This window comes from Mycobacterium sp. Root265 (genome assembly GCF_001428895.1).
Taxonomy (GTDB): domain Bacteria; phylum Actinomycetota; class Actinomycetes; order Mycobacteriales; family Mycobacteriaceae; genus Mycobacterium.
Genome location: NZ_LMJA01000005.1, coordinates 1 through 57,037, shown reverse-complemented (window position 1 = coordinate 57,037; position 57,037 = coordinate 1). Strand labels below are relative to the sequence as shown.

Below are 57,037 nucleotides of genomic sequence, written 5' to 3'. Positions count from 1 at the left end.
GGGCGTCGGCGGTTTGATCGCGACGAACACATCACCCAGCGGTGTCGCGGAACGCAATTCGGCGGTACTGCCCTGCGGCAATTGCACCCCGTCGAGGATCCGTAGCGTGGTCACGGCGGTGTAGTTGCGGGCCACCATCGTCTCGACCTGACCGATGTCGGCGCCGGCAAGCTTCACCTTCGCGTTGGCGGGCAGGTTGAGCGCATTGCCGAACACGGCGGTCAGCTCGTAGCCGCCCGAGCCCACCCCGGGCGCCGGAAGCGGCAGGCTGGCCAGCCCCTCCGTCGCGCAGCCGGACACGCCCAGACAGGTCGCGATGGCCAGTGGCAGGACGGACCTGCGCAGCCGCGCCCTCACTTCTGCCCCATCGCAGCCATGCCGTCGAGCATGTAGGACAGCCCGAAATCCGGACCGAAATCCTGCATCGTTCCGGTGCTGCAACCCAATTGGCGCAGACCCATCATGTTGCACATCTCTTTGACCGTCTGGCTGTCGAACAGCACCTTGTCCACCAGGACGTGCACCCGCGCCGAGCCATTCTTCTGATCGACGATGTTGTACAGGTTGTCCAGCGTCATCGGGGTCAGGTCGAGGAACTCGGCGAGGTCACGCTGGTGGTCCACCGTCGTGGTCACCGCGGTGTTGCCGTTGAGGATGATCTGTTTGACCGCATCGCGGTGAGTGGACAACACCTCACCGACCTGGGTGATCACATCGTTGATCTTCTTGCCGGTGGTGCCGGTACCGAACTGCTCATCGGCCAGGACCTGGCTGAGCTGGTTCACCGACGTGCCGAATTCCCGCAGAGTCGCGTCGTTGCGGGCGGTGGCCTCGACCAGCGAGCTCAGGTTGCGGATGCTGGTGGTGAGTTGATCGCGGGTCAGGCTGCCGCGATCGGCGCTGAGCCGCAGGGCGTTCGACAGTTCACCGAGCGCGTCTTTCATCTGCTGACCGTTACCGTCGGCGATTGCGGCGGACGCGTTCACCAGATCGGCGACCGGGCCGTCACCCGCGCCGTCTCCGTGCAGCGATGCCGACAGCTTGTCCAGAACATCGAGAACACGGGCGAATTCGACCGGCGTCTTGGTGCGGTTCAGTCCGATGGTGTCGTGGTTCTGCAGTGTCGGGCCACCCCGGTAGGGCGGGGTCAGCTCGATCTGCCGGTCGGTGAGGATGGAGTTGGAGATGGTGACGGCCTGTACATCGGCGGGCACCCCGACGTCCTTGTCCACGCTGAACTCGACCTCGACGTAGCCGCCCTTGGCGTTGATCTCGGTGACCTGGCCGACCGGCATGCCCAGTACAGCAACGACATTGCCCACGTACAGTCCGGCCGCACTGTCGAACTGGGCCGTGACGCTGATGGTGTTGATCTGGTCGCGGACGTAGGACCAGCCGACGCCGATCACCACCACCGCCGCGACCACCGCAACGGCACCGATGGCGAGCAGCCTGACCGACGGCCGCCTCACTTGCAGTCCTGGAAGTACTCGATCATCCCGAACTGCTCGGCGCGGCCGCTGATCGCACACATCCACGAGTCGATCAGCAGCCCATTGGACACATTCAGGTCCACCGCATTGCCGGTACCCGTGGCGTTCGTCAGCCCCCGTAGCGCCACCGGCCCGGCCTGCAGGGTGCTGCGCAACAGATCGTCGTGCTTGCCGAGCATGTCGGAGAGTTCACGGAGGTTGACGAGCAGGTTCTCCAGTTCCGGACGGTCGTCGATGACGATGCCGCTCAAGGTTTCCACCAGATTCGTCAGCGAGGCCATCAGTGCGCGGAAGGACGCCCGCCGGGCCACGAACTCACCGACCAGATCGTTGCCTTGGGTGACCAGTTGTCCGATCGCCGACTGCTGGCGCCGCAACGTGGTGCTGACCAGTTCGGTGGTCTTGAGCAGCGAACCCAGCTGGTCGCGGCGGTCGGCGATGATCGTCGACAGGGTGTGGGTGTTGGTCAGGGCCTGGGGCACCACCTCGGGCAGCCCCTGCATCTGCTCGCCGAGAATGCCCAGCGTCTGGGCGAACTGGTCGGTGTCCACCTGTTCGTAGGTGGTGGTGACATCGGCCAGCGCCTCCTGCAGGTCGTAGGGCACCTCGGTCTGGCTGAGGTCGAAGGTGTTGTCCGGCAACGCTCCCGACCCCGCGGGCTGCAGCGCCAGGTACCTGGACCCCAGGATGGTGGTGACCTTGATGACCGCCCGGGAGTCCTGCCCGAGCGCGACGTCATTGCGCACCTTCAATTTGGCTTCGACATGATCGCCGACGAGCTTCATGTCGGTCACCTCGCCGACCGGGATGCCCGCCACCGTCACCGGGTTGCCGGTCTTGAGGGCGGCGGCCTGCAGGAATCGCGCCGTGTAGGTGCGGTAGCCGATGTCGGCGACCTTCACCAGCAGCATGGCGCCGATCAGTACCGTCACCACGGCGATGGCGGTCACGCCCAGCCAGGTCCGGTCCCAGCTGAGCAACGGCCGTCGCCACCATCGCTGTCCGTCAGCCATTGGCCATGTTCCTGCACCTCGGTGTGTAGTGGGCCCCTTCGCCGGGGGTCGCGGCGTCGACGATGATCGGTGTCACGTCGTTGAGACCCGGGAAGAAGCCGGTGGCGTTCAGGTCGCACGCGTAGGAGTTGGCGTAGGCACCCTCGTTGGTGATCCGCGCAAAGCCCTTGAGCAGCAACGGCAGGTTGGCGCCGGTGAAGGCGAGCTGCGGTTCGATGCCCACCAGATGCTGAGCGAAGCCCGGCTCGCGGACCACGAGTTCGTTCAGCGACGGGTAGACCTCGTCGGCGATGGTGGACAGCTGGCGTACCACGCTGGTGATGGATCCCATCGAGTCGACGAGTTCGGGGCGGCGCGCATCGAAGGTGGACACCACCCCCTGGGTCTGGGTGATGACCTCGTCGAGGCTGTCGTTGTGCTGGGCGAGGTTGTCCACCACGACGTTGAGGTCGGTGATCACCTCACCGAGTTGCTGGTCCTGCCCGGCGAATGAATCGGTCAGTCGCGCAGTCTCATCGACGAGGGTGACGACCGAGGCGCGGTCACCCTGCAACGATTCGATGACGCCCTTGGTGAGGTTGTCGGCGTCGGTGGGGTTGAGCACACTGAACAGTGGCTCGTACCCGTTGAGCAGCGCGCCGACGTCGAACGACGGGTCGGTGCGCTCCAACGGGATCTCACTGCCCGGCGGCAGCGGCTCCGGCTCGCCCGTGTTGCCCAGGGACAGGCCGAGATACCGCTGACCGACGATGTTCTGGTAGGTGACCGAGGCGACGGTGTTGCCGAGCAGTTGTTGATCGCTCTGCACCACAAAGGACACCTTCGCGGCATCGCCCTGCAGTTCGATCTTCTCGACGCGGCCGACCCGCACACCCGCCATCCGGACGTCATCGCCTTCGCGCAACCCGAACACGTCGGAGATCACCGCGGTGTAGCCGACGGTGTCACCGGCGACATCGCGGCGCAGCGTGACATAGACCAGCCAGGTCAACGTCACAGCCACCACCATGAACAGTGACAGTCCGATCATCGCACCGCGATACTTCACCGGGCTCCCCCTACTGACACGGTGGTGCCGCGCGCGACCGGACCCAGCAGCAGCTGGGTTGCGGTGGTGGCGGGTTGACCGGTTGCGGCACTGAGCACCTCACGCTCCTGCGGGCTGCCGACCGGACCCACGTTTCCGCCGAACGAGGCGGGCGCGGCCTCGGCCGCGAGCGGCGGCGGGTCCCCCGGTCGGGGTGCCACCGGGGCCAGCGGCGACAGCGGGACCGGCGGCGGTGGGGTCGGCACCAGCGCCGGGTTGGCGGTGCCGGGCACCGGCGCCGATGGCGCCATCCACGGCGGCAGCGGCGGGTTCGGATCGGCCAGGCTGGGGTTCGGCACGACCAGCGGTGGCCCGACCGCGGTGAGGTTGCCGTTGGCCCCCAGCACGGTCCCGGCCGGCGGCTGCAGATCCGCGGGCGGCTGATAGTTCTGCGGCAGCAGGACATCCGGCAGCTCGGGACGGGTCGGCACCAGCGGGCCGGTGAAACAGCTCGGCCCCTTGAGCCCGGCGTACTGCGGGCAATCCGCCCGGGTGTAGGTGTAGGTGGGCGTGAACGACAGGTTCACCCGCATGTTGCCGGTGTCCAGCTCGGGGATCCACGCATGGTCGAAGAACTTGTCCGACAGTTGGTTCAGCTTCACGAAGGCAGGCACCCAGTGCTGGTCGGTATCAGCGAGCTGGCCCAGCACCGGGGTGAGATCGGAAGTGATCTGCACCAGACGGTCGGCGTGGTTGTTCAGCGCGGTGTGCGTGGTGCCCATGGTGTTGACGCCCCCGTTGATCAACGAGGTGAGCTGTGCCCGTTGCTCCACCAGGGTCTGCATCGGCGCCACCGCGACGTGCAGCGCGTCGAGCAGTTCGGGTGCCGTGCTCTGCAGACCCTTCGTCGCGTCGATCAACGCCGACACCGTCGAGGGTCCCGGCTCGGTGGCCACGATCGCGTCCAGCTGGTCGACCAGACGATTCAATTGGGCTCCGCTGCCCAGTAATTCGGAGCGCCGATGCTCGGTGGCCGCGTTGATGGCGGCCAGCACGCCGATGGTCTTGTCCTCACGGCCGCGGCCGGTGGCGGCGAGGATATCGCGCAGCTTGCTGATCGTGGTCTGGAACAACACCGTCGGCAGCTCGGTGTCTTCGGGGATCGTCGCACCCGCGTTGATCGCCGGTCCGGGGCCACGGTCGACGAGCTGCACCGAGGACACCGCGAAGACGTTGCTGGGCACCACCCGGGCGGTCACCGTGTCGGGGATCGAGGCCGCATACTCGGGTTTGAGGTCGATACGCACGAAGTTCGGATCACCGTTGGCCGCCGGGGTGACATCGTCGACCATGCCGACCAGGACCCCGTGGTACTTCACGTCGGAGCGCTGCGGCAGGCCGTCACCGACATTGATCAGGGCGGCCACCACCGGAACCCGGGCATCCAGGCGCCCGGTGGCCTTGATCAACAGCAGTCCCGAAACCAGAGCCGCGACAACCAGAATCGCGGTCCCCGTGGCCAGCAGCTGACGGTCCGAGAGGCCGCGTCCGTCGGTTTCGATCGAGTTCGGCATCTACCCGCCGAACCTGGCGCCGGAGTCGACCGTCCACAGCGCCATGGTGAGCAGCATGTTGACGATGATCACCACGGTGATACTGGCCCGCATGGCGTGGCCCGCGGCGACACCCACGCCGACCGGACCGCCCGAGGCGTAGAAACCGTAGTAGCACTGCACGGTTGAGGCGATCCACACGAAGATGACGGTCTTGAGCACCGAGTACAGGATGTCCTGACCCGACAACATCAGGCTGAAGTAATGCAGATAGGAGCCGGTCGATCCGCCGCTGATCAGATAGACCACCACCTGGGTGGTCAGGTAGCTGACCGCCAGAACCACGACATAGAGCGGTATCACCGCGATGACCGAGGCCATCAGGCGGGTGGTCACCAGATACGGGATCGGCCGGATCGCCAGGGCGTCCAACGCGTCGACCTCTTCGGCGATGCGCATCGAGCCCAGTTGCGCGGTGAAGCGGCAGCCGGCCTGCGTCGCGAAGGCCAGCGAGGCGGCGATCGGCGCCAGCTCGCGGGTGTTCACCAGTGAGGAAATGATGCCGGTGGCCGGGCCCAGTCCCAGCAGATCCAGGAAGTTGTAGCCCTCGATGCCGACCAGCGCACCGACGGTGATGCCCAGCACCACCGCCACCCCGGCGGTGCCGCCGCCGACCACCAGAGACCCGTTGCCCCAGGCGATATCGGAGAGCAACCGGACGAATTCACCGCGGTAGTGCCGCAGTGCCACCGGGACGCCGGCCACTGCCCGTACGAAGAACACCAGCATGTGCCCGATCCGGATCACCGGCACGGCGCTGCGCCGCAGACCTCGGGTCCACGAGCCCGCGAACGTCGAGGCCGTCACAGCCCCACCCTCGGGAACAACATGATGTAGAGCTGGCTCACCGCGACATTGACCACCATGAGCAGCAGGATCGATTCGACCACCGCCGCGTTCACCGAGTTGGCCACGCCGGTCGGCCCGCCCGCCGTGGACAGCCCCTTCTGACACGAGACGACGGCCACGATGGCACCGAAGATCACCGCTTTCACCAGGGCGATGACCATGTCACCGGTGGTAGCGAAGGAGGCGAAGGTCGCCACGAAGCTCCCCGGCGCGCCGTTCTGGAAGTACACGTTGAACAGGAAGCTGGCCAGGAAGCCCACGAAGCACACGACGCCGGTGAGCGCCACGCCGATCATGACGGCGGCGGCGAATCGCGGCACCACCAGTCGCCGGATCACCGAGACTCCCATGACTTCCATCGCATCGGTTTCCTCACGCATGGTCCGCGAGCCGAGGTCGGCGGTGATCGCCGAACCCACCGCGGCCGCCATCAGCACCGCAGCGGTCAGTGATGCCGCCTGACGGATGACGGCCAGTCCGCTGGCCGCGCCGGCCAGCGAGGTCGCGCCGACCTGCCCGGCCAGCAGCGCGAACTGAATGGAGAGCGTGACGCCGATCGGCAGTGCCACCAGCACGGTGGGGATCACCGCCGTGCCGGCCATGAACGCGCCCTGCCTGATGAATTCCTGCCATTGGAACTGCCCGGTGAACAGATCGATGAACAGATGCTGGAGGGTACGGACGCCGAGGACGAACTGATCACCGACGGTGCGCAGCGAGGCGATCGGGTGGCGCTGGACGTAGCCGGCGCCCCAGTGCTCGATGGCCCGGAGGCCGTCACCCCGTCCGGCCCCATCGGACGTGCGCTGAATGGGCAAAGCGCTTCCCTCCCGGTACCGAGCCCCGACCGCCCCCGGGCCCGATCACTCGCAATGCTTGGCACGGTATCGCCGCGGTTCGATCGGCGTCAACGTTTTGAGAATTCTCATTCACATATTTGGCGGGTGCAGCGTAGCACCCGCAGCGAACCCCGAACCTGGAGAAGCCCAACCTGCACGAAGTGCGCCGACGGGGGCATTTCGTTCCGCCCGCAACAGGCGGTATGTCTCATTAACTTATTCGGACCAGGTCATTCCGCGGAGAGGGGCGGTCAACAGGTCTTCGGGTCCGCGCACATCGCGCGGCACACCTGCGGCATCCGAGCCAGTTCAGCAACTTGCGGTCACCGGCCCGGTCGCGGCAATACGCTGACCGGATGGCACCTGCACAACGCGAACCCCACGTCGTCGTCCTGGGCGGAGGGTCCTGGGGCACCACCGTCGCCACCATCTGTGCGCGGCGCACGCCGACGCTGCAATGGGTGCGATCGGAGGACACCGCCAAGGACATCAACGACAACCACCGCAACTCGCGCTATCTCGGTGAGGAGGTGGCACTGCCGGACGCCCTGCGCGCCACCACCGATTTCTCCGAGGCCGCCCAGAGTGCCGATGTCATCGTGATGGGCGTTCCCTCGCACGGGTTCCGCGGTGTGCTGGAGGAACTCGCTCGAGAGCTGCGGCCGTGGGTTCCGGTGGTTTCGCTGGTGAAGGGTCTGGAGCAGGGCACCAATCTGCGGATGAGCCAGATCGTCGACGAGGTGCTGCCCGGGCATCCGGCCGGGATCCTGGCCGGACCGAACATCGCCCGCGAGGTCGCCGAGGGTTACGCTGCCGCCGCCGTGCTCGCGATGCCCGACCAGCATCTGGCCGCCAATCTGGCGGATCTGTTCCGCACCAGGAGGTTCCGCACGTACACCTCCGACGACGTGGTGGGCGTCGAGATGGCCGGAGCGCTCAAGAACGTGTACGCGATCGCGGTCGGGATGGGTTACTCGCTGGGCATCGGGGAGAACACCCGGGCCATGGTGATGGCCCGCGCGGTGGCCGAGATGTCCAAGCTCGGCGTGGCCATGGGCGGGCATCGCGACACCTTCGGCGGGCTGGCCGGGATCGGCGACCTGATCGTCACCTGTACCTCACAGCGCAGCCGGAACCGGCACGTCGGCGAACAACTCGGGTCGGGCAAGACCGTCGAGGAGATCATCGCGGCGATGAACCAGGTGGCCGAGGGTGTGAAGGCATCGTCGGTGATCGCGGATTTCGGCGAGCAGTACGGGATTTCGATGCCGATCGCCCGCGAGGTCGACGGGGTGATCAACCGCGGCTGCACCGTCGAGGACGCCTACCGTGGACTGATGCTGGAGAAGCCCGGCCATGAGGTGCACGGCTCGGGCTTCTAGCGTTCCGTCAGTTGAAGTACGGGTTGGTGCCCTCGGGACGGTCCAGCAGCGGGTTGCTCGGATTGAGGACGTAGCTGCCGGCCGGGCCGATCACGAAACCGGACTGGTCGAACGAGTTCTGGCATGAGGTGAGCACACCGTCGGTGCCGCAGCTGACATTCCGGAAGCCGATGCGGGTGTTCGCGGGCAACGGCTGGGCCGGCTGGTCGCCGACGTAGATGGGATTGGCCGCGTTGGCGAAACCGGGCGCGCCGACCTGACCACCGGTGACCACGTTGGCGCCGTTGGGGGCGGCCGGGAACGGCCCGCTGCAGCCGTAGCCGCCGGTGCCGCGACTCAGCACACAGGTGATGTCACCGGGCACGGTGAAGGCGTACAGGCTGCCGTCGTTGACCGCGTACGCGGAGGGCTTCACCAGCTCCCAGGCGTTGATGTTCGGGCCGGGCGGCGGTGGGGGCGGCGGAGCCGGTTCGGCACCCGCGATCGCCGGGGCGCTCACAGCGGCGGCCGCCGCCATGACGAAGAGCAGACCTCGCATACGCATGGCGACACACTAGCCTGTCCGTGCACGTCGGGCCACGTTTGCTGACCGCCGGGGCCGCGGCCGGCGAGCTGGGTCAGTACTGACCCGGCCCGCGACCCGCCATCGCCTCCAGTCGCGCGATCCGGTCCTCCATGGGCGGGTGGGTGGAGAACAGCTTGCCGATCTTCTCCCCCGCCCGGAACGGGTTCGCGATCATCAGGTGCGCCTGATCGGCCAGTTGCGGCTCGGGTGGCAGCGGCGCCGCCTGCACCCCGTAGGCGATCTTGCGCAGCGCGTTGGCCAGGGCCAGCGGATCGCCGGTCAGTTCCGCACCGGACTGGTCGGCCTGGTACTCCCGCGACCGCGACACCGCCAGCTTGACCACGGTGGCCGCGATCGGGCCAAGCAGTGAAACCAACAGCAAGGCAAAGGGATTCGCGCCGCCCTCGCGGTTACCACCGAACATCGAGGCGAACACGGCGATGTTGGCCAGCGCGGTGATGACCGAGGCGAGCGCGCCGGCCACGCACGAGATCAGGATGTCGCGGTTGTACACATGGGACAGTTCGTGGCCCAGCACCGCACGCAGTTCCCGCTCGTCGAGGATCTGCAGGATTCCGGTGGTGCAGCACACCGCGGCGTTGCGCGGGTTGCGGCCGGTGGCGAACGCGTTGGGGGCGGCGGTGTCGCTGATGTACAGCCGCGGCATGGGCTGGCGGGCGGTGGTCGCGAGTTCGCGGACGATCCGGTACATCGCCGGCGCCTGCATCTCGTTGACGGGCTGGGCGTGCATCGCCCGCAGCGCCATCTTGTCGCTGTTGAAGTAGACGTACGCGTTCATGCCGACGGCGAACAGCACCGACAGCCACAGGATGGACGGGTTCCCGAACAGCGAACCGATGAACACGATCAGCGCTGACATGCCGACGAGCAGCACGAAGGTCTTCATCCGGTTGGCATGAGGATGCCAGGTCATCAGAGTTCCTCCTACGAAAGTCTTCGCTGATGTAACGCCGGTCGACCCCCGTAGGTTCCTGCTACCCGTGCCGGTTGACGGTGTAATCCACCAGGGTGGCCAGCGCATCGCGCCCGGGACCCGCGGGCAGATTGTCCAGTTCCTCGCGCGCCCGCACCGCGTATTCGCGGACGGTTTCCTTGGCGCGCGCCATGCCCGGGGACCGGCGCAGCAGCGTCAGCGCCTCGGCGACCAGGTCGTCGTCCTCCAGCGGCTTGGCCAGCAGCACCCGCAGCCGCTCGGCGTCCGGGCCGGACTCCCGCAGCGCGTACAGCACCGGCAGGGTGTGCACGCCTTCGCGCAGGTCAGTGCCCGGCACCTTGCCGGACTCGTCGGGATCGCTGTCGATGTCGATGATGTCGTCGGAGATCTGGAACGCCGTGCCGACGATGCCGCCGAGACGGGACAACCGCTCGATCTGATCCTCGCCGGCACCGGAGAAGGTGGCACCGAAACGGCCCGATGCCGAGATCAGGCAGGCCGTCTTCTCGTAGACCACCTTGAGGTAGTGCTCGATCTCGTCGGTGCCGCCGGCAGCGCCCCGGGTCTCGCGCATCTGACCGGTCACCAGCTGGGCAAATGTGTCCGCAATCACCCGCACCGCGTCCGGTCCGAGCCGGGACACCAGCCGGGAGGCGGTCGCGAACAGGTAGTCGCCGGCCAGGATGGCGATGTTGTTGCCCCAGCGCGCGTTGGCGCTGTCCGCGCCGCGGCGCACCTGGGCCTCGTCCATCACATCGTCGTGATAGAGCGTGGCCAGGTGGACCAGCTCGATCACGGCGCCGGCGATGGTGACGTCGTCGTCCTCGGGACGTGGCCCCAGCGACCCCGACAGCACGGTGAACAGCGGCCGGAACCGCTTGCCGCCCGCCTGGAACAGATGCTGGACGGCCTCGGCCATCAGCTCATCCGCCTTACCCAGCTCGGTGGCCATCAGATCTTCGACGCGCGCCACTCCGTCGCGTACCTGCGCGGCGAATTCGGGATTCCCGAAGTCCACCCCCGCCACCACGCTCGCCGGTGTCCTCATGCGTCCAACATACTGTGGAGGTACTCGGTGGATGAACACGGCGGGCAGAGCGGAGCGACGCGGGGATGATCAAGGCCGATGTGGTTGTCGTGGGGGCCGGGCCCGCCGGTTCCTCCGCGGCCGCGTGGGCGGCCCGGGCGGGCCGCGACGTGCTTGTCATCGACTCCGCGCAGTTCCCCAGGGACAAGGCCTGCGGTGACGGGCTGACCCCGCGGGCGATCTCGGAGCTGCAGCGCCTCGGCCTCGGTGACTGGCTGGGCGGCCGGATCAGCCATCACGGGCTGCGAATGTCCGGGTTCGGGGCCGACGTGGAGATCCGGTGGCCCGGCCCCTCATTCCCCCCGACCAGCAGCGCGGTCCCACGCACCGAGCTCGACGACCGGATCCGGATGGTCGCCGCCGATGACGGCGCAAAGATGATGCTCGGCGTCAAAGTGGTTGATGTGCGCCATGATTCAACCGGACGGGTCTCGGAGCTGATCCTCGACGACGGCTCGGAGATCGGCGTGGGTGAGCTGATAGTGGCCGACGGCGCCCGCTCCACACTGGGGCGCACGCTCGGCCGCACCTGGCATCAGGAGACGGTGTACGGCGTGGCGGTCCGCGGATACATCGCGACCCCACGCGCCAACGAGCCCTGGATCACCTCACACCTCGAATTGCGTTCCCCGGAGGGCAAAGTGCTCCCCGGCTACGGCTGGATCTTCCCGTTGGGCAACGGCGAGGTGAACGTCGGCGTCGGGGCGCTGGCCACGGCGAAGCGGCCGTCGGATGCCGCCCTGCGACCGTTGATGTCCTACTACTGCGATCTGCGGCGCGAGGAGTGGGGTTTCGAGGGCGAACCACGGGCCGGGCTGTCGGCTCTGCTGCCGATGGGGGGCGCGGTGTCCGGGGTGGCCGGGCCGAACTGGATGCTGATCGGCGATGCCGCGGCGTGCGTCAATCCGCTCAACGGCGAGGGCATCGACTACGGCCTGGAAACCGGGCGACTGGCCGCGCAACTGCTGGGATCCGGCGATCTGACCACGGCGTGGCCGTCGGTGCTGACCGAGCACTATGCGCGCGGGTTCTCCGCGGCCCGACGGCTGGCGCTGCTGCTCACGTTGCCGCGATTTCTGCCCGCGGCGGGCCCGGTGGCGATGCGCTCGCACTTCCTGATGACGGTGGCGGTGCGGATGATGGGCAATCTGGTCACCGAGGAGGACGAGGACTGGATCGCCCGGGTCTGGCGGACGGCCGGCCTGGCGTCGCGCAGGCTCGACGAACGCACCCCGTTCAGCTGACCAGTCAGACCAGTTGCGGTTCGCGCCCCAACAACGTCATCTCCATCAGCAGCTTCACGCAGGCACGGGAATGCTCGGTGTCCTGGTACTGCACCAGCCGGCCGAGATCGACCACCAGACCGAATGCGGCGTGCACGGCGAATTTCGCCTGTGCGTGGCTGAACTCGGGACGCGCCGCGGCGAGCAGCCGCGCCCACTCATCGACCGTGGAGCGCTGGATGTTGCGGATGGCCCCCCGGTCGGCCTCGGGCACATTGCCGCGTTCCGCGTAATACACGTAGGCGATCTCGGGCTCCCGGAACGACCGGGCCACATACAGATCGATCAGACGAGCCAACGCCTGCTCCGGATCTGATTCCGCGGCAAGAACACTCGATACATCTCCGGACACCCGGTCGGCGCTGCGACGGTAGGACGCGACCAGCAGATCGGCCTTGCCCGGGAAGTACCGGTAGATCCCGGATGCCTGGATGCCCACCGCCGCGGCGATGTCCTCCATGCTGGTCTCCCGGAATCCCTTCTTGTGAAACAGCAGCAGGGATTCATGCAACAGCATCTCGTATTTGCCGCCGGCGCCGGAGCCGCTGGGCGTCAACGGGTTCGATTCGGGTGACTCGAACGGGGCCGGCAGGGTGGCCGAGAGCACGGCGGTGGCCAGGCCGGCCAGCAATACCCGCATCTCGTTGACGGGCAGTGAGGCCCGGTGATCGGTGACACTGCCGATGACGCTCAACGCGGCCGACGACAGGGTCCAGCGTTCGTGCGAAGTGAGCTCCGGCCGCAGCCGGATCAGGGGTTCCTGCAGCCTGCGGTTGACGAGCCCGATCTGCCCGTTCAGGATCTGCTGATCATCCTCATTGAGGTAGCGACCCTCCCACCGGTACAGCCCGCCGGAGCTGCGGTTGGCGATCGCGGTCTCCACAAGGGCGTCGACGAGGTCGGCCAGCAGGGTGGCCGGATCACGTTCCGGATCGCCGATATCGGTGCTGTCCACCAGTTGCTGACCCAGACCGAAGACGGCGTCCCGGAACAGTCCGTACTTGCTCGACGAATGCCGGTACAGCGCCGCAGCCGAAATGCCCACCCGAGTGGCGATCTCCTCCATGCTGACCGCGTGGTAGCCGAGCGCACTGAAAGCATCGGCCGAGGCCTTGACGATCTGTGCCTTGCGATCACGCGGCCGGCGACGCACAGCAGGTTGCGCGGGGCGGCCGACCGAAGACATACCCTCACGGTAACGCATTCTGCGGTGACCGACAGATCCTGGGAATGCCACTTCATGATCGATCACATTTCGCCATATACGGCTGCACATTTCAGTCGATACCGCTCACTCACATCAGAGAATGGACATTCACATAAACCCTTGCGCGAACGTCAATCCGTGTGTCAGGCTTGCCATACGGCGTAGCGGTCGACGTTGCTGATCAGCCCAAGGCTTTCGCGTCGCTTCGCTCGCCCAGGGAGGAGATTGTCGCGATGTCGGCGCGCTACCTCGATTCCGGATCATCCCCACGACTGACCAACGCCGACACCCGCATCACCATCGAGCAGCGAACACCGCGCTGGTACCACGGCGATGTCGCCATCGAGGACGCCTTGGACTTCTGGTCCTTCGCCGGCGCCGCCGCCAACGTGGTCATGCAGCTGTCCTGGCCGGAGGTCGGCTACGGGGTGGCCGAAAGCCGGGTGAGATCCGGCAGCCTGATGGAGCATCCGTGGAAACGGGCGCGCACCACGACCCAGTACCTCGCCGTCGCCATTCTGGGCACCGAGGAGGAACGCGCCGCCTACCGCGAGGCGGTCAACGGCGCGCATCGCCAGGTGCTCTCCACCGACACCAGCCCGGTGCGCTACAACGCCTTCAACCGTGAACTGCAGATGTGGGTGGCGGCCTGCCTGTTCATCGGGTTCGAGGACACCTTCGAGTTGCTGCACGGTGTGATGACCGACGAGCAGGCCGAACAGTTCTACCGGACCGCACAGCCGCTCGGCACCACCTTGCAGGTCACCGCGGACCAATGGCCGGCCACCCGGGCCGATTTCGACGTGTACTGGAACACCGCCTGCGAGCGGGTGGTGATCGACGATCACATCCGCGAATACCTGATGGCCCTGGTGGATCTGAAGATGATCCGGTGGCCGCTGCGGGTGACCTTCGGGCCGCTGCTGAAGTTCCTGACCATCGGGTCGCTGGCGCCGGTGTTCCGCGACGCCATGGGTCTGCACTGGTCGGACGCCGACCGGCGCCGCTTCGAGAACCTGTTCGTGTTCGTCTCGTTCGTCAACCGGTTCCTGCCGCGTTTCATCCGCCAGGGCGCCAGTCAGATACTGATGGGTGATGTGCGGCGCCGGATCCGGCGCAAGAAGGCCCTGATCTAGATCGACACCTCGATATCGGTCCACCACGGTGTCTTGTGCAACTCGGTGCTGAACAGATTCGACTCCGCTTTGAGCGCCCGCACCAGAGCCTGCCGGGGCACCTCGGTGTTGTCCTCGCGGCTGCCGTGCCGGCCGTCCAGGGTCGACAGCAGCGTGATCAGTCGCCGATTCGCGGTGGAATCCTCCGCCCCGCGGTGAATGAACTTCTCCCACAGAGTTTTCGGTGTGGCGTTCAGACTTCCGTGGTGGCCCACCTTGTAGATGTTGGTGTTCGCGAGATCGTGGAGCAACCGGGCATTGCCGGTGTTCTCATCGGCGTCGAACAACACCCAACTCCAGTTCTCGATCTGGGCGTCACCGGGGAACACGAGCAGTGATTCGCCGATCCGGATCTGCAGGATCACGCTGGTGTTGTTCAGCGACGAGTCCAAGGTCCGCAGCAGCGAGAGCATGTTGTCGGCATGCGCGCGGTCGATGCGCGGCGTCAGCCAGCGTGCGGCCTGCGGCACGGCTTCGGTCGCCGTCTCGAACAGCGGCGACAGGTCGTCGCACGTCGCGTCCCCATCCTGAGCGGCTCGGGACCAGTTCGACGCGAGGTGCCAGAATTCATTGTTGATCTGCGCCTGCCGTGCCAGGGACGGCGCGGCGGCCAGCGTGGGCGGCCCGAGGACCTTGATGGTCACGTCGGGCAGCAGTCGCTGGTCGGTGAGGTCGTCGCCGTACTTGACGTAGCGTCCCCGGCCGTCGGCAGCCATCGTCTGCAGACAGTCGACGGCCTCCCGGTTGGAGATGTTCTTCTCACCGAGGAACTGCAGACGGTCGCCGACACCGTCAGGGAATCGTTGCAGCGCATTCATCTTCGCGGATGCAGCCGTCACACCGGCGGCGAACAGCTGCATATCGCCCATCGTGCCGACCATTTGCCGGTCCATGAGCGGCGCCTTGGCATCGGTGGGCAGCAACGGATCCTCGGTCCACGGCTGCACGACCCTGCGCGGGTTCAGATCCCTGATGATGGATCCCGCCTTTGCGCGGCCGAATCCGCTGATGTGGTCGGCGTGGCGATGGGTGGCGACGACCATCTGCAGACGGCCCCGGGTGATCGAGCCATCCGCGTTCGCGGTGCGTCCGAGCACCACATCGCGGATGTCCTCGGCGATGCGGTCCATGTGATCCTTGGGAAAGTCGCCCGGCAACTCGGTGGATCCGAAATCGATGAGGACCGCGCGGCGGACCGCATCGTCGTAATCGACCCACAACAGCACGCAATCACCGAATCCCACGTTGTAGGCCCGGATCCCCGCCCTCTTGATACTGCGCATCACCACTCCTCTCGCGCTCCCCGGGCCCGCCGCACGATCTCTGCGGCGGCAGCCTCCGGATTCTCGGCCGCGTTGCGGTCACGGTGCCGCAGCGCCAGCGCATGGGCAGTGCGCGGCCCGTCGGTGAGGCTTCTGGACTCATAGAGGTAGGCGATCCGGCGGTTCCACCGCTGGATGCGCTCGCGGTCGGCTTCGGCGTCCGCGTCCGCGTCGGCGTCCGGCTCGATCCCTTGCAGGCTGGGCAGTTTGTCGGAGATCTCGAACTTCAGGTCGCCGTATTCGTCGAGGATCAGCGTGGATCCCCCGCGAAGCTCGATCTGGGTGTCGGGGTCGAGCTTCTCCAGCGGGGCCAACCCGTAGGCGGGCAGTTCGCCGGCCGCGATCTTGAGGTACTGCGTGCACTCGACGACAGTTTCGCGGACGTGAAAGCCGTCATCCGGTGCGCTCCTGACGCACGGGCGCACACTGGAGATGCGGGTGAAGGCGTGTGGATTGAGGTGCAGGTTGCCGCGGTTGCCCCAGATGTGCCGGAACATCTCGGTGTCATCGCTCTGCAACGCAGAGAAGTGAACCCCATTGCGCTGCAAGCCATCCTTGCGTTTCGGCGGACACCAGCAACCATCCCCATCCTGGGTGGTGCCGGCGATGCCGAACCCGGCCATCTGCTCGCGCAGGGCGCTCCGCAGGTTGTAGCGGCTGTCATCGGCGCGGACCTCGCGGTCGGCGGTCAGCATCGCCCTCAGGAAATGGGCAAAGGTGATGTGGATGGGTGGTGTGTAGTCGATGGCGCGGACACTCATGGTCAGCAGCAGATCGGCGATGTCGGCGCCCTGTTCGACGAGAATTCTGCGCGGAATCAGGGTGTCCTCGCCGGGAAAAAGATCCTCCATGCGCCTTTCCCACGCCACCAGAAGGGTGCGCATCACGGCACCGACCAGGATCTCGCCCCGCCGATGGACCTCGTGAAAGCCGGGCTCGTCGAGCAGTCCGGGCGTCGGCGCGATGCCCACCGAACGCCGCAGTGCATTCACGTGGGTCAGGCTCTCACCGAGCCCGAACAGGTCCGTCTCGGCAAGCCGCTCCGGGTTGAACACCGACTTGTCGACGAACTCGTTTTCGTTGCGCGGGTCCACCAGATACTCCACGGCCTCCTTCAACGAGAACACCGACAGCAGCGCGACGATGTCGGCGAAGGCCTCGTGAAAGGCCGCCTGATCCGGTGACGACGGCGAGATGAAGCTGCCACGCAGACCGTCGAGCAGCGCGTGCGTCGCCTCGTGCGCGACGACGTCGTGCGACAGACACAGGTAGGTGTTCGAGGCACTGGGTCCGCGGCGGATGTAGCCGAACAACAGCGCCTCGGCCTCGGGTGAGTAGAACGCATTCGCGTCCTCGAAAGCGTGCGGTACCACCTTGAGTTGGTGACCGCGGATGCCCCACCGCACCCGCCGTCCCAGCGCCGACTCGAACCGCCGCAAGGTTCTGGTGACGATCGCGTACACGTTCCACGCGTGGAACACCGGATCGGCCAGAATCTCGTCGCGCTTCTGCCAGTGCGGTGGACCGTCTTTCGTCGGCGCCGCCCGGTACATCCGGCGGGAGGTGGCGTCGTAATCCACCACGTAGAGTGCGGACCCCATCGGGCCGTCGATGAGTTCCTCCCGGGGGATCTGCACCTCGGCGGTGAGAACCTTGCCGTCGCGTTCGACGGTCGGGTCCTGCACCACGATCGTGACGGTGCAGTAGTCCGGGCTCACCATGACATCACCCCGGCCAAGGGAGTGCCGGGCTCACCGACCCAGTCGTCGCGGTCGAGGAACAGCGCATCCGCGGGCAGGTTCGGGCCGTACCGAGGGTCACCGTCGCGCCGGACGGCGACGCTTCCGTGCACGACGGCACCGGCGGGGACGATGCGCCTGCTGCCGATCGGCGGGGTGCCCGCGAGGCGCCCGCGCCATTCCATCCGGCTGACCGGCGCCGAGGCATGCTCCCCGGACAGGGTGTATCTCCCGGCGTACTCGTCATTGCGGACACGCAGTCCCGCGGTGATCGCCCCGTCCAGTACCCAGCGCATCGAAATGTCGCCCAGTGCCGGGTTATCGGGAAATCCGCCACCGACATCGGAATGGATACCGGCGAACCAGACCTCTTCCATCTGCGGAAACCGTTGGCCTTCGGGCGGGAACTTCAGGAGATAGGGCTGGTAAGGCCGGCGTTGCTCGTCGATGGACACCGCGTGTCGCACCGTCTCGACGTTGATCAGCTGGCGCGTCCACGGCCACCTGAAGTCCGGGCCGACGAAGCTGGTGGCCTTGACGGTGTCGAACAGACCGAGATAGCGGACCGGACAGGACACGGTTTCACCGGGAGTGGGCAGGCTCAGCGTCGTGGCGAAGCGGTCGATCCGGTCCCACCCCTCAGGACCGGAAAGGTTGGAATCCCCGGGATTTCGGGCGTAGACGCGAACGGCGTACGGCACGAGGTTCTCCGAACCGGGCCGCAGCAGCCCCACCGACCGGAGCAGACCGCACAACGCGCGCGCCGTGTACGCACCGCGGCTGAACCCGAAGATGAAGATCTGATCCCCGGGTTCCCAGGTGCGCATGAGGTAGGTGTAGGCCTCGGCCATGTTCTCCCGGATGCCGTGCCCGAGGGCCAGACCTCCGAGTACCGAGAGCTTCCTGCCCAGCGCGCTCCAGGACCCCGGCGCAGCGAGCGTGCCGACACCGGGGTCGTAATACACCTGCTGGCGGTCGGGGTCGGCGAGCTGCAGCATTTCCACGATCTTGAAGATGTTGGTGACAGCCCTGGCCTTCACCTCGTTGGAAGTGCCATCGAGACAGATCACGATGTTCTTCATCCCTGCTCCTTCGACGAGCCGATGGGCCCACGGTAGGAGTCGGTGGAGACGCCGATCCGGGTAGAGCGGTACTCACTTCGCAGATCGGCACGTACGCGCCGGCGGCAGAATCGAGTACGGCTCTACGCATATCCCCCGTCGCGGCGTGGATGACGATCGCAGTACCGCACGGGTGAACCGGAATGAACGGGGTTGTGATGACCGAGAAACTGTTGCCGTATGACCGGACGATCGTCGTGCAGGAGACACCGTTCTGGTGTGGACCGGCATCGACTCAGGTCGTGCTCGAGTCCCGGGGTGTCCGGCTGGCCGAGGCCGATCTGGCACGCGAGATCGGCACCACCACAGCGGGTACCGACTTCATCGGCCTGATCGAGCGGGTGCTCGACAAGAAGGTCTGCGATGCCCGGTACACCTCGGTCAACATGACGGATGACCCGCCGACCCCGCAGCAGAAAGACCGGTTGTGGTCCGATGTGGTGGCCTCGATCAACAGCGGATTCGGCGTGGTGATGAACTGGGTGGCACCACCATCGAACTACCCGCGCGCCGTCAAGGGCACGACGTCACCTGCGTACCGCGGCGGCACCGTTTTCCACTATGTCGCGTGCATGGGCTACGACGACACCCCCGGCGAACGTGCGTTGTGGATCGCCGACAGTGGGTTCAAACCCTTCAACTACTGGATCAGCTTCGATCAGGCGGCCACGCTGATCCCGCCCAAGGGCTACTGCTACGCCGATATCGACGTCAATCCGATCGCACCGAACGCGCCGAGCGATCAGGTTGCGGAGAACCTGATGCGTGCGATGGGCGGCAGTATCTCGTTCGACCGCTACCGCGCTCTGCTACCGGCCGTGACACAGGCACTGCAGGAGTCCGGGTGCAACACCCCGGAGCGAATCACCATGTGGCTGGCCCAGATCGGGCACGAATCCGGCGGCCTGAAGTTCATGGAAGAGATCGCCGACGGCGGCGCCTACGAGGGCCGCGCCGATCTCGGGAACACCCATCCCGGGGACGGCCGCCGGTTCAAGGGCCGCGGCCCGATCCAGGTCACCGGCCGGCACAACTACACCAAGGTGTCGCAGTGGGCCCACAGTCGCGGCCTGGTGCCCAGCCCGACATTCTTCGTGGACTCTCCCGAACAGCTGGGGACCGACAAGTTCAGCTTCCTGGGGGCGATCTGGTACTGGACGGTGGCACGTCCGCAGATCAACGCGATGTGTGACGCCAACGATCTCGAAGGTGTCACCCGAGCCATCAACGGCGGGCTCAACGGCCTGGAAGACCGCAAGCTCCGGTGGCAACGCTGCCGCGAAATAGGTTCCCCACTAACTGCTTTGACAACTCAGACAGGAGACATCACCATGGCCGATGCAGAAGAGATCCGCAATGCCACCACGGGGACCGCGGCGAACGGATGGCCGTTCGCCTGGCGGTACGCCTACTCGCGGCATCCGCGCGATTTCAACGAGATCGTCAACGACGCCGATCGGGGCCCGTGGATGCGTCGGCAGCCCGATGGCACCGATCACGCCGGGCATACCGACGCCTTCGAGCAGATCGTGCCGATCAACGAACAGATCGCCTGGCGCCACACATTTTCCGACGGCATCGAACGCGATTCCGGTGATGTCCTGCTGGAACTGATGGAGTTCGCCATTCAGTGGCGGGCCTCCAACGATCTGTCCACCAGCGCCTTCGCCGACACCGAGGTGCCGGCCGCCACCAACGGTCACACCAACGGGCACACCCCCCGGCCGCCGCGCAAGCGGCCCGCCGCCAAGGCCGCGAAGAAAGCGCCGGCCAAAGCGCCGGCGAAACGCGCACCGCGATGACCGATTTCGGGGACCTGCTTGCCGATATCCGCGGCGTGCGCCGGGTCCGGCACGCATGGTTGACCTGTTCAGGTACCTGGGCGCCGCCCGGTACCGGCTACAGCTCGTGGGTCGTGCAGAACGCCGACCCCGATCTGGTGTTCGAGGTGCCCGTCCAGTCACCATGGTCGTTCGGGCCGGTCGGCGGACCCGATGCCAACGCCCCGAGTTACCGGCAGAGCGTGGCGACCGGCAAGCGCTGGGCGATCGACTGGATCAATGCCCATCCGAACCAGACGTTCGGGCTCGGGGGCTACAGTCAGGGCGCCCAGTGCGCCGGCGAGATCTACCTGGAATTGCTGCCCGGAGGTGTGCTGGAGCATCGATTCGGGGATTTCATCGGCGGTTTCAGCTTCGGCGACCCGATGCGTCCGGAGAAGGTCACCGGCGGAGGCGCACCCGACCCGGGCGGTGCGGGCATCAGTCCGGTCCGCATCGCCACCCCCGACCCGCGATGGCGCTACGCGGCGAACGGACCGAAGAATCGGGCGGTCGGCATCGACCTCTACTCCGCCACCCCGCTCAACGGAGCGGGCCAGATCATCCGGAACTTCTATTCGATGGGCGTGGACATCGGCCTCGCGCCCACCCCGCTACCGATGGTCGAGTCGATCGCCCGGGGCGTGGTGCAACTGCTGATCGATCTGCTCGGTCCGCTGGCCGGACTCGGCGGGCTGGCCGCGCTGGGCCCCTCCGCCGGTCTGGCGGGCCAACTGCTGAACAATCCCGCCATCGCGAAGTTGCCGTCGGACTCGGTCGAGGGCGTCACGCCGTTCGACGCCATCGAGGCGGCGGTGCTGGCGCTTCAGTTCGTCGCCGCCGGTACCGGACCGCACGTCAGCTATGACACCACCGACGCGGTGCCCGGGGTGAACCACATCGCGCATGCGGTCGCGCACGTCAACGCGCTGTGCGCCTCCGCCGGGGCCCGCATGGCTGCCTGAGCCGCGTCAGCGGTACTCGCACAGATAGGCCGTCTCGACCTCCGCGCGCACCGTGAACGTGCTGTCCGCGGGCACCGTGAATTGGGTTCCCGCCGCAAAGGTTTGCCACGCGTCCTGACCTGGCAGCCGCACGGTCAGCGCGCCGGACACCACGCTCATGATCTCCAGCTGCGATGTCCCGAACTCGAACTCGCCGACTGCCATGACACCGACGGTGGCCGGTCCTTCCGCGGTCGCGAAGGCGATCGACGCGACGTCGCCGCCGAAGTACTCATTGACCTTGAACACGCACAGCTCCTCCGAGATGGGGTGAGCGGCCAGAATACCCGGCCGGCTACACCAGGTACTTGTGCACGCCGAGCATCGCGTTCTCATCGGCCGGTTCGCGGGTGCAGTCTTCGAGCGCGGACGACACCGCCACTTCGTTGATGCCGGTGCCGATGAGCACCAGCGTGGTCCCCCGCCCCGCCCCGCGGCGCTTCTCGAAGCGCAGCGACGTGCCGACGAGCTGAACAGAGTACCGGCCGCCGTCGCCGAAATCCACGAAACCCTTTGCGCGATAGAGCCCGACGGGCCGGTCCTGCAAAAAAGCCAGAAAGCGGCGTGGGTTCACCGGCGCATCGGCGCTGAACTCCACACTCTGATATTCCGGGTGCTCGTGATGATGATCGTCCTCGAGGAGCAGTTCATCCAGGGAGAGCTGGGTCGGGCGCTCCCGACGCCTCACCGGCGCGTCGATCAGCAAGGCTGGATCCACCCGCGCAAAGTCGGTGTACACCAGCGGGACTCGCGGGTTCTCGGCGCGGACCTCAGCCGCCACCGCATCGGCATCACCGTCGGATGCCTTGTTCAGCACCACCAGGTCGGCCACCCGCACCCCGTGTCCCAGCTCGGCCGGTTGGGCGGCGTCGACCACCAACACCAGTCCGGCGTAATGGAACCGGTCGTCCCCGGCGGTGGCGATCGTGCGCGCCAACACCGGCGGCTCGGCGATACCGCTGGCCTCGACCACGATCAGGTCCAGCGCGGGCCGCACCGCGGCGAGCCGGCCCAGCATCTCGGCGGCCTCGGAGGCGTCCACCGCGCAACAGATGCACCCGTTGGACAGCGAGGCCATCGCGTCGACCTGCCCGGCCACGAACATGGCGTCGATGTTCACCGCACCGAAGTCGTTGACCAGCGCCCCGATTCGCACGCCGCGGGTGTTACGCAGCAGGTGGTTGAGCAGCGTCGTCTTACCGGCGCCGAGGAAGCCGGCAAGGGCCAGGACGGGGACGCTCATGGCTCGGCTCCGCGGCTAGACCGGCTTGACGGCTGCGTGCAGCGCGACGATCCCACCGGTCAGATTGCGCCAGCGCACGGCTTCCCAGCCGGCGTCGCGGATACGGTCGGCGAGTTCGGACTGCGTGGGCCAGGCCCGGATCGACTCGGCCAGATACACATAGGCGTCCGGGTTGCTCGATACCGTGCGCGCCATCATGGGCAGCGCCTGCATCAGGTATTCCTTGTACGCGGTGGCGAACAGCCCGTTGGTCGGCGTGGAGAACTCGCACACCACCAGTCGGCCGCCGGGGCGCGTCACCCGCGCCATCTCCCGCAGACCCGCCACATGGTCGACCACGTTGCGCAGCCCGAAGCTGATGGTCACCGCGTCGAACACGCCGTCGGCGAACGGCAGCTTGGTGGCGTCGCCGGCCACCTTGGGCACACTGCGGGCCGCACCGGCGGACAGCATGCCGACCGAGAAGTCCGCCGCCACACACCAGGCACCCGAACTCGCCAGCTCGACCGTCGACACGGCGGTGCCGGCCGCCAGGTCCAGCACCCGCTCCCCCGGCCCGATGGCCAGTGCCGCACGCGTCTGACGGCGCCAGTACCGGTCCTGCCCGAGCGACATCACCGTGTTGGTGATGTCGTAACGGCGGGCCACGGCGTCGAACATCGACGCGACCTCATGTGGGTCCTTCTCCAGCGATGCCCTGCTCATCGCTTTAAAACTACCTGTGAGTCTCGGGGTTCCGGGAATGGGGATTCCGTGATGACGTTGGTACCGCTGGAGAGCTCCGCGAACGAAAGGCACCGATATGGCTGAGAAGGTCTGGTTCATCACCGGCACATCACGTGGCTTCGGCCGGGAATGGGCCATCGCGGCCCTGGAGCGCGGCGACAAGGTGGCCGCCACCGCCCGCGATACCGCGTCGCTGGACGACTTGGTCACCAAATATGGCGCGGCGATCCTGCCGCTACAACTCGACGTCACCGACCGGGAGGCCGACTTCGCCGCGGTCAAGGCCGCCCACGAGCACTTCGGCCGGCTCGATGTCGTGGTCAACAACGCCGGGTACGGGCAATTCGGGTTCATCGAGGAGCTCACGGAGGCCGAGGCGCGCGACCAGATCGAGACGAACGTGTTCGGCGCGCTGTGGGTGACCCAGGCTGCGCTGCCGTTCCTTCGGGCCCAGCGCAGCGGGCACATCATCCAGGTGTCCTCGATCGGCGGCATCACCGCGTTCCAGAACGTCGGCATCTACCACGCCTCGAAGTGGGCGCTGGAGGGTTTCTCGCAGTCGCTGGCCCAGGAGGTCGCCGGTTTCAACGTCCACGTCACGCTGATCGAGCCGGGCGGCTTCGACACCGACTGGGCCGGGTCCTCGGCCAAGCGGGCCGAGCCGCTGCCGGACTATGCCGAAGCCCACAAAGAGGCGCAGGAGGCCCGTGCCAAGCGCACCGCGAAGTCGGGCGACCCGCAGGCGTCGGCCGCCGCAGTGCTCAAGATCGTGGACGCCGAGAAGCCGCCGCTGCGGGTGTTCTTCGGGGAGATCCCGCTGCAGCTGGCCGAGGCCGACTACGCGCAGCGGCTGGCGACGTGGCGGGAATGGCAGCCGGTGTCCGTGGAGGCTCAGGGCTAGGGGTTGCGCACCGCGAGATAGTGCTCGGACACCGGGACACCGTCGGTGTAGCGCTCCACGGCCTGTTCGATGAGCAGGTCCTGGCCGGTGAGCCGGGTGTGGTGCTGGTGCATGTGTTCACCCCAGGACCGCACGATGAACGTCTCCACAAACGTCGCTTCGTGTTCGACGCTGCGGAACAGCCGCCACTGCGAGGCCCCGGTGCGCTGCCGGGAGCGGCCCATGACGTCCATCGCGGCGAGGAAGTGCTGCTCGTCCTCCGGCGTGACGCGGTATGCGGTGATCACCAGGACGGGTCCGTCGAGCGGGGCGGGATCGAAGACCAGGTTGGGCTCGGGCCAGTGCGAGGACGGGGTCAGGTCGAGGTCGCCGGTCTTGGCGTGCAGCGGCCACCACAGTGAGGACAGTCCGCACACCAGCAGAAAACCCGCGCTGATCAACAAGCTCGTCACGCTGGTGGTGCCGGCCGCGACCAGCCCCCACACCAGCGACCCCACCGCCTGCCCGCCCATGAAGACCAGCTGATAGACGGACAGCCCGCGGGCCCGTACCCAGCCCGGCAGACTCAGCTGCATGGACGCGTTCAGCGTCGACAGCGACAGCAACCAGGAGGCGCCGCCCACCAACAGTGCTGCCAGCACGATGGAGAAGTTGGGCACCAGAGCCAGCACCACGGTGGCCACCGCGAAACCCGCCGCGGCGGTGGTCAGCAGCACGTTCTGGCCGAATCGGGACCGCAACCGCGACAACAGGAAGGCGCCGAGCACCGCACCGGCTCCCAGCGCGCCGAGCAGCACACCGTAGCCCGACGACGACAGGCCGAGGCGGCTGCTGGCGATCACCGGAAGCAGCCCCCACAGTGCGCTGGCGGGAGCGATGAACAGCGCCGCCCGCAGCAGGATCCGTCGCACGATCGGTGAGCTGCGGATGAAGCGTCCACCCGCACTGAGCGCCGCCAGCGCCCGCTCGGGCGGTTCGCTGCGTTCCACCGAGGCGGGTCGCCACATGACGAGCACGACCACGATCCCTACGAACGACACCGCGTTCAGCCCGAAGACGAGGGTCGGGCCCGACAGCGACACCAGCACACCGGCGATGGCAGGCCCGATGGCGCGGGCCAAGTTGATGCTCATGCTCCCCAGCGCGGCGGCGGCCGGGATCTGCTGGGCGGGAACAAGATCCGGCTGGATCGCCTGCCAGGCCGGCGCGACGAGCGCCTGCCCGCAGCCGATCACGAACAGCAACATCAGCAGCACCGCCGGAGTCGTCAGCCCGGCGCCGGTCAACGAGGCGAGCAGACCCACCCCGGCGGCCATCGCGCCCTGGGTGGCGATGAGCAGACGCCGCCGGTCGATGAGGTCGGCCAGCACGCCCGACGGCAACGCGAGCAGCATCACCGGCAGCGTCGTCGCGGTCTGCACCAGTGGCACCAGCACCGCCGCGCGCGGGTCGCCGACGAGCATCCACTGCGCCCCGACGGTCTGCATCCAGGTACCGAGATTGGACACCAGCTGCGCGATCCACAGCGCGCGGTAGACCGGCGATCGCAGCGGTGCCCACGTCGACGTGGACGGTGCCGATGTGCCTACCGAGGTCATCCGTCCACGCTAGAGGCTGCGGGCCGCGTTTGTGGCATGCGGCAGCGGGTATATCCGCTGGATGAATCGGTGCGAATGGAACAGCTGACGCTGCTACTGGCGTTGTTCGTCGCTACCGTCTTTCTGGCGCCGGTGGCGACGCGTCTCAAATTGCCGTACCCGGTGCTGCTGCTCGTCGCGGGTCTGGCGGTCGCGTTCATCCCGGGTTTGCCGACACCGTCGATCAACCCGGAGCTGATCCTTCCGCTGGTGTTACCGCCACTGCTCTTCGCTGCGGCCCGCCGCACATCGTGGCGCGAGTTTCTCGACAACCGCAGGGCCATAGGTCTTCTCGCCATCGCACTGGTGCTGGTGACGGCGTTCGCCGTCGGTGTGCTGGTGCACGCCCTGGTGCCCGGCGCACCCTTGCTCGCGGCGCTGGCGCTGGGGGCGGCGGTGGCACCGCCGGACCCGGTGGCGGCCACCGCAGCGGTGCGTGAGCTGGGTCTGCGACGCCGGTTGCGGACCACCCTGGAAGGCGAGGGACTGTCCAACGACGCGACCGCACTGGTGCTCTACGAGGTTGCCGTCGCCGGCGTCGTCGCCGGGACGCTCTCCGTGTGGGGCGCCGCGTCGAGTCTGGCCCTGTCGGTCGTCGTCGGGGTCGGTATCGGCCTGGTGCTTGCCGTGGGGGCGCGCTGGCTGATCGGCAAGCTGCCCGCCCACCCCGTGGGTAGCGCCTTCGTCCTGCTGATGCCGTTCGCGGCGTACGGGATCGCCGATGTCGCCCACGGCAGTGGCGTGCTCGCCGTGGTGACCCTGGCGCTGGCCTTGAGCAGGCATCCCGACAGCGAATCCGCACAAACCCGGCTGGTCTCCGAAACCGCCTGGGACATCATCGAACTGCTCGTCACGGGCGCCGCTTTCGCCTTCGTGGGGCTCGAGCTGCGGGTGGTGGCCCAGGCCGTTCCTGGCGACCTCGGCGAGCTGATCACCCAGGCGCTGGTGGTCACGGCCGCCGTGATCGTGATCCGGTTCGGATGGATCTTCGTGGTCGGCACCATCGATCAACGGTTGGCCGCCCGGTCGAAACCGGAAGCCGAGCCCACCGGATGGCGCGAACGCCTCATCGCGTCATGGGCCGGGATGCGGGGTGTGGTCACGCTGGCCGCCGTGCTGGCGCTTCCGGTCGACTTCCCGGAACGCGACCGGCTGATCTTCATCGCCTTCGTCGTCATCGTGGTGACGTTGACATTGCAGGGCACCACCTTGCCGTGGGTGGTGCGCCGCCTCGACGTCCGGGTGCCCCCGGAGCAGACGGCTGATTTGCAGCGTGAGCTCACCACGCGGGCTCGCCGGGCCGGCGCCGCACGCCTGGACGAGCTCACCCGAGACGGTGACATCGATCAGGCGACCGCGCAGGCCGCCCGCGACGACATCGAGAGGGTCTGGCTGCGACTGGGTTTCGAGGAGCGGGCCGACGACTGCAGCGCTGCCCGCCGGGAACGAGCGGACGAGCTTGAGGCCGAAGTGCTGACCGCCGCCCGCAACGCCATTCTGTCCGCGCGCACCGAGCAGGGAGTGGACCCGACGGTGGCCGACAACCTCCTGCGCAAACTCGACGGTCACGGCACCACCCCGCAGTGATCGGCCCTACTCGTCGGACCGCACGGTGGGCGTGCTCGCCTCCTGGGAGCGGTCGACGACCTCGATGCGTTCGGCAGCGACCGACGAGCCGAGTGCGCCCTGCACGGTGATGACCAGCAGTCCGCGGTCCAGCACCGAGGAAATCTGCTCGGTGCGGGTGTCCTCGGGCAACGTGATCAGCCTGCGGAACTCACCGTAATAGCGTTCGTGCACCAGGAATTCGACGTCGTCGGGCAGCTCGCGGCCGCGGGTGCCCGAGATGGTGAGCACGCCGCGGCTGAAGCTCAGCGCCACGTCTTCGGGGTCCACGCCGGAGAGTTCGACGCGGACCACCAGGTCGTCGCCGCGGGCGAAGATGTCGGTGACCGGCACCCATGCGGAGGCGTGCGTGCGCTCGGCCTCCGGCGCACCGTGGATGCCCAGGCTGCGCATCCGGGTGAGCTCGGTGAAGTAGTCGGTGACGCCTTCGAAGATATTGGGTCGCGAACCGGACATATGCCTCTCCTGGTGGATTCAGTGCCGCAGTGGTGTTGCGAGATCGACGCTGCGCAGGAAGTCGCGGGCCACCTGTGAATCTTCCCTTCCCGCGGTCACTTCGGCGAACCGTCTGTGCTGACGACGACCGGCGTGGCCTCGGGCCTTTCGGCCAGATCGACCTCCAGCACCGCGGTGCCGTCCTCCTCCCGTAGCGCCTTGAACCACGCGAAGGTCACCGCGATCAGGACGAAGGTGAACGGGACGGCACCCAGGATGGCGGCCTGTTGCAACGCATTGAGGCCACCGACAAGCAGCATCGCGCAGGCGATGCCACCCATCAGCACGCCGAAGATCACCGTGACGATCTTGGACGGCGCGATGGAGCCCTTGCTCGCCATCGTCGCCATCACCACCGCGGCGGCATCCGCGCCGCTGATGAAGAACAGCGCGATCAGCAGGATGCACAGGAAGGACACGATGCCGGCCAGCGGCAGCGCGTCCAGCGCGGTGAACAGCACCAGCTCCGGCGTGGACAGCGAGCCGACGATGTCGGCGGCACCGCTGCGTTGCAGCTCGATACCGGTGCCACCGACGATCGCGAACCAGACGAACCCGAATCCGGTCGGCGCGACCGCCACGCCCAGGACGAACTCGCGGATGGTGCGGCCGCGCGAGATGCGGGCCACGAACATTCCCACGAAGGGACCCCACGAGATCCACCACGCCCAATAGAAGATGGTCCAGCTCGCCATCCAGGCCTCGTCACCCACGCCCATCTGCAGCGACATCGGCAGCACCTGCAGGATGTAGTTGCCGATCGACTCGATGCCGTTGGACACCACGAGAACGGTGCTGCCGCCCAGAACCAGGAAGAACAGGAACAGCACGATGGTGGCCACCGCACCCAGGTTGGCCAGGTAGTTGATGCCCTTCTCCACCCCGGAGGTGGCCGAGAGGATGAACAGCGCGGTCACCACCACGATGATCAGCACGGCGATCACGTTCGACTTCTGCACCCCGAACAGGTATTCCAGACCGCTGTTGAGCTGCAGGCCATTGAGCCCCAGCGCCGTCGCCGTGCCGAACAGGGTGGCCACGATCGCCAGTCCGTCGACGAGGCGGCCCAGCGGCCGCGACGGCGCGTCACGGCCCAGGAACGGCGACAGGGTGGAGCTGACCAGGATCGGCATGTTCTTGCGGTACGCGAAATAGGCCATCGCGCCGCCCATCACGGCGTACATCGCCCACCCGTTGAAACCCCAGTGGAAGTAGGTGTAGCGCAGGGCCAGCAGGGCGGCCTCTTCGCTCTCCGGAGTGGCCAGCCCGTGCGGCGGGGCGGTCCAGTGCGTAACGGGTTCGGCCACACCGAAGAACAGCAAACCCGCACCCAGGCCGGCCGCGAACATCATCGACACCCAGGAGAACGTGTTGAACTGCGGGCGGGAATCGTCAGGGCCCAGCCGGATCTTGCCCCACCTGCTGAACACCAGCACGATGCACACCACCAGGACGGCGGTGGCGATCAGCACGAAAGCCCAGCTGAAGTTGCCGATGATCCAGTTGAGCGTGGACGTCATCACCGAGCCGAGGCTTTCCGGGGCGATCAGACCCCAGCCCACGAAACCGGTGATGACCACCGCCGAGCCCCACAGCACGGCGGGGTCCACGCCCCTGAGAATTCGGTTCACACGCACGCACCCCCTTCGCAGCTAACCATGGTGGCCGCTGCCAAGAAGTGTCAACACATTGCGTCGTGCAGATTCGCTAGGCGGCCTTACGACGTCGCTGGCCGATGACCGACTCGTAATGCTCCAGGAGTTCGTCGCAGACGGCCGGCCAGGTGCGGGCGAGCACGCTGCGCCTGGCGGCCGCCGAGTAGCGGGCCCGCTCGGCGAACAGGTGGTCGACGGCGCCCGAGAGGCGGGTCTCGAACTCGCCGACGCCCAGCAGCAGGCCGGTGTGCATCGGAACGACCAGATCGCGCGGGCCGCCGGCATCGGGAGCGATCACCGGAAGACCGGAGGCCATCGCCTCCTGGACGGCCTGGCAGAACGTCTCGTGTTCGCCGGGGTGCACGAAGACATCCATGCTGGCGTAGGCGGCGGCGAGATCCGTGCCACGCAGCTCGCCGGTGAAAACCGCTGTGGGCATCAGTGATTCGAGCTTTCCCTTGTCGACACCGTCGCCGACGACCACGACCTGCAGGTCATCACGGGCGGCAAGGGTGGCCAGCCGCTCGACATGTTTCTCCGGGGCGAGCCTGCCGACGAAACCGATGACCGGCTTTCCGGCCGGAGACCACTTGGCCCGCAACGATTCATCGCGCGCCGACGGCACGAAGCCGGTGATGTCGACCCCGCGTCCCCACTTGTGCAGGCGCGGAACACCATGGGCAGCAAGATTTTCCATCGCCGAGGTGGACGGTGCCAGGGTGCGGTCGGCCTTGCTGTGCAACCGGCGGGTCCACGCCCAGGACACCCGGGACAGCACGCCGACGCCGTAGCTCTCGGCGAAGCCGGCGACATCGGTCTGGAAGATGGCCACCGCGGGGACATCGAGGTACCGGGCGGCGTGCACGCCGCCCCAGCCGAGCAGCGCAGGTGACGCCAGATGCACCACATCGGGATCGAAACCGCGTAGTACACCGACGATCCGGGGCAGCGGGACCCCGAGTGGCAGCGAGGTCACCTTCGGGAACATGTGCGAGGGCACCCGGTGAACCCGGACCCCGTCGTGCACACGATCGGCGGGCGGCAGGCCGCGCGGGGAGTCCGGTGCGATGACCAGAACTTCGTGTCCCGAGCGCCGGAGATGCTCGATCACCCGAAGCACCGAGTTGGTCACGCCGTTGACGTTCGGGAGGAAGGATTCGGCAACGATTGCAACGCGCACATCGCCGACTGTCGCACCGCAGGTTGACAGCACGGTTGCCAGCGGGCATATGGCGTGCGAACACCACGACAGCGGTACGGTGGCCACGTGCATCGAATGTTGGCCTTGCTCACCGGTTTGACGCTGCTGACCGCCGTGGGTTGCACACGCCAGATCGAAGGTAGCGCCCTTTCCGACCCGATCAAGCCGTTGACGCAGGTGAGTGAGGACGGTTTCGGTATCCACGCCGGATTCGACGAGGCGCCGGTGCAGATCGAGATCTTCGCCGAACCGCAGTGCACGCACTGCGCGGACCTGCAGCGCGAAGTCGGCGAATCGATCCAGCGCCATATCGCCGCCGGCCAACTCGCCGTCACCTACCGCCCCATGACCTTCCTGGAGATGTCGGGCTCGCACTACTCCGAGCGGGTCAGCAATGCGTTGTTCGTCGCGGCCCAGGACGGCAGCACACCCGCGGTGGCGTTCCAGGAGTTCGTCGAGGAACTGTGGGCCGACCAGGATCCGTCCGGCAAGGGACCGACCGATGACGAGCTGGCCGACAAGGCCCGCACCGCGGGGATACCCGGCGAACTGGCGCAGCGGATCGCCGACGGCGAGGCCGCGGTGGACGCCGTCGAGATGGATGAGACCAACTACGACTTCCTGTACATGGTCGACTCGGAGAACACCGGGACACCGACGGTGTACGACCTGGTGAACGACGAGAAGGTCGACATCTACGAGGAGGACTGGCTCGACAAGTTGATGGCGTCGTCCTGATCCTGGGCGGCCTGATCGTTGATGGCCTGTTGCTCGACCCGCCGGGCGATGACCGCCACCACCAGTAGCGCCGTCCCGGCGATCAGCCAGCCCAGCACCGCGATCGACCCGGCCGGGATGATGGCCAGCGCCGCGTTACGGTGCTGCACCCGCACCAGATCGGGGTCCGAGCGGTCGTACTCCACGTAGATCCGCATCCCGGTGTCCAGTTCGGAGGGATAGAGCACGCCGAGTTCAGGCCGGTAGGTCACCCGGTCGGGGGTGACGAATTCGATGGTCGACCGTCGCGGGCCGGCGTCGAGCACCTCGGCGGCCGCGACACCCATATCGGCCTCGATCCGGCGGTCGTTCTCCCAGGCGCCCAGCACCAGCAGCACCGACTGCAACGTGACCAGACACGCGGCCAGGATGATCCCGACCCGCACCCGCCGGATGACCCGCTGGGGTCTGGTCTCGGTGCCGTCCCCGAACATCCGCGGAACCCGGTGCCACCACCGGTCTTTCAGCGTGGTGAGCAGGTGCACTAGAGCGCCGCCCGGATGGACGCGTGCAGCGCACGGAGCGAGGACCGGTCGGCCTTCACCTCCAGCACCCGCATCCCGTCGAACGGTTCGCGCAGCGCGTCGGCAAGGCCGTCCACCTCGACCTGCCTGCTGTCCACGTGATAGGCCCGGCACAGCGCCGCGATGTCCACGTCGTGCGGGGTGCCGAAGACGCGCGCGGACACATCGGAGAACCGCGGGTCGCCCTGCTCCAGCAGTTCGAAGATGCCACCGCCGTTGTCGTTGGACACCACGATGGTCAGGTTGCGCGGTCTCGGCTCGGTGGGCCCGATCAGCAGGCCCGAGCTGTCGTGCACGAAGGTCAGGTCACCGATCAGCGCGACGGTGCCCCCACCGTCGGACCGTTCGTGGGCCAGTGCGGCGCCGATCGCGGTCGACACGGTGCCGTCGATACCGGCGACCCCGCGGTTGGACCGCACCTTGACCCCGGGCGCACTCAATCCGACCAGGGCGATGTCGCGCACCGGGTTGGAGGCGCCGAGCACCAGCTGGTCCCCGTCGCGCAGACCGGCGACCACTGCGGCCGCCACGTGCAGGCCGGTGGTGTGCGGATGCTCGTCGAGCTGACTGTGTACGGCCGCGCAGGTGCGCTCGTTGAGCTCGGCGCAGCGCTTCAGCCAGGCCGGATCGGGCGTGCCGGAGGTCACCGCGCGGGTGCCGGTGGCCTGCGAGTTGCCCGATACGTCGGGCCAGCGCGGTCCGGTGGTCAGCGCGAAGACCGGCACCGAGGAGTCGGCCAGCAGCGTGGACACCGTGCGGTGCAGGGTGGGGCGGCCGGCCATGATGACCTGTTGCGGGCGCAGCAGCGGCAGCGCCAGCGGATGCAGGGGGTTGGCCGCCGGCGGCGCGGTCGGCTCGGAGACGGTGGGCAGCCCGGCCAGGTTGGGGTGCGGGCCCGCTCCGTGACCGGCGATGACGACGGTGTCCGGGGTGAGGTCGATGTCCAGCGGCTGATCGAAGGTGACCGGCGGCGTGTAGGTCCAGGAGCGCCCGTCGGGCCGGCCGTCCGGGGTCGCGCGGTCACTGTCGGCGTCCGGGACCAGCGGCTCGCGCAGCGGGATGTCGAACTGCACCGGCCCCGCATTGGCGGTACGAGATCCCTTGGCCGCCACCAACACCCGGCAGGTCGCCGAGCGCCACTGCGCATTGGCCGCGGCCGTGTCGCCGTCTTCGGCCAGTCCGAGGCTGATACTCGCCCGCACCTGGCTGCCGAAATAGCCGAGCTGTTCCATGGTCTGGTTGGCGCCGGTGCCCAGCAACTCGTAGGGCCGGTTGGCGCTCAGCACGATCAGCGGCACCCGTGCGTAGTTGGCCTCGACCACGGCCGGACCGATATTGGCGACCGCGGTGCCCGAGGTCATCGCGATGGGCACCGGTGCCTGTCCCGAGACCGCCAGCCCGATGGCCAGGAATCCGGCGGTGCGTTCGTCGATGCGCACGTGCAGACGGATGCGCCCGGCCCGGTCCGCGTCGTGCAGCGCGAAGGCCAGCGGGGCGTTGCGCGACCCGGGACACAGCACCACGTCGCGGACGCCGCCGCGGATCAGTTCGTCGACGACGACGCGGGCCTGAGTCGTCGAGGGGTTCACACGAACAGCCTATTGCTTGGCTTCAGCAAAGAATTCCAGGATCGCCTCGTTGACCGCATCGGGGTGCTCGATGAAGCCCAGGTGACCGGCGTCCGGGATCTCCAGGTAGCGGCCTGCCGGTATGGACTCGGCCACCTCCCGGCTCAGGTGCGGCGCCATCAGCACGTCGTCGCCGAAACCGATGACCAGCACCGGAGCCTTGATGTGCGCGTAGGCCGGCAACCGGTTGCCCTCCGGGGCGACCGCGAGCTGGCTGCGCAGGCCCGGGGTGTATTTCGTGGGCCACATGGTGAACATCTCGGCCCAGTCGCGCACCGCGCGGTCGTCGTTCAGCGTCTTGGGCGAGAAGTTCTCCAGCAGCCGAATTTTCGCGTCATAGCTGGGCGGCAGCGTGATGCTCGCGTCGTGGAACTCGCGTTCGGCCCTGTTGAAGAAGTCACGCGCGCCGTCGTGCCGGCCCCGGGTCGCCATCAGCACCGCCTGGCTGACCAGCTCGGGGCGGGACACCATCAGCTCCTGGGCGATGAACGAGCCCATGGACACCCCGACCACCCGCACCGGCCCGCCGACCACCTTCTCGATCAGGGACGCGGTATCGGCGACCACCTGCTCGGTGGTGAAACCGCTGGCATTCTCGGTGGCACCGACGCCACGGTTGTCGAACGTGATCACGCGGTAGCCGGCCCGCTGGAAAACCGGGACCTGATGCAGGTGCCAGGTGCGGCCCGCGCCTCCGCGGCCCGCGATGAAGAGCACCGGTTCGCCGGTGCCGCCCTTGTCGACGTAAGCGAGATTCACCCGCTCGAGCCTACTTGCGGGCGCGGACCTTGCGGATCGCCTGGTCCCACAGCAGCTGTGTGCTGGCCTTCAGGGTGGCCGGCTTCAGCACGTCGCGGGACAGCAACGCGGTGGCGGCGGCCTTGGTGGCCACCGAGGCCTTCGAGAGGTGCCCGGAGTCGAACGGCGGCTGCGGGTCGTATTCGATACCCAGCTGGATGGCTTTGGCCCGCGACTCGCCGGAAATCTGCCCGGCCAGCCACAATCCCAGGTCGATCCCGGCGGACACCCCGGCCGCGGTCACATACTTGCCCTGGTGCACGATCCGCTCGTCACCGACCGCGGTCACCCCGCCGAAGGTCTTGAGCAACGGCACGACGATCCAGTGCGAGGTGGCCTTGCGGCCCTCCAGCAGCCCTGCCGCGGCCAGCAACACCGATCCCGAGCACACCGAGGTGGTCCAGGTGGAGGTGGCATCGGCCGTGCGCAGCCAGGCGAGCACCTTCTCGTCGCGGGCGTGCTCGAAGGTGGTCGGGCCGCCGGGGACCAGGATGATGTCCGGTGACGGGGTCTCGTCGAACGTATGGGTGGCACCGACGGTCAGCACACCGGAGTCGGCCGTGACCGGTCCGGGCTCATGCCAGAGGAAGCGCACCTCGGCATCGGGCAGGTAGTGCAGCACCTCATAGGGGCCGATGAAATCCAGTGCGGTGAATCCGGGGTACAGCACGATCGCGATCTGCATGATCTCTCCTTCAGGCAAACGTCTTGCGGTAGTGGTCGGGCGAGATGCCGACCCGTCGAACGAAGTTGCGCCGCATGGTTTCTGCGGTGCCGAAGCCGCACCGGGCGGCGATCACGGTGACGGTGTCGTCGGTTTGCTCCAGTTGCCGGCGGGCGGCTTCGGTGCGGACCCGCTCGACGTAGCTGCCGGGGGCCTCGCCGACCTCGTCGGTGAACACCCGGGTGAAGTGGCGCGGGCTCATGGCCGCGCGGCGGGCCAGCTCGCTGATGCTGTGTACGCCACCGGGTTCGGTCTCGATGTGTTCCTGGACGTCGCGGATGGGTGCACGCTTGGCGCGCGGCGCCCACACCGGCGCCGCGAACTGGGTCTGGCCGCCGGGCCGGCGCAGATAGAGCACCAGCCAGCGGGCCACGGTCTGCGCGAGTTCGGTGCCGTGGTCGTCTTCGACCAGGGACAGCGCCAGGTCGATGCCGGCGGTGACACCGGCCGCCGTCCACACCGTGTCCGAGCTGCGCACGAAGATGGGATCGGGATCGACCGACACATCGGGGAATTCGGCGGCCAACCGGTCGGCGAAGGCCCAGTGGGTGGTCGCCCGGCACCCGTCGAGCAGGCCGGCCTCGGCCACCAGGAAGGCCCCGGTGCACACGCTGACCACCCGGCGGGCGGTCTTGGCCGCGCGCCGGAGCCAGTCGATGACATCGGGGTTGCGGCGCAGATCCTCGATCCCGGCGCCGCCGGGGACCAGCACCGTGTCGACCGGGTGGTGCGGCAGCGGTTGCGCGACGATCTGCAGGCCGTTCCAGGTACTGGCCGGGCTGCCGTCCGGCGAGGCGATGATGATCTCGTAGCCATCCTCGTAGCGGCCCTGGCTTGCCAGGATGAGCGTGGCGGTACTGAACACCTCGAACGGCCCGACCAGATCGAGTGCCTGCACGCCCGGGTAGCCGAGCAGCACCACTGATCGCTTCACGTCTCTCATGGTGATCGTGATTTCCGATGGCGTCTACGCCGGGCACCCCACAGATCAGGACATGTCGGAGGTACCCGCGATCCTGCGGTATGACTGAATACACCTACCGCGCCATGTGGTCGCCCGGCGATCGGTGCTACGTCGGTACCTGCCTCGAATTTCCCGGGCTCCGGGGACGCGGGCAGACGGCGGCCGAGTCCATCGCCGCGGTCGAGAAATTGGTGAACGACGACGTAGCGCTGGCCGAGGGCACCGGCTGGACGCCGCCGGAATCGCTCACCGACCGCCAGTACAGCGGAAAATTCGTGGTGCGCATGTCGCCGGAGTTGCACGCGCACCTGGCGGTCGAATCGGCAGAACAGGGAGTTTCTCTCAACCAGTGGGTGCTGCAGAAACTGACGAACCGCCGCCGGTGACGACAAGACCCTGCGAAATGTAGTACCAGCGGTAGTACTGCGGTACACGTAGTACTACCGGCAGTACCGATTTCCACAAGGTCATGTCGGCCCGGGCAGCCGCCAAGCGATCAGAACTTCTTCAGGGAACGCACAACCTTGAAGAAGGACGGCATCGCGGCCAAGCCCTTTCGCGTGTTGCGCTGCAAGGCAGTGACATCGGACAGGACGAGGTAGCGCACCCCGTGATCACGCCACTCTGCCGCCCGCTCCAGGATCTCATCGGGCGTACCGCACAACAGCATGCTGCGCACCACGTCTTTGGGAACTTTCTTGATGTGTGACAGCGCGGTCTGCTCATCCCAGCTCTGAGGCAGGATGTCCTGCGCGCCGGCGAAACCTTCACCGAGCGGGTGCTGTGCACCGTGTTTCGCGTAGAACGCATCTGGCGCGTTCAAGGCCCCGGCGCGAAACACCTCTGAATCGAGCGCCTCCTCGACATCGTCGTGGGTGCGGCCGGTCACGACCATGAACCACATCGCCGGAACGATCGCGGAAGGATCGCGTCCGGCATCGGAGGCGGCCGTGCGCACCGCCGCCAACCGCTGGGCGTACTCCTGCGGCATGTGTGGAAAGGCCGGAAAATACCCGTCGGCGTAGCGGCCGGCGGCACGCAGCATACGGGGCCCGTGTGCGGCAATCCAGATCTCCGGCCACTTCCCGCGGTACGGCGGGAGATCGAAACTTGCGTTGTGCAGCGGGAAATACGGGGAATCCCGATTCACCAACTCACCGCCGGAATTCCACAGCGCGCGAATGGTGGCCATGGCTTCCTCGAATCGCGCCACCGGCTTGTCCCAGGGGACACCATAGGGTTCATTGCCCTCCCGCTCCCCTGTTCCGATCCCGAGGATGGCGCGGCCCTTGCTGAGCAGATGCAGGGTGGCGGCGGCCTGCGCGGTGACGGCCGGGTTGCGCCGGCCGGTGTCCGTGACGCCGACCCCGAGACGCAGCCGGCCCACCCTGTTTCGCGCCGCGATGTGCCCGAGCATGGTCCATGGCTCGAGATAGGCATCCGCGGAGGGCAGAATCCTGGCGGCGCCGCTGAACTTCGGCTGCCACAAAGCACGTGGGAACAGCGCATTCAGGTGGTCGGGCACCCAGAACGAGTCCACCCTGTTGGCCACCGCCGACAGGTAGGTGGCTCGGGTGAAGGTATCGACGGTGGGCCTGGACGCAATGATCGGGTCCATCAGACCCACTTTGAAATCGGTCATGACCTCGAGTCTGAAACCGTTGGTCGGGGCCGAGCAGAGTAGGCGCCTACTTATATGAGAGCGGGTAGCAGGCGCGGATCCGGTCGATCCACCACTGCCGCCGGTCCGCAGGCGCCGCCAGCCCAGCCAACCGGGCCGGGTCCGGGATCACCGGGCCGACCGGCAGGTAGCCGTCCACGGGCGCTACCGGGTCGACGACATCCTCGACGAACAGCCCACCCGTGCCCAGACCGCAGGCGTAGGGCAGCTCGGGCAGGCAGGCCGCGGCCAGCAACCCCCGCGACATACCGACCGCACTGTCCAGCGCACTCGACACCACCACCGGAATACCGATCCGGGCCGCGATCACCAGCAGCGGATCCACCCCGCCCAGCGGCGCGACCTTCACCACCGCGATATCGGCTGCCCCCAGCGCGACCACCCGAAAAGGGTCGGCGGCCTTGCGAATCGATTCGTCCGCCGCGATCGGGACGTCGATCTGCCGCCGCAGCGTGGCGAGCTCTTCGACCGTGGCACACGGCTGTTCGAGGTACTCCAGCGGACCGAGCACGCCGGCCGCGGCCACCGCCTCGGCCACACTCCAGCCGCCGTTGGCGTCGACGCGCACCTTCGGCACCGCCGCACGCACCGCCTCGACCCGCGCAATGTCATCGGCCAGCGTCTGCCCGGGCTCGGCGACCTTCACCTTCGCGGTCTGCGCCCCCGGGAAGCGGGCCAGCACCTCGGGCACCCGCTCCGGTTCGACGGCGGGAACGGTAGCGTTGACCGGGATGCGGTCACGCAGCGGCACCGGTGGCTTCCGGTAGGCGGCCTCGATGGCCGACAGCAGCCAGTGCGCCGCCTCGGGCGGCCCGTACTCACCGAAGGCACCGAACTCGCCCCAACCGGCCGGGCCGTCGAACAGCGCCACCTCGCGAACGGTGATACCGCGGAAGCGCACCCGCATGGGCAGCGCGACGACGTGCAGACGATCCAGCAGATCGTCGAGCGGCGGGCACTCAAACGGTGGCGCGATCGCGACCCTCCCAGTGCGGTTGCCTCAGATCCTTCTTCAGGATCTTGCCGGTGGGATTACGCGGCAGCGCGTCAATGATATCGACGGTCTTGGGGCATTTGTAGGCGGCCAGATGCTCACGAGCCCAGGCGATCAGCTCGGCTTCGGCAACACCGTCACCCTCCAGGGCCACCACGGCCTTGACCGCCTCACCCCACTTCTCGTCGGGCACACCGAACACCGCGACCTCGATGACCGCCGGATGCTCGGCCAGGATCCGCTCGACCTCGATCGAGTACACGTTCTCACCGCCGGTGATGATCATGTCCTTGATCCGGTCCTCCACGAAGACATAGCCGTCGGGATCCATCCGACCGATGTCACCGGTGCGGAACCAGCCGTCCTCGGTGACCGCCTCCGCGGTGGCCTCCGGCCTGTTCAGGTATCCCTTCATCAACTGTGTTGTGCGGAACCATAATTCACCCTGCTTGCCGGCCTCGACATCCTGCAGGGTGTCCGGATCGACGAAGCGCACCTCGACACCGGGAATCGGTTTTCCTGCGCTGATGATCCGCTCTTCATCACCGGAACGGTGGTCCTCGGGGCCCAGCCGCGTGACCACACCGCACACCTCGGTCAGCCCGTACACCTGGATGAAATCGGTGTCCGGCCAGGCCTTGAGCGCCTCCCGTAGCAACGGCAGTGGCATCGGTGACGCCCCGTAGGCGTAGGTCTTCAGCGCCCCGAACAGCTTGACCGCATCCGGGCCGGCCTCCAGCACCTTGGCCAGCACCGCGGGCACCAGGAACGTCCGGTTCGCGCCGGCCAGGATCCCGGTGGCCAGCGCGGCGCCGTCGACATCGCGTGTCATGTAGCTCGGCACGCCGTTGTACAGCCCGATCTGCATGTAGGACGTGCCGCCGACGTGGAACAGCGGCATCGCCACCAGGTTCTTGTCCCCCTCGTCGAACGGCCACTCGTCGAACGCGTTGACGGTGTGGGCGATGACATTGGCGTGGGTGAGCGCGACACCCTTGGGCTTTCCGGTGGTTCCCGACGAATACATCACGATGGCGGTGTCGTCGGACTCCACATCGGCGCACCGTGGCACCGGGGTGGCCGCGGCCAGCACCGCCTCGTACTCGTCGTCACCCTCGGGCTTGACCTCGATGACATCGGCGACCCCGGGCAACCGGTCCCTGATCGCGGTCACCGCCGCCAGCAGTTCCTCCCCCACGAAGAGCACCTTGGCCCCGGAATCGTTGAGCACATAGTCGATCTCGTCGGCGGCCAGCCGGAAGTTCACGATCGCGGTCGCCGCCCCCAGCGAGGCCGCACCGAGGGTCACCTCCACACACGCCGGGTGATTCTTGTCCAGGAAGGCGACCACATCACCCCGCCCGACACCGCGGTCGGCCAGCGCGCCGGCGGCCCGGCGGACGCGGTCATCCCACTGCGCCCAGGTCCAACTCCGGCTCAGATAAGTGACTGCCTCGTCATCGGGTTTGGTGGCCGCCCAGTGGGCGACGCGCTCGTCGAGGAACCGTGGGACTGCCAGGTCAGACATGTCCGACAGCCTGCCACGCCGGCAACGCCCTCACGCGGGTTTCGGATGAACCTGCCGACCCGCCATATAGGTGGCCCGGACTTCCAGATCGGCGATCTCCTCGGGGTCCACTGCGCGCGGATCTGCCGACAGCACAACGAGATCGGCATACTTGCCGACCTTGATCGAGCCGATGCGGTCGTCGGCGAACAACTGGTAGGCGGCGTCGAGGGTCTGCGCCCGGATGGCCTGCTCCACCGTGAGCCGCTCCTGCGGTGCGAGCACCCGGCCGCTGGGCGCCCGCCGCGTCGCGGCCACGCTGATATTGCGCAGCGGCTCTTCGGGTGTCACCGGCGGATCGTTGTGCAGCGAGATGCGCATCCCGGTCGCCACCGCCGAACCGCACGGCATCCACCGCTCGCCGTGTTCCGGCCCGAAGAGCCCGTCGACGATGACATCACCCCAGTAGTGCAACTGGTCGACGAACAGGCTGCAGGTCACCCCGAGCGCATGGGCCCGGGCCAGCTGCGCGTCGGTGATGGCGCCGACGTGCTCCAGCCGCAGCCGGTGGTCATCGCGCGGGTGGGCGCGCAAGGCCTCCTCGTAGACATCCAGGATGGTGTCGACGCCGGCATCGCCCTGCACATGGCAGGCCATCTGCCAGCCCTTCGGGTAGAAGGTCCCGACGATCTCGGCCAGCTGCTCGCGGGTGTAGTTGGCGTGCCCGCACGAGCCGGGGATCACGCCGATGCTGCGGGTGGCGTCGGTGTCCAGGTACGGGAAACTCAGGTCGATGTTGCCGATCCACGGCGAACCGTCCACCCAGATCTTGATACCGACCTGGCGCACCACATCGTCACCGTCGAACGGGCTGGCATCGGTGTGCAGTTCGGCGGTGGACATCTCATAGGTGCGCAGCCGCACCGTCAGCCGATCGTGCAGAGCCTCCAGCATCGGCCGGAACATCGGGTCGAACGCCATCTCCGAACAGGTGGTCAGGCCGGCCCGGTTGAGGCGGTCGCATTCGGCCATCAGCATCGCCGGGTAGTCCCCCACCGAGATGGCGCCACCGATCAGCGGAAACACCGCCGCCGATTCCTCCGCGGAGCCGTCCAGGTCGCCGTTGTCGTCACGACCGTACCGGGCGCCCTTGGGGTCCGGGGTGTCGCGGCTGATCCCCACCGCCAGGGCCGCCGCCGAGTTGAAGAAGGCCTTGTGCCCGGAGTTGTGCATGATCACCAGCGGGGTGTCGGCGACACCGTTCAGCCATTCCAGCGTCGGCTCCGGTAACCCTTTCTGCAGCAGCGGATCCCAGCCGTTCAGATAGGCACCCTCGGCACCGCGCCGGGCCACCTCGGTGTGCACTGCCGCGACGACGTCATCGGTGGACGGCAGCGTCACCGGCCGGATGTCGACCATCCGGTCCGACAGCGCCACCGCCTCCATCAACGGATGCCCGTGCGCCTCAACGAAACCGGGCAGCACGCAGCCCTCGCCCACCGAGACCACAATGGTGTCCGGCCCGATCCAGTGCGGCAGTTCGTCGTCGGGCAGGTCCACCGCGGCGATCCGCCCGTAGGCGACGGCCAGATTGCGCGCGGTGGGCAGCGCGTCGTCGACGGTGAGGATGGTTCCTGTGATGATCAGATCGGCCGGCTGCTGTGGGCTGGTCATCCCGCAAAGGCTAGTTCGCGGCGGGCGACCGGACTGCGCGATGAGAAAAGTTCGCGGCGCGTGTCGATTCTGTGTGGGTTCCGTTCGACGTATCCATGAGGGCACGATCGACGTGCCCCTTCCCGAATAGAAGGAGACACCGAGATGTCGCGCTACATGCTGATCATGCGAGTCGCCGATCCCGCCGCCGCCGAGGCCGCCATGGCCGGGATCGACTTCGACGAGATCATCGCGTCGATGGGCCGCTACAACGAGGAACTCATCAAGGCGGGCGTGATGCTGGCCGGTGAGGGACTCACCGGACCCGAGGAGGGCTTCGTCGTCGATTTCGATTCCGACCCGCCGGTGGTGACCGACGGCCCGTACGCCGAGGCCAAGGAGCTGTTCAACGGGTTCTGGATCATCGAGACGTCATCGGCCGAGGAGGCCAAGCAATGGGCGCGCAAGTGCCCGCTCGGTCCCGGCGTGAAGCTGGAGGTGCGCCGCGTCAGCGAGATCGAGGAGTTCGCCGCGGACAACCCCTGGATCCAGAAGGAGATCCAGTGGAAGGCGGATCTGGCCGAGAAGATCGCGAAGGCGGCACGGGAGGCCGCTGACCGCTGATCAGGATGTGGCGCGGATCCGCACGGGTCCGCGCCACTGCGCGTCCGGGTCGAGCACCTCACCCCGCTGGCTGATCTCGACCTCACCGCGCCTGGCCAGCGCTCGCGCTTCCGCGCGGGCGTCGTCCATCAGGTCGCGCCACTGCTGCCCGCCCACCGCGCGGGCGGCATCCGAGGGGCAGATCGTCTTGTCCGGTCCGCGTTCGCGGGCCAGCGACAGGATCGCGGCGCGGATGTCGTGGTTCACCCCGTCCAGTCAAGCCGAATCGGGCGGCCCTTGCCAGCAATTCTGTAACACGTTCTAATCTGAAGCTATGAGTGACGAGCATCTCCGCCATTTCCAGCACTCCGGCCACCTCACCGTCGGCGCGCTGAAGCGCCACAAGAACCGTCCCGTGCTGTTCCTCGGGGACACCACGCTGACCGGCGGCGAGCTCGCCGACCGCATCAGCCAGTACATTCAGGCCTTCGAGGCCCTCGGGGCGGGAACCGGCGCCGCCGTCGGGCTGCTCTCGCTCAACCGTCCCGAGGTGCTGATGATCATCGGCGCCGGCCAGACCCAGGGCTTCCGCCGCACGGCACTACACCCTCTCGGCTCGCTGGACGATCACGCCTACGTGCTGTCCGACGCCGGGGTCACCTCGCTGATCATCGACCCCAACCCGATGTTCACCGAGCGCGCGCTGGGACTGCTGGAGAAGGTGCCCTCGCTCAAGCAGGTGCTGACCATCGGACCGGTCCCGGAAGAGCTCGCCGATGTGGCCACCGACCTCAGCGCCGAAGCCGCCAAGTACGCGCCGCAACCGCTGGTCGCTGCGGACCTGCCCGCCGATCACATCGGCGGCCTGACCTACACCGGCGGCACCACCGGCAAGCCCAAGGGCGTCATCGGCACGACCCAGTCGATCACCACGATGACGACCGTGCAGCTGGCCGAATGGGAATGGCCGGAGAATCCCCGCTTCCTGATGTGCACGCCGCTATCGCATGCCGGCGCGGCGTTCTTCACCCCGGTCATCGTCAAGGGTGGCGAGCTGATCGTGCTGACGAAGTTCGATCCCGCCGAGGTGCTGCGGGTGATCGAAGAGCAGAAGATCACCGCGACGATGCTGGTGCCGTCGATGATCTACGCGCTGATGGACCACCCCGACAGCCACACCCGCGACCTGTCCTCGCTGGAGACCGTGTACTACGGCGCCTCGGCGATGAACCCGGTGCGCCTGGCCGAGGCGATCCGGCGGTTCGGGCCGATCTTCGCCCAGTACTACGGGCAGTCCGAGGCGCCGATGGTGATCACCTACCTGTCCAAGAAGGATCACGACGAGAAGCGGCTGACCTCCTGCGGGCGGCCCACCCTGTTCGCGAAGGTGGCGCTGCTCGGCGAGGACGGCCAGCCGGTGCCCCAGGGCGAGGTCGGTGAGATCTGCGTGGCCGGTCCCCTGCTGTCCGGTGGCTACTGGAACCTGCCCGAGGCGACCGCCGACACCTTCAAGGGCGGCTGGATGCACACCGGCGACCTGGCCCGCGAGGACGAGGACGGCTTCTACTTCATCGTCGACCGCACCAAGGACATGATCGTCACCGGAGGTTTCAACGTCTTCCCGCGCGAGGTCGAAGATGTTGTGGCCGAACATCCGTCGGTCGCCCAGGTGTGTGTCATCGGCACCCCCGACGAGAAGTGGGGCGAGGCGGTGACCGCGGTGGTGGTGCTGCGGCCCGACGCCGACACGTCCGAGGATGCGGTGACGACCATGATCGCCGAGATCCAGGCGTCGGTGAAGGAGCGCAAGGGATCGGTACAGGTACCCAAGCAGGTCGTCGTCGTCGATTCGGTGCCGATCACCGCGCTGGGCAAGCCCGACAAGAAGGCCGTCCGCGCGCAGTTCTGGGAGGGCGCAGGACGTTCGGTGGGTTAGCGGGAGGCGAAGCGGGGTACAGATGCGCTGACCACGTAGCTTCGCCCAGATAGGACCCGCCCGATGGACGACCGCACCGCTGTCGCCGCAGCACCCGCCCGCACCTCGGAAGCGCTCAGCACCTGGGCGCTCTTCCTGAGCATGATCGCCATCGTCGGGTTCGCGATGTCCGTCGGCACCTTCGGATTCGACAACATTGGCCTGTCGCTGGGTGCCGGCCTGCTCTCGCTGACCAGTTTCGTGGCCAGCATGTTCTTCTTCAGCGCCGACGCGCAGGACCACGACGCCACCTAGGCGCTAGCGTGGCGGCGTGGCAGACACCGACCTGCGCGACACCGTCGATGCCGTCTGGCGGATGGAAGCCGCCAAGATCGTCGCCACCCTGACCCGCGCGTTCGGCGATGTGGGACTCGCCGAGGATCTGGCGCAGGAAGCTCTGGTGGACGCCCTGGCGCAGTGGCCGTCCACCGGCGTGCCCCGTAACGCCGGGGCCTGGCTGACCACCGTCGCCAAACGCAAGGCCATCGACCTGTGGCGCCGGCAGGACAACCTGGACACCAAGTACGCGGTGCTGGCGCGTGAACTCGAGGATCGCGTCGAGGACGCGTGGGATCCCGATCGCATCGACGATGACGTGCTGCGGCTGGTGTTCATCGCCGCCCACCCCTCGCTGACCCGCGAATCGCAGATCGCGCTGACCCTGCGGGTCGTCGGCGGGCTGAGCACCGACGAGATCGCCCGGGCGTTGCTGACCTCCAAGGCTACGGTGGCCGCGCGGATTACCCGCGCCAAGAAGACACTGGCCGGGACCGCGTTCGAGGTGCCCGACCGCGCCGAGTTCGGTTCGCGACTGTCCGCGGTGCTGGCGGTGATCTATCTGATCTACAACGAGGGCTACGCGGCCTCTGCCGGACAGCGCTGGATCCGCGACGAATTGTGCAGTGAGGCTTTGCGTCTGGGGCGGATACTGCAGGCGCTGACCCCGACCGAACCGGAGGTGCACGCCCTGGTGGCGCTGATGGAATTCCAGGCGTCGCGGTTCGCCGCCCGCGCCGACGCACACGGCAATCCGATCCTGCTGGAGGACCAGGACCGCACCCGCTGGGACCGCGCCCAGATCCGTCGGGGTGTCACCGCCATGCAGCGCGCCGACCAGGCCCGCGGGCAGCGCGGCTGGGGCCCCTACGCTCTGCAGGCCGCGCTGGCGGAATGCCATGCCGTGGCGCCGACGGCCGCCGACACGGACTGGGCCCGCATCGTGGCGCTCTATGACGCGTTGCTGCAGATCGCCGGATCCCCGATCGTCGAACTGAACCGGGCGGTGGCCGTCGCGATGTCCGAGGGGCCGGCGGCGGCACTGCTGATCGTCGATGCCATCGACGGGCTCGACGGCTCCCACCTGCTGCCCAGTGTGCGCGGTGAACTGCTGGCGCGGCTCGGCCGCGACGCCGAGGCCGCCGCCGAGTTCACCGCCGCGGCCGGCCTGACCGCCAACGAGCGCGAACGCGGCGTACTGGAGAAAAAGGCCGCGCGCTCACAGGGGGCGGCACGGTAGACATGAGCATGTGGTTGACCTGACCCTGCGCACCGTCCGCGACGACGACGATTTCGTGACCTTCGACCATGCGCTGTACTCGGTGTTCCTGAAGGATCCGCGACCCGACGAGACCGAGCTGTCCCGAACCATCACCGACCTGGACCGGATGTTCGGTTTCCATGACGGGACCCGGTGGGCCTCCACGGCCGGCGACTACCGCAAGCAGGTGATCCTGCCCGGCGGTGCGCTGGTGCCCGTCGCCGCGGTCACCGCCGTCACCGTGTCACCGTCGCACCGTCGCCAGGGACTGTTGACGCAGATGATGCGCTACCAGCTCGACGGCATCCGGGCCCGCGGCACCGAGGCCCTGGCCATGCTGTTCGCCTCCGAGACCATGATCTACGGCCGATTCGGCTACGGGCTGGCCAGCCAGAACACCGTGTTGACCGGCCAGGTACGCGACCTGGGATTCCGGCCGGAGGTCGACCTCGGCGACGGAAGCGTGACCGAGACCGACGCCGCGACACTGCTGGCCCACGGCCCGGCGATCTACGACCGGGCGATCGCGGGCCTACCCGGCCGGATGGACCGGCCGCGCCCGTGGTGGGACTACCACATCCACGACAACGACGAACGGCGCAAGGACAGCGGCCGGATCCGGTTCGCCCTGCACCACGAACCCGACGGCACCCCGAGCGGTTTCGCGATCTACCGGCCCAAGTCCGACTGGGCGGCGACCGGGCCCAACGGCACCCTGCACATCGAGGAGGTGCGCGCCACCAATCCACGCGCCTACGCCCGTATCTGGCGTTTCCTGCTGGATATCGACCTGGTCCGCAGCATCAAGTACGACGGGGCGGCGGTGGACGAGCCGGTGCGCTACCTGCCGGCCGACCAGCGTGCACTGCAATGCGAGGTTGTCGACGGCATCTTCGTGCGGTTGGTCGACGTGGGCCGCGCGCTGGCGCTGCGCCGGTATGCCGCACCCGTCGACATCGTGCTGGAGGTGCGGGACGCGTTCTGCCCGTGGAACACCGGCCGCTACCGGCTGCGGGGTGGCCTCCACGACGCCGCCTGCGAAAGCACCGACGCGCCGGCCGACATCGCGATCTCCGCGCGCGACCTCGGCGCCGTCTATCTGGGTGGCACCAATCTGACGCAACTGGTCGCCGCGGGCCTGGTCGACGAACTCACCCCGGGCTCGGCGCTGCGGGCCGCGGTAGCCTTCGGCTGGCCCGTCGCACCCGCGATCCCCGACCACTTCTAGGAAGGATGGCACCCCGTGATCAGCGCCGTGCTCTTCGATTTCTCCGGCACCCTCTTCCGGCTGGAGGAAGACGACAGCTGGTTCGACGGCATCACCGTCGACGAGAAGGCGGTGGACGGTCACGTGCAGGCCGAGCTGATGCGCCGGGTCACCGCCCCCACCGGCAGTTCGGTGCCGATGTCCGAAGAGCAGCAGCACAATTGGGCCAACCGCGATCTGGAACCGCACCTGCACCGCGAGGCGTATCTACATGTGCTGCGCGAGTCCGGGCTCACCGGTGCGGATGCCGCCGCGCTGTATCCCAAACTGGTCGACCCGGCGTCCTGGACGCCGTACCCGGACACCGCGGCCGCCCTGAACGGGTTGCGCGAGGCCGGGATCAAGACGGCGGTGGTGTCCAACATCGCCTTCGACCTGCGGCCTGCGCTGGTCGCCATCGGTACCGCGGCCGACGAATACGTGCTGTCCTTCGAGGTCGGCGCGGTCAAGCCGGACCCGGCGATCTTCGAAACCGCACTGGCGCGGCTGGGTGTCGAGCCCGCCGATGCGCTGATGGTCGGTGACAGCGAGGAGGCCGACGGCGGGGCCCGCGCGGTGGGTTGCGCCTTCGCGCTGGTCGACCCGCTGCCCACCGGCCAGCGACCGGACGGGCTGGTCACCGCGCTTCGGGCGCACGGCCTCGCTGTCTAAACCGCCATCCAGGTGTGGGTCTCGCTGCGGGACACCACCACACCGTCATGGATCACGATGCGATCGGCCGGGGCGTTGGCGATCACATCGGTCACCCCGGTGCCCCGCACCGCCAGCAGTTCGGCGCGTGCGCCCACCCGCGGGCCCGCCGCCGGCAGACCCAGGACGGCCCGCGCGTCATCGGTGACCAGCGAGATGGCGGCGTCGGGGTCCACGTGCCCGGCGACGACAGCCAGCATCGCGGTCTCCAGCGCGTCACTGCGGCCGAGCGGATTGAAGGGGTCGCGGACATTGTCGGCGCCGGCGGCCACCGGCACACCGGCGGCGCGCAGGCGCGCCATCGGGGTGATCCCGCGCGGTGTCGCGGTCTCGATGTCGCGGCCGTGGATGGACAGGTTCGTCAGCGGGTTCGCGACCACCCCCAGCCGCGCCGAAACCACCTGCGGCAGCAGCTCGTCCAGTTCAGCGGCCGTCATCATCGACAGCCGGGTGCAGTGGCTGGCGGTGCGGTTGCGATCGGCCGGCCAGTCGCGCACCCGGGCGGCGTACCCCGGCAGGGTGTGGTGGTCGCCGACCAGGAATTCGTCGGTGTGCAGATCGGTGCCGACGCCGCGGTCCTCGGCGACACCGAGCAGGCGATCCAGCTCGGCCAGCGGTTCCGGCGCACTGTGCGGGGACCCTCCCACCAGGTCGGCGCCGGCATCCAGTGCGCCGTGCAGCAATTCGACATCCGAATAGGCCTTGATCAACGCGACGATCTGAATGTCCATCACGGCGCGCAGTTCACGACGTACCGCATGCACGGCGCGGATGCCCCGCAGCGGGTCATCGCCGTAGAGCACATCGACGTGGGTACGCACTGCGGTGGTTCCATTGCGCAGCAACATCAATGCCGCCGTGCGGGCCCGCCGCCGGAACGACTCCTCGTCGAACCGCAGCGAACCCTCCTTCCAGGTGGCGATGGCATGGTGCAGGTCGCCGGGCTCCGGTCGCAGTTCGTCCCAGGACAGCGCCTTGTCCAGGTGGGCGTGCGGCTCGGCGGGCGCGGTCAGCAGCACGAAGCCATCGAGATCGAGTACGCCGGGGACATCGCCGTGCCCGGCACCGGAGGCCGGGTGGACGGCGGCCACGACGGCATGCCCGCCGTCGCGCCCCAGGCTCACATCCACCACCGAACCGTCGGCCAGCGTCGCGTTCGTCAGCGTCGAGAGCTGTTGTCCCGCCGGCCCTGTTTCTGAAACGGGCATCGTCACCCTCGCCGGGTCCGCACATACAGTCCGGACACGTGCGCGCAGGCTGCGGCGCGGGCCCCCTCGGCATCGCCGGCCTCGATGGCCGCCACGATGCGCTCGTGCTCACCTACCGCCAGGCGGCGGTTCAGTTCCGCGGTCCACATATCGGACCGGTACAGGTGCGACTGACCGTCGAGCCGTGCCAGCGCATCGCTGAGCGGCCGGTTGCGCGCGGTGTCCCGGATCAGGGTGTGGAACTCGAGGTCGAGTTTCGCGTCGCGGAACCGGTCCGCGGACTCGTCGAGCATCTCGCGTTGCACCTGAACCATTTTGCGCAGCTGTTCGACGGTGGCCCGACTGGCGTTGAGGGTGGCGTTCTGGGCGGCCAATCCGTCGAGCACCTCGCGGACGTCGAAGACGGACTTGACCGCTTCCTCGTCCAGCAGGGTCACCCGGGCGCCTGCGTTCCGGGTGTGGGTGGCCAGCCCCTCGTAGATCAGCTGTTGAACGGCCTCACGTACCGGCGTGCGGCTGACGTTGAGGCGGGCCGCCAGGGCCGGCACGCTGAGCGGGCTGCCGGGCGCCAATTCACCACTGAAAATAAGCTCCTGCAACGCACTGTGCACCGACTCGGTGAGCAGGGCACCGTCCGAACTGGTCATGGTGGTGCCCTCCTACTCGGCCGCGGCGGACACCCGGGCGGCTTCCCGCAACGCTATCGGTGGTGCCGCACCGGTGCGCAGACCCGCGACCTTCATCGCGATGTTCTCCGCGACGGTGATCGGCTCATAGCCGGTCTCGCCGTCTGCCACGGTGCCCGGCAGCGGCGCCAGGACCGCATCGTGGTTGCCGTCGAAGAAAAAGGCCGCCGACCGTCTGCGCTGGATCCGGCCGTCGAACACCGGTGGATCGACACGGTGCACGGTGGAGAGCCAGCGGTCGTTGGTCCACCGGGCCATGGCGTCGCCGAGGTTGATCAGCAGGGCGCCGTCCGCGGGCTGCACATCGTGCCACGTCCCGCTGCGGTCCAGCACCTGCAGACCGGGCACCTGATCGGCCCACAGGATGGTCAGGATCCCGAAATCGGTGTGCGCGCCCATGCCCTGGAGGTCACCGGCGAAGCGCTGGTCGCCTTCGGGGAGCGCGAAGTTGTTCATCTTCAGCACCTCGATGGAATGGTCGATCATCGATTCGAAGTAGCGGTGCGGCAACGCCAACGCGTCGGTGACGGTGCCCATCAGTGTTCGGGCCAGCGCCTGCACCTGGCCGAAGTAATGCTGCACCTGCGGTTGGAACCCCGGGGCGGCATCGGGCCAGTTGTTCGGCGCGTAACTGGTCTCGGGCAGATTCAACCCGGGAAACGACGTCACCTCGGTGCCGATGGTGAAGGCCTCGTAGTAGTCGTTCATCTGATTGGCCGAGATGCCCAGACTCATGCTCAGCGATTCGCTCTTCGGGGGCGAATAGCCGCGGTTTGTCGACGGATCCCGCCGGTAGGCCTGTTTCACCGCCAGTGGCAGCCCGAAGAACTCGTCCAGCGCCGCCGTCAGACCGGCGATGGCGTCCAGATCGACGCCGTGACCGACGATCTGGATGAATCCGACCTCGCGGCACGCGGCATCGAAGGCGGCGGCCACGGCCGCGCACTCCGGGTCGGATGCGGCGTTGCGGCCGGCCACATACGGGCTGACATCCAGGACCGGGACGACGAAACGGTTCACAGCGGACTCCCTGACTCGTGCCAACGACCGACGGCCACCCGCGAGATCGCGCCCATCACGGCGAACACCAGTACGCCGAACACCGACGCCAGCACGATCGCGGCGACGAGGTCCTCGGACTGCAGCCGTGCGCGGTACACGTCGAGCAGGGTGCCGATGCCGGGTTGACCTTTTGCGAAGAACATGTCGCCGATGATCGCGCCGACCACCACCAGCCCCGCTCCGGTGCGCATCCCGGTCATGATCGCCGGAAGAGCCGCTCTCAGTTCGAGTTTCACCATCCTGTCCCAGCGGGAGGCGCCCGACACGGTGAACAATTCGTGCATGCCGCGGTCCACCGACCGGATGCCGAAGTGGGTGTTGGTGATGATGGGGAATACCGCGATCAGCATGCAGACCAAGGTGCGGGCGGCCATGCCGTAGCCCATCCACAGCCCGATCAGCGGCACGATGGCCAGAATCGGGATGACCTGGATGACCACCGCGTACGGGTAGATGATCTTCTCCAGCCACTTCGCCTGGCACATCAGCACTCCCGTGCCGACGCCGACGACGGCGGCCACAGCGAACCCGATGAGGGTGACCTCCGCGGTGACGGCCAGTGCCTCCAGCATCGGCTTCAGCCGGGTCCAGTCCATCAGCGAGTTGCGGAACACGTCCATCGGTGGCGGCAACAGGAACCGGCGGTGGGGTTCGAGGACCAGGTAACTGACCGCCGACCACAACGCCAGACCGAATCCCAGGGACAACAAGGGATAAAGCACGGCGCCGCTGATCTTTCTGCCCCGGCTGTCTCTGGCCACCGCCGGCGCGGACTGCGCGGCGGCAGTCCTGCGGGCCAGCAGCCTGCCCGGCGCTTCCAGCGCGGTCCCGAGCACGGTCATGACGCCCTCCCGTGGAGAAGTGCCGAGATCTCGGCGGTGTAATCGATGAACTGTGACTCGAAACGCAGTTCGGGAGAACGGGGATAGTCGAACCCCACGTCCACGATGCCGGCGATGCGACCCGGCCGCGGTGTCATCACCACGACGCGGTTGGCCAGGTACACCGCCTCCGACACCGAGTGCGTGACGAACATCGCGGTGAAACCCCGGTCGGCGTAGAGGCGCTGGAGTTCGACCTGCATCTCCAGCCGCGTCATTTCGTCCAGCGCACCGAACGGCTCGTCGAGCAGCAGCACGTCCGGCGACAACGTCAGCGCCCGGGCCATCGACACCCGCATCTTCATGCCGCCGGACAACGACCTGGGCAGCTGATCGGCAAAGGCCTCCAATCCGACCGCTGAGATGGATTCCGCTGCACGCTTTTTCGTCTCGGCGCGACCGGCCTTGCTGAGCTCCGCGCACAGCTCGACGTTCGCCCGGACGCTGCGCCACGGCAGCAGGGTGGGCTCCTGGAAGATGAAGCCCACCGACGAGGTCCCCAGCCGCACCGAACCCGAGGTGGGCTGCTCAAGATGTGCCGCCATCCGCAACAGCGTCGACTTGCCGCACCCGGACGGACCGACCACGGCAACGAACTCGCCGGGCCGGATCGACAGGTCGATTCCATCGAGCGCGACGGTGCCGGTGTCGAAACGTTTGGTGATGTCGCTGAACTCGATCTGCGCGGCGGCGAGGGCGACCCCGCCGGGCGGCTGGGCGGGCTCGCGAAGGGTCCTGTCCGGTTCCACTAGAACTCCCGAAGATTGGCATTACATGCAGCGTGACCGCTGTGGGATGCCTACAGCGTTGATTACATGTATTACGTCCGCATTTCGGGCGGTAAAGCGCAGGTAAGGATTCCCGCCGAAAGCCCTGGAAAGCTGCCCACACGAGGTGCCACGACGATTCGTTTACACAGCCGCAACAGTGACCATGATTGCATGTAATTGCATGCGCCCCATCGATGCAGCGCAACCGTCTCTGCCCGCCACGTTACTGACGAAGTCACGAGGAACCCATGAACCGATCAGCCTTTTGGCGTGCGGCCGCCGCCGGCGCCGTCGCCTCCTTCACCTTCACCGCCTGTTCGTCGGCCTCCGAGTCCCCCGGCGGACAGGCCTCCGAGCCGGCGGCTTCGCTGGCGCCGGCTCCCGCGGCACAACAGCTCGCCGACGTATGCCCCGCCGATATCGGCATCCAACTGCAGTGGCAACCGCAGTCGGACATGGGTGCGGTCTTCGGCATGCTCGGTCCCGGCTACCAGGTGGACACCGAGGACAAGTCGGTCACCGGGCCGCTGGTGGCCGGCGGCCTGGACACCGGCGTCGACATCACCCTGAAGTCCGGCGGGCCCGCCATCGGTTTCCAGTCGGTGCCGTCCCAGCTCTATCTGGATGACTCGCTGATCCTCGGCATCGTGCACGGTGACATGCTGGTCGCCGCCGCCGCCGAGCAGCCGGTCGTCGGGGTCACCCCGTTGCTGAAGTACAGCCCGGCCATCCTGATGTGGGATCCGGCCACCCACCCCGACTTCAGGACCGTCGCCGACATCGGCAAGACCGATGCCACCGTGGTGACCTCCGAAGGCCAGATCTACCCCGCCTGGCTGGTCGACAAGGGCCTGCTCAAGCAGTCGCAGATCGACCCCAGCTACGACGGTTCGCCCGCGCGCTTCGTCGGCGATCCCACCATCGTGCAGCAGGGGTTCGCCAACTCCGAGCCCCACGTGTACGAACACGACACCCCCGCGTGGAACAAGCCGGTGGGCTACGGGCTCGTCAAGGACGCGGGCTACGACATCTACGCATCCAACATGTCGGTGCGTGCCGACCGGGTCGACGAACTCGCGCCGTGCCTGGAGAAGCTGGTGCCGATCATCCAGCAGTCCGGCGTCGACTACGCGGCCGAGCCCGCACCGGTGAATTCCGTCATCGTCGACATCATCGCGCAGGACAGCACCTACTCTCCCTACACCGAGGGGGAGGCAGCCTACGGGGCGCAGACCCTGGTGGAGAAGGGCCTGTTGGCCGCCGAGGACGACGGGTCGTTCGGCGTCTACGACACCGCCCGGACCGCCCGTAACGTCGAGGATCTGCGCGGCGTGCTCGCCACCACCGGAAATGTCGTACCCGCCGAGATGACCGCGGACGACCTGTTCACCAACCAGTTCAGCGATCCCTCGATCGCGATGAGCTGACGCCGACAAAGGAGACACCGACATGGTCGAGATGACCGAACTGCAGCGCGAACGTGCCATGGGCGCGCTGGGCACCGAGAGCGACCGGGAGGTGCGACGGATATCGCTGGCCGACCTGGCCACCAGGCGTGACCAGATCGCCGACGAATTATGGAGCGCAGCAACCGATATCGGGTTCTTCCAGGTGGTCGATCACGGTATCGACCTCGCGGACGTACGTGCCGCGTTCGCGATGTCCGAGCGGTTCTTCGCGCTGCCCGACGAGGTCAAGGCCCGCTGGCCCAAGCGGTACAACTCGGGCTGGGAGCAGCTGACCCAGATCCGGCCGTCCGTCGGGGTGCCCGATCAGAAGGAGTCCTATCAGGTCACGTTGTCGAACATGGACGGGTTGTGGCCCAGCGACCAGGAACTCGCGCACTTTTCCACGACCATCCGCGATTTCGAGCACAAGTGCTGGGCGCTGGCCATGGAGCTACTGTCCCTGTTCGCCGGCAAACTCGGTTTCGACCGGGATTTCTTCACCCGGGCGCACGACCCGTCGTCACCGACCTACCAGAGCACACTGCGCCTGTTGCACTACTTCGCGCTCCCAGCGGATGCCGACCTGACCGGCGTGTGGCGCGCGGGTGCACATACCGACTTCGACTGTCTGACACTGCTGTTCCAGCGGGACGGTCAAGGAGGCCTGCAGGTGTGCCCGGGCAAGGAACGCGACGCCCAGGTGTGGACGTCGGTACATCCCTCGGAAGAGGCCATCACCTGCAACATCGGCGACATGCTGATGCGCTGGAGTGACGATCTGCTGCCGTCGAACTTCCACCGGGTCAGGAGCCCCGGACCGACAGATCACCGCGGCGCGCGCTACAGCATCGCGTTCTTCGCCCAGGCCAACCATGAGGTGATGATCGCCGGACCCGGGGGTAAGTATCCGCCGATCAGCGCGAAAGATTATCTGCAGCAACGGATCAGCGCGAACTTTGCGCGGTAGCCGACCGACACTGGTGCCCACCGGCGTCAGCTTCAATCGGGATCGAGCCGCGGTGGCGGGTCCGGCGGCGTGATCTGCCGCCGGACCCGCTGCTTACGCGGTTTCACTGTGTAGTTGTCAAGGTACGCAAAAGGTTTACGCGGCGGTGGGTAGGTCGGTCATGGTGCGTCGTGAGTGGGAGCGCAGGTGCGCCGGCTCGGGTTCGCCAGGGTTGTGGGGTGGGATGAACCAGGGGTGGCGGTCGGGGCCGAGGTAGACCTGCCAGCCGTTGTGGTGGATCGCGGTGTGGTGGCGTCGGCAGAGCAGCACGCCGTTGTCGATGCTGGTGGTGCCTCCGCTGCTCCACGGGGTGATGTGGTGGGCATCGCACCACGACACCGGGCACCCGCATCCTGGATGCGCACACCCACCGTCACGCACTGCCAACCCTTTCCGGATCACGGGCGTAAAAAGTCGCTCGCTACGCCCGACGTCGAGTGGCGCCCCGGCGCTATCAACGGTCACTACCCCGACGGTGCTGTCGCAGGTGATCAGGTCGGCGGTATCGGCGCTCACCGGTCCGGTGAAACCGAGGGTGTCGACGAATCCTGCTGCGGCGGGCCGGATGAGGGTGACGTGCGGAAGCACCCCACCCGACGCTGGGCGCCGCGAGTTCGACAGGTAGGTGCGCACCAGCTGCCCGAGGGCGTCCGCGCGACGTTTACCGACCGGACGTGGGTCCGGTGATCCGTCCGGCAGTGGCATTGGCCGGCACAACGGGTCCAATGCGGTGAGCAATTCCTCACCGGTCAACGCGTCCACATCGAGGGTCGCCGCGACCCGCCCCTCCTCGGTGACCACCACAGTCATCTCGTTGAGGTCAGCGTTCTCCGCGACGGGCACCGACAGGTCGTCTTCGGGTTGAGCGCCGGCCTTGTCGATGGCGATCGCGCGGGCCTTTTCCGCTATCTGCGATGGCGTGGTCTGGATCATCAGTTTGGTGACGACCCCGGCCCGCTCCTCTTCGGACAGGGCGACCCTGTTGTTGATGTGGGTGACTCCTTTGCCGACGGCGTCGGCGAACTCGATACCGACCCCACCGAGTCGCTGCGCCCGGGTCAACGCCGGCAGCGTGTGTGCCGCGCGCCCCACCCGCGTGGCCCGGTACGCCGCGCCGGGCGCCACACCACAACTCATGAGCAGATCGGCTCCCGAACGTAGGTGTTTGCGGGCCGGGATCCCGAGCCGCTCAGTGGCCGCAACCGCTTGGGCGATCACATGATCGGCCAGGTTGCGTGTCACCACCGCGGCGGCCAGCACCGCCAGCAGGGGCTGCTCATCGAGCACCCGCCGCGGACTATCCAGCAGATCGAACAACCGGCGATCGGCATCGTCGGCGGGTGGGGGCCCAACAGCAAGGTCATCGATGAGCGCATCATTGACCGTATCGAGATAGGTGGCGTCCATGCTGGATACCGACTTTCACAGAAGGTGCCCAACGGGCACGATCAGTCAATACGGCTCGCACAGTCCCGTAGGACCGTCGAACCTTTCGGCGACCGGAGTCGCGGTCTGAAGCTCACCGTCGCGATGTGGGAGCTACGTCGCATTCGAACTTATGTTCGATCATACGCCGATCTACTGACTCAAACTTCTTGTCATGTTCGTCGGGGTAAGACTGGCGACATGTCAGAAGGAGTGTCAGATGACGAGATCACGGCAGTCGAAAGTATCGG

The 57,037-nt window shown here is 67.5% G+C and carries 54 protein-coding genes (1 of these 54 cut by a window edge); 17 read left to right on the top strand and 37 right to left on the bottom strand.

Translation table 11 applies throughout. The features are described 5' to 3' along the window. The 7 genes from ASE48_RS07700 to ASE48_RS07670 form a co-directional block, all read right to left on the bottom strand. On the bottom strand, window positions 1-357 hold the start of the coding sequence (locus ASE48_RS07700) for an MlaD family protein (RefSeq protein WP_057166475.1). 840 nt of this gene lie to the left of the window's left edge; 357 of the gene's 1,197 nt are visible here — the first part of the coding sequence; it begins with the start codon at window positions 355-357; the stop codon falls past the left edge of the window. Further along, entirely contained in the window at window positions 354-1,472 is a 1,119-nt protein-coding gene (locus ASE48_RS07695) for an MCE family protein (RefSeq protein WP_057166474.1), read from the bottom strand. The genes ASE48_RS07700 and ASE48_RS07695 overlap by 4 nt, the downstream gene beginning before the upstream one ends. Then, entirely contained in the window at window positions 1,469-2,506 is a 1,038-nt protein-coding gene (locus tag ASE48_RS07690) for an MCE family protein (RefSeq protein ID WP_057166473.1), read from the bottom strand. The genes ASE48_RS07695 and ASE48_RS07690 overlap by 4 nt, the downstream gene beginning before the upstream one ends. Continuing rightward, a complete protein-coding gene (locus ASE48_RS07685; RefSeq protein ID WP_057166472.1) occupies window positions 2,499-3,554 on the bottom strand; it encodes an MCE family protein in 1,056 nt (351 codons plus the stop codon). The genes ASE48_RS07690 and ASE48_RS07685 overlap by 8 nt, the downstream gene beginning before the upstream one ends. Next, window positions 3,551-5,107 carry an MlaD family protein gene (locus tag ASE48_RS07680; protein ID WP_057166471.1) on the bottom strand — a complete coding sequence of 519 codons (1,557 nt, stop codon included), beginning with the start codon at window positions 5,105-5,107 and terminating at the stop codon, window positions 3,551-3,553. Before ASE48_RS07680 ends, ASE48_RS07685 begins: the two co-directional genes overlap by 4 nt. Beyond that, the gene (locus ASE48_RS07675) at window positions 5,108-5,875 is read right to left on the bottom strand and encodes an ABC transporter permease (RefSeq protein ID WP_235570919.1); all 768 of its coding nucleotides are present in this window, start codon (window positions 5,873-5,875) and stop codon (window positions 5,108-5,110) included. Between the two features lie 74 nt (window positions 5,876-5,949). Continuing rightward, complete coding sequence (locus ASE48_RS07670; protein WP_442928710.1) at window positions 5,950-6,807, bottom strand: MlaE family ABC transporter permease; 858 nt, start codon at window positions 6,805-6,807, stop codon at window positions 5,950-5,952. A gap of 383 nt (window positions 6,808-7,190) precedes the next feature. On the opposite strand from ASE48_RS07670, the gene ASE48_RS07665 reads away from it, so the two are divergent. After that, window positions 7,191-8,216 (top strand): NAD(P)H-dependent glycerol-3-phosphate dehydrogenase, encoded by a 1,026-nt coding sequence (locus ASE48_RS07665; protein ID WP_057166469.1) that lies wholly within the window; start codon window positions 7,191-7,193, stop codon window positions 8,214-8,216. 7 nt (window positions 8,217-8,223) lie between these two features. Here ASE48_RS07665 and ASE48_RS07660 read toward each other — a convergent pair whose 3' ends face one another. The 3 genes from ASE48_RS07660 to grcC1 all read right to left on the bottom strand — a co-directional run bounded on the left by ASE48_RS07660 (window position 8,224) and on the right by grcC1 (window position 10,784). Beyond that, a complete protein-coding gene (locus ASE48_RS07660) occupies window positions 8,224-8,760 on the bottom strand; it encodes a hypothetical protein (protein WP_057166468.1) in 537 nt (178 codons plus the stop codon). Window positions 8,761-8,833: 73 nt separating this feature from the next. Next, window positions 8,834-9,715 carry a zinc metalloprotease HtpX gene (gene htpX / locus ASE48_RS07655; protein WP_057166467.1) on the bottom strand — a complete coding sequence of 294 codons (882 nt, stop codon included), beginning with the start codon at window positions 9,713-9,715 and terminating at the stop codon, window positions 8,834-8,836. Between the two features lie 61 nt (window positions 9,716-9,776). Then, window positions 9,777-10,784 carry a nonaprenyl/(2E,6E)-farnesyl/geranylgeranyl diphosphat synthase gene (grcC1, locus tag ASE48_RS07650; protein WP_057166466.1) on the bottom strand — a complete coding sequence of 336 codons (1,008 nt, stop codon included), beginning with the start codon at window positions 10,782-10,784 and terminating at the stop codon, window positions 9,777-9,779. 65 nt (window positions 10,785-10,849) lie between these two features. Between grcC1 and menJ the strand changes: the two genes are divergently transcribed. Continuing rightward, the gene (gene menJ, locus ASE48_RS07645) at window positions 10,850-12,067 is read left to right on the top strand and encodes a menaquinone reductase (RefSeq protein WP_057166465.1); all 1,218 of its coding nucleotides are present in this window, start codon (window positions 10,850-10,852) and stop codon (window positions 12,065-12,067) included. 4 nt (window positions 12,068-12,071) lie between these two features. Here menJ and ASE48_RS07640 read toward each other — a convergent pair whose 3' ends face one another. Continuing rightward, window positions 12,072-13,292, bottom strand: coding sequence for a TetR/AcrR family transcriptional regulator (locus ASE48_RS07640; RefSeq protein WP_057166464.1), 1,221 nt, complete (start codon window positions 13,290-13,292; stop codon window positions 12,072-12,074). Window positions 13,293-13,546: 254 nt separating this feature from the next. On the opposite strand from ASE48_RS07640, the gene ASE48_RS07635 reads away from it, so the two are divergent. Next, entirely contained in the window at window positions 13,547-14,449 is a 903-nt protein-coding gene (locus tag ASE48_RS07635; protein ID WP_057166463.1) for an oxygenase MpaB family protein, read from the top strand. Here the strand turns inward: ASE48_RS07635 and ASE48_RS07630 are convergent. The 3 genes from ASE48_RS07630 to ASE48_RS07620 are packed head-to-tail and all read right to left on the bottom strand — an operon-like array spanning window position 14,446 to window position 18,631. Then, complete coding sequence (locus ASE48_RS07630) at window positions 14,446-15,771, bottom strand: hypothetical protein (protein ID WP_156409100.1); 1,326 nt, start codon at window positions 15,769-15,771, stop codon at window positions 14,446-14,448. The genes ASE48_RS07635 and ASE48_RS07630 overlap by 4 nt on opposite strands. Then, window positions 15,771-17,531, bottom strand: a complete 1,761-nt coding sequence (locus tag ASE48_RS07625) for a hypothetical protein (protein ID WP_057166461.1) — start codon at window positions 17,529-17,531, stop codon at window positions 15,771-15,773. Before ASE48_RS07625 ends, ASE48_RS07630 begins: the two co-directional genes overlap by 1 nt. Continuing rightward, window positions 17,525-18,631: a DUF2235 domain-containing protein gene (locus ASE48_RS07620; protein WP_057166460.1), complete on the bottom strand. Its 1,107-nt coding sequence runs from the start codon at window positions 18,629-18,631 to the stop codon at window positions 17,525-17,527. Before ASE48_RS07620 ends, ASE48_RS07625 begins: the two co-directional genes overlap by 7 nt. A 197-nt stretch (window positions 18,632-18,828) precedes the next feature. Between ASE48_RS07620 and ASE48_RS07615 the strand changes: the two genes are divergently transcribed. After that, window positions 18,829-20,472 carry a C39 family peptidase gene (locus ASE48_RS07615; protein WP_082614059.1) on the top strand — a complete coding sequence of 548 codons (1,644 nt, stop codon included), beginning with the start codon at window positions 18,829-18,831 and terminating at the stop codon, window positions 20,470-20,472. Next, window positions 20,469-21,455: a hypothetical protein gene (locus tag ASE48_RS07610; RefSeq protein ID WP_057166458.1), complete on the top strand. Its 987-nt coding sequence runs from the start codon at window positions 20,469-20,471 to the stop codon at window positions 21,453-21,455. The genes ASE48_RS07615 and ASE48_RS07610 overlap by 4 nt, the downstream gene beginning before the upstream one ends. A gap of 6 nt (window positions 21,456-21,461) precedes the next feature. Here ASE48_RS07610 and ppnP read toward each other — a convergent pair whose 3' ends face one another. From ppnP to ASE48_RS07595, 3 genes are read right to left on the bottom strand one after another with little or no spacing between them, the layout of a single operon-like run. Further along, window positions 21,462-21,743 (bottom strand): pyrimidine/purine nucleoside phosphorylase, encoded by a 282-nt coding sequence (gene ppnP, locus ASE48_RS07605; RefSeq protein WP_057166457.1) that lies wholly within the window; start codon window positions 21,741-21,743, stop codon window positions 21,462-21,464. A gap of 46 nt (window positions 21,744-21,789) precedes the next feature. After that, a complete protein-coding gene (locus tag ASE48_RS07600; RefSeq protein ID WP_057166456.1) occupies window positions 21,790-22,737 on the bottom strand; it encodes a CobW family GTP-binding protein in 948 nt (315 codons plus the stop codon). A gap of 15 nt (window positions 22,738-22,752) precedes the next feature. Beyond that, entirely contained in the window at window positions 22,753-23,442 is a 690-nt protein-coding gene (locus tag ASE48_RS07595) for a demethylmenaquinone methyltransferase (RefSeq protein WP_057166455.1), read from the bottom strand. A gap of 97 nt (window positions 23,443-23,539) precedes the next feature. Between ASE48_RS07595 and ASE48_RS07590 the strand changes: the two genes are divergently transcribed. Continuing rightward, window positions 23,540-24,364, top strand: coding sequence for an SDR family oxidoreductase (locus tag ASE48_RS07590; RefSeq protein WP_057166454.1), 825 nt, complete (start codon window positions 23,540-23,542; stop codon window positions 24,362-24,364). Here ASE48_RS07590 and ASE48_RS07585 read toward each other — a convergent pair. Then, complete coding sequence (locus ASE48_RS07585; protein WP_057166453.1) at window positions 24,361-25,962, bottom strand: MFS transporter; 1,602 nt, start codon at window positions 25,960-25,962, stop codon at window positions 24,361-24,363. The two genes, ASE48_RS07590 and ASE48_RS07585, sit on opposite strands and share 4 nt — an antisense overlap. A 75-nt stretch (window positions 25,963-26,037) precedes the next feature. Between ASE48_RS07585 and ASE48_RS07580 the strand changes: the two genes are divergently transcribed. Further along, window positions 26,038-27,588, top strand: coding sequence for a Na+/H+ antiporter (locus ASE48_RS07580; RefSeq protein ID WP_082614047.1), 1,551 nt, complete (start codon window positions 26,038-26,040; stop codon window positions 27,586-27,588). A 6-nt stretch (window positions 27,589-27,594) separates the two neighbouring features. On the opposite strand, the gene ASE48_RS07575 is transcribed toward ASE48_RS07580, so the two are convergent. From ASE48_RS07575 to ASE48_RS07565, 3 genes are all read right to left on the bottom strand, one after another. Beyond that, complete coding sequence (locus ASE48_RS07575; RefSeq protein ID WP_057166451.1) at window positions 27,595-28,083, bottom strand: Hsp20/alpha crystallin family protein; 489 nt, start codon at window positions 28,081-28,083, stop codon at window positions 27,595-27,597. 95 nt (window positions 28,084-28,178) lie between these two features. Next, window positions 28,179-29,732, bottom strand: coding sequence for a BCCT family transporter (locus ASE48_RS07570; RefSeq protein WP_057166450.1), 1,554 nt, complete (start codon window positions 29,730-29,732; stop codon window positions 28,179-28,181). 97 nt (window positions 29,733-29,829) lie between these two features. Beyond that, a complete protein-coding gene (locus ASE48_RS07565) occupies window positions 29,830-30,957 on the bottom strand; it encodes a glycosyltransferase family 4 protein (RefSeq protein ID WP_057166563.1) in 1,128 nt (375 codons plus the stop codon). A gap of 96 nt (window positions 30,958-31,053) precedes the next feature. Here ASE48_RS07565 and ASE48_RS07560 point away from each other — a divergent pair, with 96 nt between their 5' ends. Continuing rightward, on the top strand, window positions 31,054-31,716 hold the full coding sequence (locus ASE48_RS07560) for a DsbA family protein (protein ID WP_057166449.1): 663 nt from the start codon (window positions 31,054-31,056) through the stop codon (window positions 31,714-31,716). Here ASE48_RS07560 and ASE48_RS07555 read toward each other — a convergent pair. The 5 genes from ASE48_RS07555 to ASE48_RS07535 are packed head-to-tail and all read right to left on the bottom strand — an operon-like array spanning window position 31,674 to window position 36,372. Next, on the bottom strand, window positions 31,674-32,189 hold the full coding sequence (locus ASE48_RS07555; RefSeq protein WP_057166562.1) for a DUF3592 domain-containing protein: 516 nt from the start codon (window positions 32,187-32,189) through the stop codon (window positions 31,674-31,676). The genes ASE48_RS07560 and ASE48_RS07555 overlap by 43 nt on opposite strands. 50 nt (window positions 32,190-32,239) lie before the next feature. Continuing rightward, the gene (gene menD, locus ASE48_RS07550; RefSeq protein WP_057166448.1) at window positions 32,240-33,868 is read right to left on the bottom strand and encodes a 2-succinyl-5-enolpyruvyl-6-hydroxy-3-cyclohexene-1-carboxylic-acid synthase; all 1,629 of its coding nucleotides are present in this window, start codon (window positions 33,866-33,868) and stop codon (window positions 32,240-32,242) included. 9 nt (window positions 33,869-33,877) lie between these two features. Next, complete coding sequence (locus tag ASE48_RS07545) at window positions 33,878-34,666, bottom strand: alpha/beta fold hydrolase (protein ID WP_057166447.1); 789 nt, start codon at window positions 34,664-34,666, stop codon at window positions 33,878-33,880. Window positions 34,667-34,676: 10 nt separating this feature from the next. Beyond that, on the bottom strand, window positions 34,677-35,390 hold the full coding sequence (locus ASE48_RS07540; RefSeq protein ID WP_082614045.1) for a DJ-1/PfpI family protein: 714 nt from the start codon (window positions 35,388-35,390) through the stop codon (window positions 34,677-34,679). Between the two features lie 10 nt (window positions 35,391-35,400). Continuing rightward, the gene (locus ASE48_RS07535) at window positions 35,401-36,372 is read right to left on the bottom strand and encodes a GlxA family transcriptional regulator (protein ID WP_156409099.1); all 972 of its coding nucleotides are present in this window, start codon (window positions 36,370-36,372) and stop codon (window positions 35,401-35,403) included. Window positions 36,373-36,452: 80 nt separating this feature from the next. On the opposite strand from ASE48_RS07535, the gene ASE48_RS07530 reads away from it, so the two are divergent. Next, window positions 36,453-36,779 (top strand): type II toxin-antitoxin system HicB family antitoxin, encoded by a 327-nt coding sequence (locus ASE48_RS07530; RefSeq protein WP_057166445.1) that lies wholly within the window; start codon window positions 36,453-36,455, stop codon window positions 36,777-36,779. A 110-nt stretch (window positions 36,780-36,889) separates the two neighbouring features. Here ASE48_RS07530 and ASE48_RS07525 read toward each other — a convergent pair whose 3' ends face one another. The 4 genes from ASE48_RS07525 to ASE48_RS07510 are packed head-to-tail and all read right to left on the bottom strand — an operon-like array spanning window position 36,890 to window position 42,249. Then, window positions 36,890-38,035 carry an LLM class flavin-dependent oxidoreductase gene (locus ASE48_RS07525; RefSeq protein ID WP_057166444.1) on the bottom strand — a complete coding sequence of 382 codons (1,146 nt, stop codon included), beginning with the start codon at window positions 38,033-38,035 and terminating at the stop codon, window positions 36,890-36,892. 46 nt (window positions 38,036-38,081) lie between these two features. Next, window positions 38,082-39,050: an o-succinylbenzoate synthase gene (locus ASE48_RS07520; RefSeq protein WP_057166443.1), complete on the bottom strand. Its 969-nt coding sequence runs from the start codon at window positions 39,048-39,050 to the stop codon at window positions 38,082-38,084. Then, a complete protein-coding gene (locus tag ASE48_RS07515; RefSeq protein WP_057166442.1) occupies window positions 39,034-40,596 on the bottom strand; it encodes a long-chain-fatty-acid--CoA ligase in 1,563 nt (520 codons plus the stop codon). The genes ASE48_RS07520 and ASE48_RS07515 overlap by 17 nt, the downstream gene beginning before the upstream one ends. Before the next feature lie 30 nt (window positions 40,597-40,626). Next, on the bottom strand, window positions 40,627-42,249 hold the full coding sequence (locus ASE48_RS07510; RefSeq protein WP_057166441.1) for an amidohydrolase: 1,623 nt from the start codon (window positions 42,247-42,249) through the stop codon (window positions 40,627-40,629). Between the two features lie 144 nt (window positions 42,250-42,393). On the opposite strand from ASE48_RS07510, the gene ASE48_RS07505 reads away from it, so the two are divergent. Next, a complete protein-coding gene (locus tag ASE48_RS07505) occupies window positions 42,394-42,852 on the top strand; it encodes a YciI family protein (RefSeq protein WP_057166440.1) in 459 nt (152 codons plus the stop codon). Here ASE48_RS07505 and ASE48_RS07500 read toward each other — a convergent pair whose 3' ends face one another. Then, entirely contained in the window at window positions 42,853-43,098 is a 246-nt protein-coding gene (locus ASE48_RS07500; protein WP_057166439.1) for a DUF3253 domain-containing protein, read from the bottom strand. Between the two features lie 67 nt (window positions 43,099-43,165). On the opposite strand from ASE48_RS07500, the gene fadD8 reads away from it, so the two are divergent. From fadD8 to ASE48_RS07475, 5 genes are all read left to right on the top strand, one after another. Next, on the top strand, window positions 43,166-44,767 hold the full coding sequence (gene fadD8, locus ASE48_RS07495) for a fatty-acid--CoA ligase FadD8 (RefSeq protein ID WP_057166438.1): 1,602 nt from the start codon (window positions 43,166-43,168) through the stop codon (window positions 44,765-44,767). A 63-nt stretch (window positions 44,768-44,830) separates the two neighbouring features. Continuing rightward, window positions 44,831-45,061, top strand: a complete 231-nt coding sequence (locus tag ASE48_RS07490) for a hypothetical protein (RefSeq protein ID WP_057166437.1) — start codon at window positions 44,831-44,833, stop codon at window positions 45,059-45,061. Window positions 45,062-45,122: 61 nt separating this feature from the next. Continuing rightward, on the top strand, window positions 45,123-46,322 hold the full coding sequence (locus ASE48_RS07485) for an RNA polymerase sigma factor (protein WP_057166560.1): 1,200 nt from the start codon (window positions 45,123-45,125) through the stop codon (window positions 46,320-46,322). Window positions 46,323-46,332: 10 nt separating this feature from the next. Then, window positions 46,333-47,571 (top strand): GNAT family N-acetyltransferase, encoded by a 1,239-nt coding sequence (locus tag ASE48_RS07480; protein WP_057166436.1) that lies wholly within the window; start codon window positions 46,333-46,335, stop codon window positions 47,569-47,571. A 15-nt stretch (window positions 47,572-47,586) separates the two neighbouring features. Further along, window positions 47,587-48,261, top strand: a complete 675-nt coding sequence (locus tag ASE48_RS07475; protein WP_057166435.1) for an HAD family hydrolase — start codon at window positions 47,587-47,589, stop codon at window positions 48,259-48,261. Here the strand turns inward: ASE48_RS07475 and ASE48_RS07470 are convergent. The 5 genes from ASE48_RS07470 to ASE48_RS07450 are packed head-to-tail and all read right to left on the bottom strand — an operon-like array spanning window position 48,258 to window position 52,817. Next, on the bottom strand, window positions 48,258-49,508 hold the full coding sequence (locus tag ASE48_RS07470) for an amidohydrolase family protein (protein ID WP_057166434.1): 1,251 nt from the start codon (window positions 49,506-49,508) through the stop codon (window positions 48,258-48,260). The two genes, ASE48_RS07475 and ASE48_RS07470, sit on opposite strands and share 4 nt — an antisense overlap. 2 nt (window positions 49,509-49,510) lie before the next feature. Next, window positions 49,511-50,155 carry a GntR family transcriptional regulator gene (locus ASE48_RS07465; protein ID WP_057166433.1) on the bottom strand — a complete coding sequence of 215 codons (645 nt, stop codon included), beginning with the start codon at window positions 50,153-50,155 and terminating at the stop codon, window positions 49,511-49,513. Window positions 50,156-50,167: 12 nt separating this feature from the next. Beyond that, window positions 50,168-51,214, bottom strand: a complete 1,047-nt coding sequence (locus ASE48_RS07460; protein ID WP_057166432.1) for an isopenicillin N synthase family dioxygenase — start codon at window positions 51,212-51,214, stop codon at window positions 50,168-50,170. Beyond that, window positions 51,211-52,098, bottom strand: a complete 888-nt coding sequence (locus tag ASE48_RS07455; RefSeq protein WP_057166431.1) for an ABC transporter permease — start codon at window positions 52,096-52,098, stop codon at window positions 51,211-51,213. The genes ASE48_RS07460 and ASE48_RS07455 overlap by 4 nt, the downstream gene beginning before the upstream one ends. Continuing rightward, window positions 52,095-52,817 carry an ABC transporter ATP-binding protein gene (locus tag ASE48_RS07450; protein ID WP_235570915.1) on the bottom strand — a complete coding sequence of 241 codons (723 nt, stop codon included), beginning with the start codon at window positions 52,815-52,817 and terminating at the stop codon, window positions 52,095-52,097. Before ASE48_RS07450 ends, ASE48_RS07455 begins: the two co-directional genes overlap by 4 nt. Window positions 52,818-53,155: 338 nt before the next feature. On the opposite strand from ASE48_RS07450, the gene ASE48_RS07445 reads away from it, so the two are divergent. Beyond that, entirely contained in the window at window positions 53,156-54,334 is a 1,179-nt protein-coding gene (locus ASE48_RS07445) for a hypothetical protein (protein ID WP_057166429.1), read from the top strand. A gap of 22 nt (window positions 54,335-54,356) precedes the next feature. Continuing rightward, window positions 54,357-55,322 (top strand): isopenicillin N synthase family dioxygenase, encoded by a 966-nt coding sequence (locus ASE48_RS07440; RefSeq protein ID WP_057166428.1) that lies wholly within the window; start codon window positions 54,357-54,359, stop codon window positions 55,320-55,322. 135 nt (window positions 55,323-55,457) lie between these two features. Here the strand turns inward: ASE48_RS07440 and ASE48_RS07435 are convergent, their stop codons facing one another. Further along, complete coding sequence (locus ASE48_RS07435) at window positions 55,458-56,768, bottom strand: HNH endonuclease signature motif containing protein (protein WP_057166427.1); 1,311 nt, start codon at window positions 56,766-56,768, stop codon at window positions 55,458-55,460. Window positions 56,769-57,037: the final 269 nt, after the last annotated feature.

Bases quoted from the DNA above. Each gene is read 5' to 3' on its own strand.
- ASE48_RS07580 (WP_082614047.1), top strand. From the start codon at position 26,038: ATGGAACAGCTGACGCTGCTACTGGCGTTGTTCGTCGCTACCGTCTTT.
- ASE48_RS07610 (WP_057166458.1), top strand. From the start codon at position 20,469: ATGACCGATTTCGGGGACCTGCTTGCCGATATCCGCGGCGTGCGCCGG.
- ASE48_RS07515 (WP_057166442.1), bottom strand. From the start codon at position 40,596: ATGTCTGACCTGGCAGTCCCACGGTTCCTCGACGAGCGCGTCGCCCAC.
- ASE48_RS07555 (WP_057166562.1), bottom strand. From the start codon at position 32,189: ATGTTCGGGGACGGCACCGAGACCAGACCCCAGCGGGTCATCCGGCGG.
- ASE48_RS07625 (WP_057166461.1), bottom strand. From the start codon at position 17,531: ATGGTGAGCCCGGACTACTGCACCGTCACGATCGTGGTGCAGGACCCG.
- menJ (WP_057166465.1), top strand. From the start codon at position 10,850: ATGATCAAGGCCGATGTGGTTGTCGTGGGGGCCGGGCCCGCCGGTTCC.
- ASE48_RS07620 (WP_057166460.1), bottom strand. From the start codon at position 18,631: ATGAAGAACATCGTGATCTGTCTCGATGGCACTTCCAACGAGGTGAAG.
- ASE48_RS07690 (WP_057166473.1), bottom strand. From the start codon at position 2,506: ATGGCTGACGGACAGCGATGGTGGCGACGGCCGTTGCTCAGCTGGGAC.
- ASE48_RS07490 (WP_057166437.1), top strand. From the start codon at position 44,831: ATGGACGACCGCACCGCTGTCGCCGCAGCACCCGCCCGCACCTCGGAA.
- fadD8 (WP_057166438.1), top strand. From the start codon at position 43,166: ATGAGTGACGAGCATCTCCGCCATTTCCAGCACTCCGGCCACCTCACC.
- ASE48_RS07585 (WP_057166453.1), bottom strand. From the start codon at position 25,962: ATGACCTCGGTAGGCACATCGGCACCGTCCACGTCGACGTGGGCACCG.
- ASE48_RS07600 (WP_057166456.1), bottom strand. From the start codon at position 22,737: ATGAGCGTCCCCGTCCTGGCCCTTGCCGGCTTCCTCGGCGCCGGTAAG.
- ASE48_RS07440 (WP_057166428.1), top strand. From the start codon at position 54,357: ATGGTCGAGATGACCGAACTGCAGCGCGAACGTGCCATGGGCGCGCTG.
- ASE48_RS07665 (WP_057166469.1), top strand. From the start codon at position 7,191: ATGGCACCTGCACAACGCGAACCCCACGTCGTCGTCCTGGGCGGAGGG.
- ASE48_RS07595 (WP_057166455.1), bottom strand. From the start codon at position 23,442: ATGAGCAGGGCATCGCTGGAGAAGGACCCACATGAGGTCGCGTCGATG.
- ASE48_RS07615 (WP_082614059.1), top strand. From the start codon at position 18,829: ATGACCGAGAAACTGTTGCCGTATGACCGGACGATCGTCGTGCAGGAG.
- ASE48_RS07485 (WP_057166560.1), top strand. From the start codon at position 45,123: ATGGAAGCCGCCAAGATCGTCGCCACCCTGACCCGCGCGTTCGGCGAT.
- ASE48_RS07640 (WP_057166464.1), bottom strand. From the start codon at position 13,292: ATGTCTTCGGTCGGCCGCCCCGCGCAACCTGCTGTGCGTCGCCGGCCG.
- ASE48_RS07680 (WP_057166471.1), bottom strand. From the start codon at position 5,107: ATGCCGAACTCGATCGAAACCGACGGACGCGGCCTCTCGGACCGTCAG.
- ASE48_RS07525 (WP_057166444.1), bottom strand. From the start codon at position 38,035: ATGACCGATTTCAAAGTGGGTCTGATGGACCCGATCATTGCGTCCAGG.
- ASE48_RS07505 (WP_057166440.1), top strand. From the start codon at position 42,394: ATGTCGCGCTACATGCTGATCATGCGAGTCGCCGATCCCGCCGCCGCC.
- grcC1 (WP_057166466.1), bottom strand. From the start codon at position 10,784: ATGAGGACACCGGCGAGCGTGGTGGCGGGGGTGGACTTCGGGAATCCC.
- ASE48_RS07660 (WP_057166468.1), bottom strand. From the start codon at position 8,760: ATGCGTATGCGAGGTCTGCTCTTCGTCATGGCGGCGGCCGCCGCTGTG.
- htpX (WP_057166467.1), bottom strand. From the start codon at position 9,715: ATGACCTGGCATCCTCATGCCAACCGGATGAAGACCTTCGTGCTGCTC.
- ASE48_RS07630 (WP_156409100.1), bottom strand. From the start codon at position 15,771: ATGCGCAGTATCAAGAGGGCGGGGATCCGGGCCTACAACGTGGGATTC.
- ASE48_RS07540 (WP_082614045.1), bottom strand. From the start codon at position 35,390: ATGCAGATCGCGATCGTGCTGTACCCCGGATTCACCGCACTGGATTTC.
- ASE48_RS07455 (WP_057166431.1), bottom strand. From the start codon at position 52,098: ATGACCGTGCTCGGGACCGCGCTGGAAGCGCCGGGCAGGCTGCTGGCC.
- ASE48_RS07675 (WP_235570919.1), bottom strand. From the start codon at position 5,875: ATGCTGGTGTTCTTCGTACGGGCAGTGGCCGGCGTCCCGGTGGCACTG.
- ASE48_RS07470 (WP_057166434.1), bottom strand. From the start codon at position 49,508: ATGCCCGTTTCAGAAACAGGGCCGGCGGGACAACAGCTCTCGACGCTG.
- ASE48_RS07530 (WP_057166445.1), top strand. From the start codon at position 36,453: ATGACTGAATACACCTACCGCGCCATGTGGTCGCCCGGCGATCGGTGC.
- ASE48_RS07635 (WP_057166463.1), top strand. From the start codon at position 13,547: ATGTCGGCGCGCTACCTCGATTCCGGATCATCCCCACGACTGACCAAC.
- ASE48_RS07445 (WP_057166429.1), top strand. From the start codon at position 53,156: ATGAACCGATCAGCCTTTTGGCGTGCGGCCGCCGCCGGCGCCGTCGCC.
- ASE48_RS07575 (WP_057166451.1), bottom strand. From the start codon at position 28,083: ATGTCCGGTTCGCGACCCAATATCTTCGAAGGCGTCACCGACTACTTC.
- ASE48_RS07435 (WP_057166427.1), bottom strand. From the start codon at position 56,768: ATGGACGCCACCTATCTCGATACGGTCAATGATGCGCTCATCGATGAC.
- ASE48_RS07510 (WP_057166441.1), bottom strand. From the start codon at position 42,249: ATGACCAGCCCACAGCAGCCGGCCGATCTGATCATCACAGGAACCATC.
- ASE48_RS07560 (WP_057166449.1), top strand. From the start codon at position 31,054: ATGTTGGCCTTGCTCACCGGTTTGACGCTGCTGACCGCCGTGGGTTGC.
- ASE48_RS07590 (WP_057166454.1), top strand. From the start codon at position 23,540: ATGGCTGAGAAGGTCTGGTTCATCACCGGCACATCACGTGGCTTCGGC.
- ASE48_RS07465 (WP_057166433.1), bottom strand. From the start codon at position 50,155: ATGACCAGTTCGGACGGTGCCCTGCTCACCGAGTCGGTGCACAGTGCG.
- ASE48_RS07535 (WP_156409099.1), bottom strand. From the start codon at position 36,372: ATGAGAGACGTGAAGCGATCAGTGGTGCTGCTCGGCTACCCGGGCGTG.